This is a genomic window from Phocaeicola acetigenes, assembly GCF_027529745.1.
Classification (GTDB): domain Bacteria; phylum Bacteroidota; class Bacteroidia; order Bacteroidales; family Bacteroidaceae; genus Phocaeicola; species Phocaeicola acetigenes.
In genome coordinates this window covers 57,672-115,342 of the sequence record NZ_JAPZVM010000006.1, presented here as the reverse complement: position 1 = coordinate 115,342, position 57,671 = coordinate 57,672, and the positions used below count along the sequence as shown (strand labels likewise).

Here is a 57,671-nt window from a genome sequence, read left to right as displayed (position 1 = left end):
TTTTTCTTCCTTGATTTTCCATCCCAAAGCCAAAGACGGGAATGTACCCCAACGATTTGCACTTGCAAAACGAGAAGAACCATCCCAACGCATTGTAAATGTAAACAAGTAACGATCCAATAAAGAATAATTCAAACGTCCAAAATAAGACACCAATGTATTACGGGTAGCATATGCAGTTTCTTCGCGCAAAACTTCATCGTGTTTTACCTGCAGATAGCTATCCCATCCATAACCTTCATTGAAACCATTTCTGTGGAAATGCTGTTCTTCACCTCCGGCCATAACATCAATCATATGGTCGCCTATAGTTTTGATATACTGTCCATATACATTATAAGAGATATTATATTTATACTCTGTTGCTACAGAACGATTTCCATAATAGTTATAAGAATATGAATAAGGAGAATAAATTGTAGTCTGTCTACCTTCTGCATAATCTCCACCAATACTTGCATGAATACGGAGATCTGGCAAGAAATGAAATTTATAATCCATTTCGATATTACCCACAAAGTCATTGCTGTTTGCTGTATCATCTTTCTGGTCTAATACTGCAACCGGATTCTGTGGAGTATTTTTATTAGAAGTATAAGCCCATGATTTATCAGAGTAATCACTTGTTCCCTGTGCTGTCTGATAAAAACCACCAAAGAAATCATACATTGGATCGGAACTACGTACCGGACGAGTCGGGTCCATAGACATTGCTCCACCTACAGCAGCTCCGTCTACATAAGTATTCTTTCCATTCATGTATTTCGCTGTAATATTGAACTTCAAATGATCATCAAAGAAAGAAGGAGCTAAGTTTACAGAAGTGGTGAAACGCTGGAAATTAGAATTTTTCACGATACCATTATTACTGCTGTATCCGAAAGAAACGCGGTAAGGTAAATTCTTTAAACCGCCATTTACTGATACATGATGATCTGTGCTTACAGCTGTACGAAATACCTCATCCTGCCAGTCAGTATTTTCTGTTCCCAGTTCTGCAGGGAGTGCTTCGTCACCCCATAACTGTGACACATAATTACGATATTCGTCACCTGTCAATACATCGTATCTTTTCTGAGTAGTAGATACAGATACAGAACCATTATAGCTCACTTTAGGAGCCTGTCCACTCTTGCCTTTCTTAGTAGTAATAATAATGACACCATTAGATGCACGAGAACCATAAATAGCTGTTGCAGAAGCATCTTTCAACACTGTAAATGTTTCAATATCTTCGGGGTTTACCATAGACAAACCATTAGACATACCTTTGATACCATTGTTATCGATAGCAAGTCCATCAATTACAATCAAGGGATCGTTGCTGGCATTCAATGAAGAACCACCACGGATACGAATCTGTGAACCTCCACCCGGAGTACCATCGTTGCTGATTACACTCATACCGGCAACCTTACCTGCCAACATATCTTGTGCATTGGTAGTTATACCTTTACTCAGCTCATCCGGTTTAATAGCTGTCACAGAACCTGTCGCATCATTTTTCTTCACAGAACCATAACCAATTACAACTACATCATCAAGCATTTCTGAATCATCCTTCAAAATTACATTCATCATAGCTGCAGCAGGCAACTCCTGAGTTTTATATCCAATAAAGGAAATAACTACAATATCTCCCTTATTAGCATTTAACGTAAAATTACCATCAAAGTCGGTAATAGTACCATTGGTAGTGTTTTTCACCAATACGTTTGCACCGATAACCGGCTCACCGGTATTATCTTTCACCACACCCTTAACTGTAATGCCTTGTGCAAAGGCTTGTACAGAGAGTAAAACTCCTACTAACCATAATAGCAAGAACTTACTCATTTTTTTCATTCCTTCTATTTTCATATTATTAAATTAAAGTATTAGAATATTATCGTAATAAATACCTATTGAAAACAATACGAGTCTCAACCTTTTCAAATAAGATAAATTTTTATTCCTTACCTTATATAAACATCAATAAACCAAATCTATATAATATCATAGGAAGACAAAGCCAGTGCCCTCCTATGAAAAGAGTTCTTACTTTGTTTATTTTATTTCCTTAATAGAAATAGCGTATCCACCTCCTATGGCAGCTTTCAGAGTCAATTTACTCTTATTGGTTACCTTTTTCTTGGTGATAGTATAAGCCTGTGGATTGGTTTCCCAATTAGCATCTTTTGCGTCGGCATAAATAGTTGCTTCATACTTCTTTCCCGGTTGAAGGAAATCCAATGCCAATTTCGATTCATGACCATTATAGCCAGCTGTACAGCCTACATACCAGTCGTTTGTACCTTTTGCGCGACGGGCAATAGTAATATACTCACCCGGCTCTGCTTCCAAATATTTGCTTTCATCCCAATCGATCGCTACATCCTTAATGAACTGGAAAGCATCCATGAAACGTTCATAATTTTCCGGAATATCTGCCGCCATTTGTAATGGGCTATACATCGTTACATACAATGCCAACTGACGAGCCAAAGTAGAACGGACACGAGAATTATTATTCGGATTCATCTTACTGCAATCAGTTTCAAAAATACCCGGAGTATAATCCATCGGACCTCCAATTAATCGGGTAAACGGCAGGATAGTAGTATGATTCACTTTATTTCCACCGAACGATTCATATTCAGTACCACGAGCAGACTCATTACCGATAAGATTAGGATATGTACGGCAAAGGCCTGTAGGACGTACCGCTTCGTGCGCATTAACCATAATCTTATAATCTCCAGCCTTAGTTACAGCATACAAATAATGGTTTACCATCCATTGTCCATAATGATGTTCGCCACGTGGAATAATATCGCCTACATATCCGCTCTTTACAGAATTGTATCCGTTATCTACCATAAACTGATAAGCCTGATCCATATGACGTTCATAATTACGTACAGAAGCAGAAGTTTCATGATGCATCATCATCTTCACACCTTTATCTGCTGCATAACGATGAATTTCTTTCACGTCAAAATCCGGATACGGAGTTACAAAATCGAACACATAGTCTTTACTCTTTCCAAACCAGTCTTCCCATCCTTCATTCCATCCTTCAACCAGTACTGCATCAAAACCGTGTGCTGCGGCAAAATCAATGTAACGTTTTACATTTTCAGTGTTAGCAGAGTGTTTACCATTTGGTTTGGTATTCTTATAATCTGTTTCTCCCAGTTTTACACTTGAAAGTTCATCTGTATAAGCCCAACTTCCCTTACCGGTAATCATATCCCACCATACTCCGACATATTTCACCGGCTTAATCCAAGAAGTATCGGCATATTTACAAGGTTCATTCAAATTCAATGTAATACGTGAAGCCAGAATATTGCGGGCATCATCACTCACAATCACTGTACGCCAGGGAGAATGACACGGTGTCTGCATATATCCCTTATCACCTTTAGCATCTGGAGTAAGCCATGATTCAAACACCATATTCTTATCGTCCAGATTTAAATGCATACAAGAATAATCTACCAAAGCAGCCTCATGCAAGTTAATATACAAGCCATCTTCTGTTTTCATCATCAAAGCTGTCTGTACTCCTGTAGGTGAGAATACAGTCTGTGAAGAATTAGGAGTAACCGCTTCTTTCATGCGCTCTCTGATTTCAGACAACTTTGAAGTGGTATAATCATATTCCTGGGTATCATAGTCTCCCGGAATCCAAAAAGCAGTATGATCTCCTGCCATTGCAAATTGAGAATGTTCTTCCTTAATAACGAAATAATTCAAATTCTTTTGCTGTGGGAACTCGTAACGGAAACCTAAACCATCGTTGAACAAACGGAAACGAATCACCATTTTCCGATCATTCATAGCCTGATTCAAGGTTACAGCCAATTCATTATAATGGTTACGGATGCTGCTTTCTTCTCCCCATACCGGAGTCCATGTTTCATCGAAAGTGGCAGTCTGAGTATCAGCTACAGTAAATCCGTTCATCAGGTTAGTTTTAATATCCAGCTGATCTTTATCAGTCCGCTCTGTCCATTCAAAGTCTGTTTTTTTATCAGCATCTTCCTTTTTCAGCTCAAGTCCCAATGTACTCGGTTTAATTACAACCTTGTTTTTAAAATACAAATCGTATACAGGAGCCCCAGCCTGATTCAGACTGAAATTCATGACTAAGTTACCGTCCGGTGAAGTCAGTTTCTGCGCATTTGCCAACAAGGCACAGCAGAATAAAGTTGCAAAGGTTAAATGTTTTTTCAAATTCATAGTTCTTCAAGTATTAAAGGGTCAACGTTATCAGAACGTGTATTGCAAAGCTATCGGGTCTGATTACTTGTTATAACCCTCAGAATAAAAATATAAATCAAAACCTCTTTACATAATCAATAATAGATTATTATTCAAATAGTTACACTTTACAAAAAGGAACAATAATATAAACCTGTTAGAAACACAAAATCAATGTTTCCCGTGACTGTAAAGACAGTTTATCCACCAGATTTACAGTTTTTCCTGTCAGGAAATCAGTAGCCTGCTGCGAAGACAGACTTTCTTTATAAGGAGCCAAATCCAAGATCTGTTCTTTATCTGTTCCATTCATAATTACTACAACTGATTTTCCCTGATAACTACGTTCGTACACATACACTCCATTTGCAATAGAATAGTGTTTCAAGCTACCTTTTCCTATTACATCGTTATTCTTTCTCCACTGCAAAAGTTTACGGGTATAATCGAAAGCCTCGTTTTGCAATTCAGTACGTCCGGCAGCTGTAAAGCAATTAATCGGGTCACCTGCCCATCCACCTGGAAAATCACAACGCAAATAGCCATCTCCTTGTCCTTTATCTGCAGCCATCAGAATTTCTGTTCCATAATAAATCTGAGGAATACCACGAGTTGTCAACAAAAAGGCCATTGCCTGTTTATAACGGTTCAAGTTCTTTGTATCTTCTGCTTTTTTATAGAAACGAGAAGTATCGTGATTATCCAGGAAAATCAAAAGATTCATAGGATTAGCATATACCAAATCCTGAGTCTGATAATCATACAAACGGAACAAACCATTGGCCCAGTCGGTTGTTTCTTCGTCAAAAGCCTGATTCATCAGACTCTGCAAAGGAAAGTCCATTACAGTAGGCAAATTAGAATTCTTTGGAGCAGCCAATTTGCTATCTTTCTGCCAATAAGATACCAGCACATTACTATTCAGCCATGTTTCCCCCACAATATTGAAATAAGGATATTCATCCAACACTTCTTTGCACCATTCTGCCATAAAATCGAAATCTGCATACGGATGCGTATCCTGACGAATACCATTTATTCCCGCATATTCAATCCACCAGATACTGCTCTGAATCAAATAGCGTGCTACATGACGGTTACGCTGATTTAAATCTGGCATCACCTGAGTAAACCAGCCATCTGTCGCAATCTTGCGTTCATACTCACTGGCATGTATATCCATCACACTGGCTGTTTTAAACGAAGTCTGCACATACTGCGATTTAAAGTTGAACCAGTCCTTAGACGGTTTATCCTTAAACAAATAGTTTTCACTTCCACAGTGATTAAAAATCATATCCATTACGACCTTCAATCCCTTTTCATGTGATTTTTCAACCAATTGCTTAAAATCATCATTAGAACCAAAGCGACGGTCAAGCTGATAGTAATCAGTAATTGCATATCCATGATAAGATCCCTCCGGCATATCATTCTCCTGTGTCGGATTCAACCAGATTGCAGTTACACCCAAATCAGCAATATAGTCGAGGTGTTCAGAGATTCCCTGAAGATCTCCCCCATGACGACCATACTGTTCAGTGCGGTCAACTTTATTTTCCAGCATACCCGGTATCACATCATTGTCTGGATTTCCGTTTGCAAAACGGTCCGGCATTATCAGGTAAAGTACATCACTCGATGTAAATCCCTCTATATCTGTCCCCTTACGAGTGCGCTGTTTCAGTTCATAAGGCACCACAGTAGTTTTCCGTCCCTGCTTCAAACAAATATCAAATGTTTGAGGAGTAGCATCAGATAAGTCTACATACAATAACAAATAGTTAGGATTCTCTTGTTTGACAACCTCCTTCAATTCCACATTCTTACTGGAAAGTGTTACTTCAGAAGATGCAATATTATCCCCATACAATAAAATCTGTAATTCAGGATTCTTCATTCCTGCCCACCAGAAAGTCGGAGCAATTTTTTTGATTGTTGCCGTACGAGTGGCAGAGTGCCCACTTAGAAAAGAAAGTACAGCCATAATGATTAATAGTGTTTGTTTCATGATATAGGTATTTGGTTTGATGCAAATGTATAGGCTTTCTCTACAAGGTACTTTTCATACAATGAAAATATAAACAGGCAATACACATAAACCATTATTATTCAGCTACATAATAAATATAGACATCGCTAATATTATAAATGAAAAAGAAAAGTTTTTTCCATGTCAGACAATATCTTATTTGAGAATTATTATATATTTGCATAAATCAAATGCAGACAAGATACTATGAGAGCATATTCATTACTTCTATTCGGGTTCATAAATGTATGGCTCGTTTCCATCCATGCACAATCAGTGTCACTTCAACAAGTATTGAATGAATTAGATCGAGTAATCTTACAAAAAGAGATTTATCACTCCCAACGCGAAGAAAACATTCAGAATCTAAAAGAACGTTTGCAGCATTCTTCAGATATATGGGAAAAATACAATTTGTGCGGCTCCTTATTTTATGAATATCTCCATTATCAAGCAGACTCTTCTCTATACTATATCAACGGAAAATCCAAGATTCTTCCAGAATTAAATCGCCCGGACTTAAGAAACGAAATTATCATCAATCGCGCTGAAGTCATGGGTGTGATGGGTATGTACAACGAAGCCTTACTGGAATTGCAGAAAATAAACCCCAATGAACTGGAGAAAGGTACGCTCGACTATTATTACCGCACTTATCGTGCCTATTACGGTTGGATTGCCGACTATACAGCCGAAGCCTCTGCCAAAAGGAAGTATTTGAAGCAAACAGACTTATATAGAGATTCTATTCTGCTCCTCTCTTCCCCCGGTCCCGATCGTGATATTGTTTTCGCAGAGAAAAAGTTATTATACAATAAACCAGACGAAGCCATCACCCTGCTCAAACAGCTGAGTTCACAGCCACAAAGCATGCAAAAGTTGGCCTATATCAATTACACTTTGTCCGAAGCCTATGAGGTAAAGAAAGACGTAGAAAAACAAATGTATTATTTGGCCCAAACAGCCATACTCGACATGAAAATGGCTGTCCGGGAATATGCTTCTTTACAGAAACTGGCTCGTTTAATCTACGAACAAGGAGATTTGGAAAGAGCTTACAGATATCTGAACTGCTCTATGGAAGATGCCGTAGCCTGCAATGCCCGTCTCCGGTTTCTGGAAGTGACAGAAGTATATCCTATTATTGACAAAGCATATAAGGTAAAAGAAGCTGAAGAACAAGCTATTACCAAAAAACTTCTAATCTGCATCAGTTTATTGGCATTTCTGTTTATCGTTGCCACATTCTATCTTTATTATTGGATGAAAAAACTGTCGGCCATGCGAAAAAGTCTCTACGAAAGTAATACTCAATTAGTAGCAGTAAACAGCAAATTAGCACAAACCGGAAAAATCAAAGAAGAATACATTGCACGCTATTTAGACCGTTGCGTAAGTTATCTGGAAAAACTGGAACAGTACAGACGCTCATTAGAGAAACTGGCAATGGCTTCTAAAATAGAAGAATTGTTCAAAACCATTCGTTCCGAACAGTTTTTACGCGACGAAAGAAAGAATTTCTACAATGAGTTTGATAAATCATTCTTAAACCTCTTTCCCAACTTTATCAACGACTTTAACAATTTATTATCAGAAGACGGAAAAATTTATCCTAAATCAGGTGAACTTTTAAATACAGAACTTCGTATATTTGCACTGATTCGTTTGGGAGTAACCGATGCAGCCCGTATTGCCCACTTTTTAGGTTACTCTTTAGCCACTGTTTACAATTATCGCAGTAAGATTCGAAATAAAGCCATTGGCGATAAAGAGAATTTCGAACAGGAGGTAATGAATCTGTAAGGCAAGGAAATACATATACATAATATTACCATGAAAAAAATACCTGATTTAAATTTCTGGAAACTGTGGAACATCAGTTTCGGGTTTTTCGGTGTGCAAATAGCCTACGCCTTACAAAGTGCAAACATTAGTCGTATATTCTCTACTTTAGGAGCCGACCCTCACAGTTTAAGTTATTTCTGGATACTGCCTCCTTTAGCGGGAATCATCGTGCAACTTATTATCGGTGCTTTAAGCGACAAAACCTGGTGCCGTTTCGGACGACGGATTCCTTATCTGTTTGTAGGAGCCCTGATTGCCGTACTGGTAATGTGTCTTCTTCCCAATGCCGGCAGTTTCGGTATGGGAGTATCGGCAGCTATGATTTTCGGTCTGATTTCACTGATGTTTTTGGATACTTCCATCAACATTGCCATGCAGCCTTTTAAAATGATGGTGGGCGATATGGTAAACGAAAAGCAGAAAGGGCTTGCCTATTCCATTCAAAGTTTTCTATGCAATGCCGGAAGTTTAGCCGGTTATCTCTTCCCTTTTATTTTTGCAGCGATTGGTATCAGCAATATAGCTCCTAAAGGTGTCATTCCAGATTCTGTCATCTACTCTTTCTACATTGGAGCAGCCATCCTTATTCTTTGTGTAATTTATACGACTGTAAAAGTAAAAGAATATCCTCCCCAACTTTATGCCGAATATCACGGAATTACTAAAGAGGCAGAACAGGAAAAAACCAATGTATTCAAATTACTGGTAAAAGCCCCCAAAGCCTTTTGGACAGTGGGTTTGGTACAGTTCTTCTGCTGGGCTGCTTTCATGTTCATGTGGACCTATACCAACGGAACCATTGCTGCCAATGTATTCAACACTCCGGCTATAGAGTTGGTAAAGGACGGAGTGACTCACATGGTTCTCGATACACAATCTCTGCAATACCAGACTGCGGGCGACTGGGTAGGTATTCTCTTTGCAGTACAAGCCATCGGTTCTGTAATTTGGGCTGCTACCATGCCGTCTATCAAAAACCGTAAATTCGCCTACGCACTAAGTTTAGTATTGGGAGGAATCGGATTCATATCCATTCTTTTTATTCACAACCAGTACATGTTGTTTGTATCCTTCCTGCTTATCGGATGTGCATGGGCAGCCATGTTGGCTATGCCGTTCACGATTCTGACCAACGCACTCACCGGAGGACATATGGGCACCTATTTAGGACTATTCAACGGCACAATTTGTGTACCCCAGATTGTAGCAGCTGTTGCAGGAGGATGGATTTTAAAACTGTTCACAACCGAAGGACAGATTGCTCCAGAAGTCAACATGCTTGTATTGGCAGGAGTACTGCTTATTATCGGTGCATTATGCGTGTCTATCATCAAAGAACATAAAGAATCTGCCGAAGGATAAGGAATCATCATTTTTTTTTCGGATATTTGTAGATATTTAGAAAAACAACAATTTATAAACATCAACCTAACGTATGAAAGTAAAATCGTTATTAGCTATTGCAGCTGCATGTGTATTAGGCATGACCTCGTGTAACAGCGGGGCTGTAAAAACTATTCCGGTATACGGATGGCAAGGTGAAGGGGAAGACGCCACCGAAGCTTCCATTCAGGCCGATTTCAAGAAATGGAAAGACCACGGACTGGTAGGTATGTGTTACAATGCCGGTGGATTCAATGTAGAAAAGCACACCCGTGCTGCTAAAATTGCTCATGCCAACGGCCTGGAATATCATGCATGGATTCCGGCTATGCTGAAAGGAGATGCCGACTCTACTTGGTATGCCGTAAACCGTAAAGGTGAATCAGCCTACAACGTACAGGCTTATGTTCCTTACTACAAATGTATGTGTCCGAACAATCAGGATGTAATCAACTATCTGGTAACCGAATATGGTAAGATTGCAGATATTCCTGAAGTAGACTTTATTCATTTGGATTATATCCGCTACGTAGACGTCATTCTGGCTCGTGGTTTGTGGGACAAATACGGACTGGTGATGAACGAAGAATATCCTACTGCCGACTATTGCTACTGCGACAAGTGTGTAGCTGATTTCAAGGCTGAAAGTGGTATTGATATCAAGGCTATAGAAGATCCTTCTACTTGCCAGGAATGGAAAGAATTCCGTTATCACAAGATTACCGACCTGGTAAACAAGATTGCAGATGCAGTACATGCTAAAGGAAAGAAAGTAAGTGCGGCTGTATTCCCTGGTCCGGAATCGTATGCTAAGAAATTGGTTCGCCAGGAATGGAACAAATGGAACATTGATGCTTTCTTCCCGATGAACTACAATGACTTCTATCTGGAACCAGCTTCATGGGTAGGTAAAGTAACTAAAGAAGAAGTAGAATCTGTAAACGGTAAAGCTCCGGTATATAGTGGCTTGTTCATCTGTCGCGACTGGCAGAACAAAGCCAACATCAAAGATCCGGAAGGACACGGTTTGATTCCATCTGAAATCGGTGAAGCTGTACGCGGTTCTATCGAAGCAGGTGCAGCAGGTGTAGCTCTCTTCATCCCGTCGAACATGACCGATGAACACTGGGCTGAGTTTGAAAAAGCCATCCAGGTAAAAGAATAATCGTAGTACGATTACTATAAAATATTAATAAGCCAACTGATTTCAATACTATAGGTCTGAATCAGTTGGCTTATTTTATACTATCCAATAAATATCTCCATTATACCGGCCATAAGATTATGGGGTAAATACAGAAAACGACAACAAAATGGCATATGAAATAATTATAAGTATCTTCATATGCTCATTTTATCTCTTTGTCAAAACTCTATTCAGTGAAAAGAACTCATACAATTAAAGAAAACAATCCCACCTATTATTCTTATGCACTCTGAAAAATTAAGGACCTGTTCAAATTTTCCAATCGAACGAAGCCGAACAAAATTCAAACAGATCCTTCAAAAAACGGAAAAAGCAACAACTCTTTCCAACTTCATCAAAAGTAAAAAACCTTAGAATACAAAACCTAAACGGAAGTAATGTACCTTTCCTTTTCCAGATAAATCCATATCATTAATATGTATCTTCTGGAAATTGAATGCATATCCCATATAGACATACTTACAAAGATTGATACCCACTCCTATTTCAGCGCATACACCTCCATCATTATTATATACACTACTGTCTGTACTGAATCCATAGCCGGAAGCAATTGACGCATAGGCTGACATGTTCTTATAAAAATTAGGAGTTGTACCACGCACACCTGTCATAATCTGCAAATCCGGAGCTTCATCAAACGTGCCTTCAGTTGGAAAAGCAGCTTTTACACTAAGTACATCCCAACCAATAAAAGGAGCAAAATTATGTTGGTATCTTACTCCCAAATCAAAGCCTGTACTACCTTGACCACCTCCTATACCAAAGTCGATAGCAAAACGATTCTTCTTATAATCCACACCCTCGTAAGAAAAATCAGAAGAGCCCAATGTTCCTGTGGCTGCACAAACTGTAAGATTCATTACCAATGCCGTTACAACAAGCATTACCTTAAGAAATAGATTCTGTCTCATCATTTGAATAGTTTTACGCAGGTCTCATCCCCAAAGACCTTCCTATTATTGACGTTAAAAACGCAGGGGATTCCTTCCAAGCAAAAAAAGATGCGCTTTTTATTTGAAAGTAAAAATAAGCATCCTCTTCAACCGAGACAATATCGCATTATCGCATCTTGTACCAAATGGCCATATTGAATTACTATATGGTCTGATATCAATACTATGTAGCAAATAATCATTCAAAAAGATTTTTTGCTTTCTTACTTTCTCACACCCACACCAGCTCTATGCTTTCCAGACTCATGCTGCTACTCTGATAGACATCTGTTTCTTGTTTTGACAAAATGATACAATGTCTCCCCCCTCCTTTTTCTCATTTCTCACTATTTACAAAATGTCAATTCAGATGCTTCTACACGGCGCTATTTGACCACCGGTACAGAAGTCGTGGAAAATTCGGCTGTTTTTCGGCCTTTATAAAATACAGAAAGACAGAAATTACAGCCCTTATCCTTCTAAACAACATAAACAAAAGCCTACAGCATACACCGGCATCGAAAAATTAAGAAAACAGCCGCCTTTTATCATTTCAAGAGATGATGAAAATCTGCTTCGAAAAAACACCGGAAATCTCCTGAAAACAGGTAAAAACAAACAAAAGGAAGCATCAGTCAACGCGACTAATCGCGTAAGGCAACGATTCTAGTACCGTCAGCCCTCGTTACAAGTATTGTTGCCGTTTGATAAAGGTTGTATTTTCCTCCGGAAAAGGCATCATAAACCTGTCTTATAACATATTTCAAGGAGGTTTTCCGGTTCTAAAAAGGAGTTTTTATCGCCGTGAGCGAACTTTTTATTCAAAACACGAGTTATCGGGAAAGAGCATTTTCTCTTTTTTTAATATAAAAACTCCTTTTTACCTACCAATATGATATTTACCAAAAGATAAAAAAAGTGGTTGCCACCACACGTGCGACAACCACTTGCTATCATAAAAATCTATCACTTCTAACGACCGCTTTCGGCAATCATGCTACGTATCTTTTCGTTGAAAGCATCCTGCTTCATCAGTTCTTCCAGCGTGATGTGCATACGCCAGCGCCAGTAATGTTTCGGATTGGCCGGTACATTGATACGCTCAATTTCAATATCCGGATTACGAAGCGATTCGTCCATCGCTGTCCAGTCTTGCCAGGTAAGAATACAAAGCATGGACGGACTGTATAAATGACGGCGTACCACTTCCTCACACAACCAACCCGGAGCATGTTCCGGCAAATCTCCCCAATGACCTAACTCACGATAATAGAAAGATTCTGTTACACTACGGTCTTCCTCCCACCATCCGCGGAAGGTAGACATATCGTGTGTACCGATAGTACATACCGAGCGGAATGGATATTCACTGACGTGCCCAAACTCATGTTCAGGATTCTTGGGCATACGCTGTATCTCCAAGGACAGAATCTGCAACTGATCCATTACCCAAGGCACACAGTCGGGCACCATACCCAAGTCTTCTCCACATACCAACATGGAAGTAGACTGAGTCAGTACCGGCAGTTTCTTCATGGCTTCCCGATACCAGAAATCATTATGACGCTGATAATAATAGTGATTGTACAAGCGGTTGAACGCTTCCTGTTCCTGTCCGGTAAGCTGACGATATACAAAATCGTTCTGCACGGCAATGCGCGGATGATACATTTCCGGATTATCACGGTCTACCACAAACAGCACATCGCTAATGAGTGAGTACAATCCTTCTTTCAGATTAAGATCAGCCTCATCTGTTTTTCCAGCAAAATAAGCCTCAACCTTACGTTGCGTATCAAACTCCGGACGCATCTCGTAGATATCGTGATGTACATGCTGTACAAAAGTCTGACGAACCTCTTCGCTCCGTTCGCCAAACATGGTATTCAATATATAGTCGTTGATAAACGGTTTCGTCATGAATTCCGGCTGAAAACGTAAACCAAAACTCTGGATTTCCTCCTTACTCATAGGCAAAGAAGGGACAAACTGTCCTAACAGGCCATGCACAGAGTGGACTGGAATCTCCCAAATACGGAAGAATCCCAAAATATGGTCAATACGGTAAGCTGTAAAATATTCTGCCATCTTACAGAAACGGCGGCGCCACCATTGATAATTGTCTTTCTCCATCACATTCCAGTTGTAGGTTGGCATTCCCCAGTTCTGGCCTTTGGTAGAAAAAGCATCGGGTGGAGCACCAGCCTGTCCGTTCATGTTAAAGTAATAGGGTTCTACCCAGGCTTCCACACTGGTACGACTGATACCAATTGGTATATCTCCTTTGACAATCACTCCACGGCTACGACCGTAATTGCAAGCATCGAGCAACTGGATATGGAGCTCATACTGCACAAAATAATGGAATGCAATTTCCGGATAAGCTTCGCTGTCGGATGCACAAAGTGCCTGTACCTTTTCTTCGTCGTACACACTATATTCTCCCCACTGATGGAAATCGGGGGTTCCGAAACGATCGCGCAGATAACAGAATGCCGCATAAGGCATCAGCCATTCTTCGTTATCGTGGAAGAAACTGCGAAGCCCTTCGGAAGACAATATCAGTTCTTTTTCCTGCTGGAAAACGGCTTTTAGATAAGCTTGTTTCAGGCGGTTCACTTCTTCGTAATCTACCTGTGGTAACGCATTCAGCCGAATACGCTCTTCTTCCATTTGTTTGGCGAGTTTCCAGTCGTTCAACACGGGCAACTGACGCAAATCGACAAACATAGGATGAAATGCATAAATAGAAATACTGCTATACGGATACGAATCAGTCCACGTACCAGTCATTGTAGTATCATTGATAGGCAGAATCTGCACAGCTTGTTGCCCGGTTTCGGCAGCCCAGGTGATAAAGTGCTTTAAGTCACCAAAGTCGCCGACTCCAAAACTGCCTTCCGAACGAAGTGAAAATACCGGAATGGCACTACCTGCAATCTTACGTTGCGGAAGATTGAAGAACACTTCAGTTTCCATCGGCAGGTAAGTTTCACCACGCAGAAGTGGCTGAATATGGAATATACGGTTGGAACCACATTCCCATTCTTCTACAGCTCCAGTTTCTACATTGATGGCCACAAATTTATATTCGAAAGTATATCGAAGAGAGGCGGCATCCAATGTAAGATGCCATACATTAGGCTGTACTTCCATCATCCGCAACGGACGGCAATATTCCCAGTTTCCCAATGCATCGCAGCTTCCTATAAGACCGAGTGCCTGTTTCTTCACACTAAGACCCGGACAAAGAGCACGGAAAGTGATACAACTACCTACTCCATCGGATAATTTGTTAGGTTGCTGAGGTACATAAATGCCATTAAAAGCCGAACTGTAGCGATATGATTCTGCGGGTAAATCTCTCCAACAATCGCATAGAATCAAATGACTTTGTTGAGCATTCCCGATACAAAAGGAATGCGATATAGCTCCAAGTTCTTTACGGATACAGACTCCGTCGCGGAAAACACCGTACCGGTAGGTTACAAGTGAATCTCCTTCCGGAAGCCGGCATTCGGCAGTGCCCTGCCATTCGTTCCCGTCTTTAGTAGACAGTTCGATGACTTCCTCATTCAAGATTACACAAAGATATTCCCCCCACACCGTACGATACTGAATGCGAAAAGTTAGTTTCATATTTTTCTGAGGTATTAGTTTATCTTTTTCTCAAAAGTAATGAAATAATACAGAAGTTCACTTTCCCGTGAAAGAAAATATAAGTAAAAACAAGTATAAATCGTGCTCAGAACACCTTGTAGGGCATAAACAGAAACTAAAAATATAAACCGATTTGGAGATAAAAAAAGGAATCGGCCGACGTATTTCAATAAAAAAGCTCCGGATGCCTACAGACCTCCGGAGCTTCCCTCATTGTAAGATGTGAGGATGGATTTGTTTAGATAAAAATTAATTATGAATATATAAAAAACACTCCTTATGCATCGATATTCGCATAAGTCGCATTCTTTTCAATAAATTCACGGCGAGGAGCTACATCGTCTCCCATCAGCATAGAGAATATATAGTCTGCCTCTGCGGCATTCTCAATATTTACCTGTTTCAAAATACGGGTTTCTGGATTCATGGTAGTTTCCCACAACTGTTCCGGATTCATTTCACCCAAACCTTTGTAACGCTGAGTATGAATACCTGTCTCTGTACCGTCACCGTATTTCTGAATGAATGCCATACGTTCTTCATCGGTATAGCAGTATTCGCTTACTTTTCCCTTTGAACATTTATACAAAGGAGGAGTAGCAATATACAGGTGTCCGCCTTGAATTACTTCAGGCATATAGCGGTAGAACAATGTCATAATAAGGGTGTCGATGTGTGAACCATCGACGTCGGCATCGGTCATGATAATTACCTTATGATAACGCAATTTATCAATATTGGCCTTCTTGCTGTTTTCTTCTCCGTCTACTCCGAAACGGATTCCCAATGCCTGAATAATATTGTTTACTTCGTCACTTTCGAATGCTTTGTGCCACATCGCCTTCTCTACGTTCAGAATCTTACCACGCAACGGCAAGATAGCCTGGAACTGACGGCTTCGTCCTTGTTTTGCAGAACCACCTGCAGAATCACCCTCGACAAGGAACAACTCACATTCTTCTGCTACACGACTTGAGCAATCGGCCAGTTTACCCGGCAAACCGCCTCCACCCATCGGGCTCTTGCGTTGTACCGATTCACGGGCTTTACGCGCTGCAATACGCGCAGTAGCTGCCAATACAACTTTATCTACAATTGTCTTGGCTTCCTTAGGATGTTCTTCCAGATAATAAGTCAAAGCTTCACCTACTGCCTGATTGACAGCTCCGCTTACCTCGTTATTACCCAACTTGGTTTTGGTCTGTCCTTCGAACTGAGGCTCTGCTACCTTCACTGAGATTACAGCAATCAGCCCTTCACGGAAGTCTTCTCCGGAAATTTCCACTTTCGCTTTTTCCAGTGCCTTGCTTTCTTCAGCGTATTTCTTCAATACACGAGTCAGAGCAGTACGGAATCCGGCTTCGTGTGTACCACCTTCGATGGTATTGATATTGTTTACATACGAATGCAGGTTTTCGCGGAAGCCAGTATTGTACATAATGGCACATTCAATAGGAATTCCCTGCTTTTCAGTATTCAGATAAATGACATCTTCAATTAGTGGAGTGTTGGTAGAATTCAAGAAGCGTACGAACTCTTTTACTCCTTCTTCCGAATGGAAAGTTTCACTCTTATAAGAGCCGTCTTCCTCCCGTACACGCTTGTCGGTCAAAGTAATGGTAATACCTTTGTTCAGATAGGCCAATTCACGCATACGAGCCTGCAGAATGCTGTATTTATACTCGGTTACAGTAAAAATACTTGCATCTGGCCAGAATGTCTGACGAGTACCGGTGATATCACATGTACCAACCTCTTTCACTGCATACAGAGGCTTACCACACTCATATTCCTGCTGATAGATTTTTCCATTACGGAATACATTGGTTGTCATGTGAGTAGACAATGCATTTACACACGATACACCAACACCATGCAAACCTCCGGATACCTTGTATGAACCTTTATCGAATTTACCTCCGGCATGAAGTACGGTCATAACGACCTCCAATGCCGATTTCTTTTCTTTTTCATGAAAATCAACAGGAATACCTCGTCCGTTATCTTGTACGGTAATTGAATTGTCTTCGTTGATAGTTACTTCTATATGGGTACAATAACCGGCGAGGGCCTCATCAATTGAGTTGTCTACCACTTCGTAAACCAAATGGTGCAACCCTTTTTCACTGATGTCGCCGATATACATAGCGGGACGCTTGCGTACAGCCTCAAGTCCTTCCAAAACCTGAATGCTACTTGCCGAATAATTACTTCCGCTGTTAGGTGTCAGTTCTTCGCTCATTTCTTTATTAATAACTTAGATTTTTAAGTGTTCAAAGTTACTAAAAATCTATGACATTGAGCCTCTCCCTCTATCTAAAAATACTAAAATTAATAAGGTAAATCGCATTCTACCTCACTTCAAAGAAGTGCAAAACACAGTATAGAAACAGACCAGATTAAACAATAAAACAGACAAAGAATATTTTCACAGCAAGGGGAAAACGACAAAAGGCTGAGTTATAAAACCCAGCCTTAATATCTTTAAAAACAGGCAACAACTTAAGCCAATTTGCTGATATGAGCAGACAATTTAGCTTTCAAGTTTGCAGCTTTGTTCTTGTGGATAATGTTACGTTTAGCCAACTTATCCAACATTTTCTGTACATTAGGGAACAAAGCAACAGCTTCACCTTTGTCAGTAGTTGCACGAAGCTTCTTCACTGCATTACGCATAGTCTTTGCATAATATCTATTGTGAAGTCTTCTCTTTTCTTCTTGTCTAATTCTTTTGATAGATGATTTGTGATTTGCCATCTCGACTAATCTTTAATATTGTTCGTGATTTTGTTTATTATGTAGCCCGTGGGGGAATCGAACCCCCCTTTCAAGAATGAAAATCTTGCGTCCTAACCGATAGACGAACGGGCCATCCTTTACTCCCAGAAAGAACTTCTGAGCCCGCAACTGAGGATGCATATCTCTCGATTGCGGTTGCAAAGGTATGAAGAATTTTCATACCTGCAAAACTTTCTGATATTTTTTTTCAATTATTTGATTACAAAGACCTACAAAAAGTCTAAAAAGCCATCTTCCCATATATCTCAGCTCCTTTTATGTATTCATTTTAGTTCAGATTCTATATCTTTGTATTACTATGTTACAAAAATATACAGGCATCGTACTACATACAGTAAAGTACAACGACAAATCGAACATTATCCACATCTATACGGAGACCGAAGGAGAAATGTCTTTTTTGGTTCCACTCCCCCGTTCACGCAAGGCTACAGTAAAATCAGTCTTGTTTCAACCTTTGTCGATTGTTGAATTTGAAGCGGAAATTCGTCCCAAGACAGGACTTCACCCTATCAAAGAAGCCAGAATGTGGTATCTATTCCACAGTCTTCCTTACGATCCATACAAATCGGCCATTGCCATGTTTCTGGCAGAATTCCTGTTCCGTGCACTTAAAGAAGAAGCGGAAAACAGACCACTTTTTGCTTACCTTATCCATTCTATCCAATGGCTGGATACATGTGATAGCAATTTCGCTAACTTCCACCTGGTCTTTCTGATGCGTCTGTCCCGTTTTTTAGGACTCTATCCTAATACTGAAAACTATACTGATGGCTGCTACTTTGACTTAATGAATGCTTGTTTTTCCCCTTCTAAGCCTTTGCACGGAATGTTTGTACGGCCCGAAGAAGCCGCACAAATCCGCACACTACTACGTATGAATTACGACACGATGCATCTTTTCAGCATGAGTCGCCGAGAACGGAATCGTTGCTTAGACATTATGGATGAATATTACAGACTCCATCTACCAGACTTTCCGGAACTGAAATCACTGACCGTGCTACAGGAATTATTTACCTGAACATTTATTTATAAAGTATCCAACGAAACATTTCTTTCAACGAAGGCTTTTTACCATACATCAAAATACCGACACGATAGATTTTTCCTGCTGTCCAAATCAACCCCAAGGCGGTACCATACAAAATACATAGCGACAGAATCAACTGCCACATGGGAGCATCAAAAGACAGCCGGACCATCATTACTACCGGAGACGTCAGCGGAATCATTGAGCACCATACAGCCAACGGACCATCCGGATTATCTGCACTGGCAATAGCCGCATACATAGCAAAAACCAACAGCAGTGTAACCGGAAGCATAAACTGTTGTGAATCTTCCTGTTCGTTTACCGAAGCTGCAATAGCCGCAAAGATAGAGGCATAAATCAGATAACCGCCAATAAAATTCAGAACAAAAAACGCACCCAACTTCAGAAAATCCATGTTGTATAAAGCAGCCAGCAAAGATGTCGTATCATCACTCACAGGACTTGCAGAAGCTTCCATCATTGCTCCCGTCATATCAGGCGACTGCAAAGCAGAATAGCCGAAGGCCGTACCCGTCACACCTAAAATTACAAACAGCATTACTCCCCAAATACACAACTGCAGAATACCAACCAGACCTATGCCAATAATCTTGCCAATCATCAGCTGAAAAGGTTTTACTGAAGAGATAATCAATTCTACAATACGGTTTGTCTTCTCTTCCATTACACTCTGCATCACCATTCCACCATATGCCATGATAAACATATAGATAAGAAAGGTAAGTATCATCCCTGACATCATTGCCACCAAAGAATTCGACTCACTGGCAGTTCCATCATCTGCCCACTTCACAGTACGTACCGAATATGAAGTTTCAAAATCGCTCATGATATCTTCCAGTTGAGGGATATCATATCTTTCCAGCTTATCATGACGTATCTGTTCATTTAGCACCTCATTTACCAGACGAGACAAACCCTTAGGCACTTCCTTACGAGAGTATATAGTAGCAGCCTCCGGATGCTGAATCAAATCATCCGTAATCATCACCACCGCACTGACATCCGTGGTATCACTACGAAACTCAGGCTCCATTTTCAAGGCCGGTACAAAACTATACGATTCATTGTTCCTAAATTGAGGAAGATACTTTCCTGTATCATCAATGACTACCACTTTCTGAGGCACATCACTTTTCACCATCGAGAGCCATACCGGTACAAAAACAGTAGCCGCTATAATGAAAGGCATCAGGATTGTCAGCACAATAAATGATTTCTTGGTCACACGATGCAAGAATTCACGCTGTATAATAATCCATATTTTAGACATAACTTTTAGTTTTTAAGATTGTAAATCTTCAAATAAGAGAGTTTACTGATTGTTTTTTCCTTCAACCGTACGGATAAATATTTCGTTCATTGAAGGAATACATTCTGCAAACGACAGAATTTCTGTCTGCTTCCCAAGTTCCGACAATAAAACAGTATTAGGCACATCCTGCAACTTTCTCACCGTATAATATCGTTCCTGTCCCTCTTCTTCCTTCAAAGCAGCCTCGAAAAGCGGTGTATTCTGCAACAACACATCTCCTTGTGTGACCAGTGTATAAGTATCGGTTTTGAAACGACTACGAACTTCTTTCACTTCCCCTTGCAAAACCACTTCCGAATGGTTTATCAAGGCTATCTTATCACAAATTTCTTCGACCGAAGCCATATTGTGTGTAGAAAAAATAATGGTATGTCCTTTTTGCTTTAACTCCAATATCTCCCTTTTCAGCAATTCGGCATTCACAGGGTCGAAACCAGAAAAAGGCTCATCAAATATCAGCAATTGAGGTTCATGCAGCACCGTAATGATAAATTGCACTTTTTGCTGCATTCCTTTAGACAACTCTTCCAACTTTTTATTCCACCAGGAAGTAATTTCAAATTTATCGAACCACTGTTTCAAACGGGTTGTAGCGTCCTGCCGGCTTAACCCTTTCAGCTGTGCTAAATAAATGGCTTGTTCGCCTACCTTCATTTTCTTATACAAGCCTCGCTCTTCAGGAAGATATCCAATACGATAAATATCATCCGGACGAGACAAACGTCCGTCAAAATACACTTCTCCGGCATCAGGAGCCGTAATACGGTTGATGATACGAATTAAAGTGGTTTTACCGGCACCATTCGGCCCGAGCAGACCAAATACTTTACCTTCGGGCACCTGAATGCTGACTCCGTTTAGAGCCGTATGATCTGCATAACGCTTGACCACGTCTCGTGTTTCCAAAAAGAAATTGTCCATAAACTCATGTTTTATCCAAATTTACAACTCCTCATCTCCCAATCCAAGAAAAACAGCAATAAATTCAATTTCAAATCCATTTCCTCTATCCTATACTTTGCAAGAATATGCTTTCACACTTCCATCCACCTCATTATAAATAGAATAAGCATGAAATAAGAATACAAATAAATTTCAAAACCACTTCAGCGAAGAAGTGTTTAAATATAAAGGAAAATCAGCATGAAAAGACAAGAACACTGCTAAAAATTCAATATAAAACCATCGAACGAATCATTCTCTCCCATTCCCATCTTTTCATGCTTCATACGGTTCTTACGCTTTTTCAAAGCCGCCTTGTTTGTATTCAGTAAATACAAAATCTCAGCGTTGGAGATTCCTATTTTTATCAGACAACACAGATGAATATCCGTTTCTGTAAGGGCAGGAAACTGTTTCCACAAACGTTCTGCAAAATGATGATAACAAAGATTCACTACCTCCACCAGATTAGCCAGTTCATCTGCAGAAAGCATAATCGAATCACTATTCCGATTTTTATCCCGCTGGCTCATTTCATTCAACACCTCCATTTTTTTGATTACTTCACTATGACGCAATACTTCCTTACGCATAGACTGCTCATTGGACAAATATTCTTTAATAACCTTTTCTCTCTCCGATAATTCCGTTGCCAAGTTCAATTCCCTGCTTACCATTTCTTCACGTGCAGACTGCAAGGCAATAGTTTCTTTCTGAAGTTGCAAACGAATCTGCTTCATCAGGTCATCCTTTGAGCGAATTTGTTCCGACATTATCCGTTTTTCTTCCCTATGTGTAAAAAAGGATACCATCCCTACAATCATTACCACCGTACAGATACTAAAAAGAACTACATAAAGACGCTGCCGTTTTACTTTCAGCAGTTTGTTCTCGCTCTGCACCAACGAATAATCATATTTCCGCTGGAGTTCCGTCAGTTTAAACGACAATTCTTCCTCATGAATACTATCCAACAGTGCCGCATAACGCTTGCTATGTTCCAATGCTCCTGCATAGTTTTTCATTTTCTCCTCGTACATGCCCCACAAACGATGATGACCGGCTTTTTCGTACAAAGTAGTGTATCGGGGGTCTTTCTCAAAATAAAAACGGGCAGAATCGTATTGTGCCATGTTCAGATAAATCTCTCCCTTATTGATCCATAAAGGATAAAGTTCCGTAGAATCCTGCTGAAAGATGCCAATGCTACGGTCAAGCAAACGTAAAGCTAAAAAATATTCCCCTCTCAGACGGGCCGCCAAAGACAAATGATTCAATAAATAAGCGTCATAATATCTGTTTTCAATCATCAAAGACAATTTTAATCCTAAATTCAACATACTGTCCGCCTGTTCGTATTTCCCATTCAGCAAATACCCCCATCCCCAATTATCATACAAATTCACCAAAGCCAATGTATCTTTCAACCGAATGACATGTTCTTTCGCTACCCTATACTTCCCGATGCCATCCTCTGTATCTGTTTCATCTATCAGGAAACTTCCCCAATGCAGGTTTAGCAGAAAACGAAGTCGATCATTGGAGATATTCCTGCTTGCCCTGTCTGCCAGTTGAAAATAGCTCAATGCCTTTTCCTTTTCTCCCGAATCACGACAATACTGTGCCAAATAGAAATAAGTCCATGCTTTATACAAAGAGTCCGGGCTGTCTTGATAATACCGCTCTGCAATGCGAAGAAGAGAATCGTTTTCTACCGGAATATGATTCTTATATTGCGCCTGTGTAAACAACAATGCATAAAAAGCTTGCCTTTCTTCATCAAACTTTGAGACTTGCGGTATATGCTGCAACAACTTCCATGCACTGTCCGGTCTTTCCTGCATCAATTGTTCCACCTGTTTCAGAGGCATATCTGTCCCGTCCGATTGCTTTTGATAAAAGAGCGAAAACAGTATGAACAATACTATAATGACACCAAGAATAACAGCATATATATGTTTCATAGTATTTTTCAAGTAAAGATATGTACAAAGATAACAAATACATATAAATACCCAACAAATACGCTCTATTTTTCCTCCTTTTTCAACGGGTATCTGGTATGTCTACCTTTTTATTCCATACACAAATAATAAGTATTAATTATCAAGATGTTACAATCCAAACATGTCTACCTCTTGTCCACCTGTCTTTCTTGCATTACTACCTACCTATACATAACTTTGTATCATACCAAAATCATAATATAAATGCCATGAAGAAAATATTTTTACTACAGACCATCTCCTTATTACTTATATCAAGTAATATTTATGCTCAGGAAAAAATATCTTTAACATTGAGCAACAAAAAGCCTTCTAACGCCCAAAGTCAGATTCCCATTGATGTTTCAATAGAAGAAACAACAATCATGATTCTGTTTAAGGAAAACTCCACTTACCAAGTAATCGTAAAAGGAGAAGTAGGCATTGTATATCAAAAACTTCTTACAGCTACTACCGCAGAAACTATTCGTATCGAATTACTCCCATATAAGGAGGGGAATTACAGCATCCTCTTCTACGATATGGAAGGAAACGAAATAGAAGGAAACTTTTTGACACCAATCGAATAAATAAGTAATCATGATACAAGAGAAAATATACAGCTTTATTGATATTTTGCTTTCAATTGCACTATGCCTTGCTTGCATATATGGAACAATAGAAAGCATCTGTCATCAAGAGTGGTTACTGACCGTCATCATGGGACTCTCTGCAATCAGCACCCTATACGGAGTGTTTACATGGAAAAAGAATAAAGAACCTTTCATGCAAGCAGAAGTATATATGCTCACCATTGCCACTGCAATCTGGTGGATATTTTTCTTTTACATGAATGGATACCCTTCGCTCACAACTGTATGTATTGTAAGCAGTATACAGACATTATACCAATGGCTACTCATCAAACAAAGAAGAAATGCGACATAAAAGTCAGATAAGGTAAGATTTTGGTTCATGCATTTTTACAGACTAATTCAAGAATTAAAAACCTCGCTATTGCAGTGGCGAAGTCTCGTCATTGCAGGGACGAGGGCGCGTCATTGCAGGGGCGAGGGTTTCGGATAAAGGATTGATACGCCAAGGAACGGCTAAGACAGGCATAAAAAACAGTTCGGGAAAAGAACCGGAATATGCTTCCGCCTCTCTTCCCGAACCATTGTTTCCTGTCGCTTCCCGCAGGGAAAAAGTCCGTCTGCCTCAGGCATTCTTTGCCTTAAATGCCAACGCATACATACGCATCTGCTTCACCATTGCCAGCAGACCATTACTACGGGTAGGCGACAAATGTTCTTTCAGACCGATTTTTTCAATAAAATACAAATCGCTGTTCAATATTTCATCGGGAGTATGCCCTGATACCACTTTAATCAGTAAGGTTACAATACCTTTTACAATCAAAGCATCACTCTCTGCCTGAAATATAATTTTTCCATCCACCAAGTCAGCCTGCAACCATACACGGCTCTGACATCCATCTATCAGATTTTGTTCTGTTTTATATTTCGGATCGAGTGGTTCCTGTTCATTACCCAAATCAATGAGCAACTGATACTTATCCATCCAGTCTTCAAAATCGCTGAATTCCTCGATTACCTCGTCTTGCAGTTCGTTAATTGTCTTCATATCTTTTATTTTTTTATTTTTCATTATAAATCACCGTCATCACAGTCTGACCTACAGCCTGCAAAGTAGCCTTGTCAATATGTTCCATATTATCTTTCAGTGTATGCCAGGTATGATTAAAACCAGTATCACTGTTCGGATCGAAATCGATGACATCGACACACGGAATCTGGCGGAACCGATGTACATACATGTGATCATCGGTAATATGTCCTCCATCTTTCTTTACAAAATAATTTCCATAACCGATTCGGTGCGCTGCATCCCATATCTTCTGCATGGCGGTATGAGCCGTATTTTTGGAATAGGCCTCGTAATAGAACGATGCATTCTTACCTCCTACCATATCGAGCAAAATACCAAAGCGAGCCTTGTAGTCGGGTACATGCGGAATACGTCCCCAATATTGTGAACCCAAACACCAAGTATCGCTGCGATGGGTACCTTCATAGAAATCAGGTGTTCCATAATCTTCCGCATCGAAGAATACAATATCAACCCCAATAGCCGGTGCTTGCTTCTGCAACTGACGGGCTATTTCCAGCAAAACACCTACCCCACTGGCTCCATCGTTTGCCCCATCGATAGGAGTACGGTGATGCTTTGCCTCATCTTCATCGGCATACGGACGTGTATCCCAATGTGCACAAAGCAAAACTCGCTTTTTCGATTCCGGGTTATAAGCCCCAATAATATTACGGGCCTTCAGCATTGTGCCATCGTACGCCATCAAGTCGGCATACTGATTATACACTTTCGCCCCAAATCCAGCCAACTTATCTGCCAGATAATCGCCACAAGCCTTATGAGGAGCCGAATTCGGCACACGTGTACCAAAAGCCACCTGCTTTTCTACATAAGCATAAGCACTGTCAGCATTGAAAGCCGGAGCCTGCACAAAGGCCTGTTCTTCCGTCTGTTCTTCCTGTTTGGCTTTGTTGTTACTACTGCCACACGCCACACATGCACATGCCAGCAAACACACTCCTCCTATATTTCTAATCAGTCTTTTCATTTCCGTTATCTTTAATGATTACAGCTGCAAAGGTAGCTGTTTTTCTGCACTTCTTCCATCACCCGCAGGAAGTTTCCTCCCCAAAGCAGACGAATTGCCTCTTCATCATAACGCTCCAACAAGAAGCGCCGTGTCAGATTAATCAGTTCCGACGAATCATTGCACCCTATAATACCTCCATCGCCATCGAAATCGGTTCCGATGCCCACATGTTCTATGCCCATCACACTGACCATGTGATTGATATGTTCAATTGCATCCTCAATCGTAGCCGGAGCATCCTGACGCAGGAATCCGCTATACAGACAAACTTGCACTACACCACCTTTGTCGGCAATAGCCTTGAGTTGTGCATCAGTCAGATTACGAGGATGATCGCACAGTGCTCGTGCAGAAGAGTGAGAACAAACTACCGGCTGCGCACTGATATCCAACGTATCATAGAAAGTCCGTTCACCGGCATGCGACAAATCAACCATCATGCCTACCCGATTCATCTCCCGGATGACCTGCTCACCGAAAGCGCTAACGCCCAGATTCTCTTCATTATAACGTGCCGAACCGCAGATATCATTGTTTCCATTATGGCACAATGTCATATATACCACCCCTCTTTGGCGGAAACGTTCCACATTACTTAAATCTTTACCAATGGCATATCCATTTTCTATACCCAGCATAATCGCCTTCTTTCCTGCTTGCTTCAAACGATACAAGTCGGCCGGAGTATAAGCAATGTCTACGGCCGTGCAGTTCATGGCCACCATACGCTCTATCTCGTTCAGCAAGCGGTCTGCCTTGGCAGTTGCAGCCAGCAAAGCTTCTTCTGTACGTTCTTTCTGCGCCAGATAAGCAACCATAATGGTGGCATCCTGACGTCCTTCGGTCATTTTATGCAAATCGACCTTGATTTTAGGGTCACGAGATGCAAAATTAATTTGCTGACCAAAGAACATGGGTGTATCACAATGGGTATCGAGAGTCAGCAAACGGCTGTGCAAGCGTTTTGCCCTACGGTAAGAATGAGCCTCACGTACCAGCCAGTCGAATATCGGCATCATGTATTCATCCCCATTCAAGATGAAACATTCGGGATGCCACTGTACTCCCAGCATCGACTTATATTCGGTACTTTCAATTGCTTCAATCACTCCATCGGGAGCATAAGCCGAAACACGAAAACCGGGTGCCGGCTCCTTGACCGCCTGATGATGGAACGAATTGACAGCAACAGTAAGAGTATTCAGCACATCCGACAATAATGATTCGGGGACAATCTGAACAGTATGCGAAGCGTAAGCCCGGTCAAGTTTCTGACTATGTTTGACAGACTCTCCCTCCCGCTGCGCATAAATGTCCTGATAAAGGGTTCCCCCCATTGCTGCTGTCATCACCTGCATACCCCGGCAAATACCTAATATAGGAAGTTGGCGATTTGCTGCCAGACGTACCAGCAATAACTCCTGACGGTCGCGATGGGGATTAATGTCCTGCAATTCGCGTATCGGCTCCTCGCCCACATACAACGGATTCAAATCGGCACCACCACTCAATAAAACGGCATCAAGCGTATCGAGCAAACCGATCAAAGCATCGGTATCTTCTGTTGGAGGAATCACAACAGGAATACCTCCCGCCCGAAGAACTGAAGTATAATAGCCCGGGGCCAGCATCAAATTACCCTCACTGAAATTCGCCGTAATACCTATCAAAGGAGCATCGGCATGATTGGGAAAGCGACTATGTAGCGCCTTATAGTCCGCTTCAATATCGAAGTTTTGAAACGTTTTCATAAGTTAAATCTTTCTTAGAAGTGAAACAAAGATAGAGATAAATCCAGATTATTTTCCCATATTTGAAAAAAATCTAATATATGGAACCAATCCGATCACTCAGCCAATTAGTGAATGTATTGCGCTCTCGCTGTATCCGCCGCAGAGTGGCAGTAGTTTGCCCCAATGACCCTCATACAGAATATGTCATTATCCGAAGTCTGCGTGAAGAGATTGCGTCTTATCTATTGGTAACCGATGAGAACCACCGGACTATAGCCGACCGTCTGCATGCCGCCTCTCCGGACTTCGTCCGTGTATATACCGCACCCACGCCTGACGAAGCTGCTGCACTGGCCGTAGAGTTGGTACGAACAGGCGAAGCCGACATTCTAATGAAAGGGCTTATCAATACAGACAATCTGCTTCGTGCCGTACTTAAGAAAGGAAAAGGATTACTGCCCGAAGGAGGAATACTCAGCCATGTTTCCCTTGCACAAATCCCCTTATATCATAAGTTGCTTTTCTTTTCGGACGCAGCAGTTATTCCACGTCCTTCTCTGGAGCAATTCCGCGCCATGATAAAGTCGGATACGCAAATCTGCCATCGTTTAGGACACGAGCAACCCCGCATCGCACTGATTCACTGTTCCGAGAAAACCAATGAAAAATTTCCGCATACATTAAGTTATGCACAACTGAAAGAAGAAGCTCTACAAGGAAGGTTAGGAAAGATTTTCATAGACGGACCAATGGACGCAAAGACAGCCTGCGACAGACACAGTGGAGAAATAAAAGGACTCAGTTCTCCTGTTGTGGGAAATGCAGATATTTTAATCTTCCCCAATATCGAATCCGGAAATACTTTTTACAAAACCTTATCGCTGTTTGGAGATGCAAATATGGCGGGCATGCTTACAGGAACCATTGCCCCTGTAGTTGTTCCATCGCGTAGCGATTCGGGTAATTCAAAATTTTACAGCCTGGCATTGGCTTGCCTTGCCGGCAATCAAAACGACTGACTGTTATGAAAATACTTGTAATCAACCCAGGGTCTACTTCTACCAAACTGGCTGTATACGAAGACAGCACACAGGTTTGGAAAGAGAGTGTCTATCATTCTGCCGAAGAACTGGCTCCCTATCATCACATCAACGAACAGTACGAATACCGGAAAGAGCATGTATATACAGCACTTGCCAAGGCCGGAATATCCCTTCACTTCGATGCCATCATAGCTCGTGGAGGTCTCCTTAAGCCTATTCCGGGAGGAGTATACCGCATCAATGAACGTATCAAGCATGACCTTTGGAATGCCAATATGGAACATGCTTCCAATCTGGCAGCACTCATTGCTGATGACATTGCCTCTCACTCCGGATGCCCTTCTTTTATTGCCGACCCTGTAGTCACTGACGAGTTGCGCGACATTGCACGACTGACCGGTATTCCGGAGGTTCCAAGAATCTCCATCTTTCATGCTTTAAACAGCCGGGCAGTTTCAAGACAATATGCAGCCAGCATTCACAAAAAATACGAAGAGCTGAATCTGATTGTAGTGCATTTGGGAGGAGGAATTTCGGTCAGTGCGCATCACTTCGGAAAGGTAATTGATGTAAACAATGCATTGAATGGAGAAGGTCCGTTCAGCCCGGAACGGGCAGGTACAGTTCCGGCACGTCAGCTGGTAGACCTTTGTTTCAGCGGCAAATATAAATACGAAGAAATACGGAAAATGCTGAACGGCAAAGGAGGATTACTTGCTCATTTAGGAACCACAGATGTACCCACCATCGTGCGATGGGCACATGCCGGAAATAAAAAACATAAGCTTGTATTGGATGCCATGATTTACACGGTAGCCAAACAGGTAGGTGCCATGCATGTAGCCCTGGAATGTCAAACCGATGCCATCATCCTGACAGGCGGTATCGCACACTGCCAATATTGCACCGATTTACTCACGCAATGGATTCATAAGCTGGCTCCGGTCATCATTATCCCCGGAGAAGACGAAATGGGAGCATTGGCCATGAATGCACTAGGAGTATTACACAAAGAACTCCCATTACAAGAATATTTATAAAAGACACGAGACTATTTCAAAACAGATTTGAGATAGTCTCGTATCTTTTTAGTCCTCTGCATTTATCTCTAAGATATTAAGATTTTCCCCGATTCAATGTACTTGTACTTGCAGAAAACAAATCCATTATCATAGACATAAATGCTTGATTCTATTCACTGACTTCATACGACGTCGTCGGCTGCAAAACCAACCACGTTGGCTGCAAAGCCAACACCGGCGGCTGCACAATCAACGACGGCGATTAAAACTTCCGACGTCCATCACTGTTTTCCGATTCCTGTTACATGATACGCTCCTTAAGAAAAGACAAAGGCCATCTCAAGTTTATCTGAGACAGCCTTTATTAAACGTCAAACTTACTCCAACTCTTTATTTAAAAACTTGCGTCATGGGGCGTCCTACCCAAACTTGAGGCTGTTTTACCCCGAAAATATATGCAATAATAGAAGCTGTATCATATTGCATCATACTTTCTTCAAACTCGCCCCCTCTTTTCACATTTTTTCCTGCAATGATAAAAGGAGTTTCCATTTCCTCCAAAGTAATTCCTCCATGCCCAGTCTTAATTCCTCCATGATCGGACGTCATCATAATAATCGTATCCTCCCACATCCCGGCATCTTTTACAGCCTGCATAATACGTCCGGCATAACTGTCCAGTTCCTTCAATTTGTCGTAGTAAGATGGAGTATCATGTCCTGCATCATGTCCCGTATGGTCTAACTGGTCAAAACATACCGCAATAAAATGGGGACGTTCGGCCTTAATATATTGTTCGGCCATTTCGCAAAGCAAAGTCGGATGATTCGCATAATCAGGAGCAAGAGCGTGATGAGAAACAGCCAAAGAATCTATCAGATATTTAATCCCATCCCACTCATACAAACAAGCTGTTTTCAGTTCCGGTTTCTGTTCTTGCAAGATAGAAAAAATCGTAGGGAATACGCCATGTTTATTCAAGACTCTGGAGGGAATTTCCGGAGTCTTGGAACCCCATTGAGTATATCCGTGAATCTCCGTAGCAGCTCCATTAAACATCGAAGCCCAATTTATTGCACTTGAAGAAGGTAACACGCTGCGTTTCTTCAATGTATAACAGCCCTCGGCCATCAATTGGCTGATATGAGGAATATCTTTCGCCTTCGGAACACTGTAAGCTCCCCATCCATCTAAAGCAATCAATACTACATGCTTGGCTTTCGGCTTTTCCGCATACAAAACCTGACTGATTCCTATCAAAAGGAAACAAATAAAAACAAATGTCTTTTTCATAAAATAATAGATTCAGTTTGGATAATTTCAATTCTATAGCTCCATAAAACAAAAAACCTGAGATACATTTCTGAACCTCAGATTTTTCGTTTTATAAACTCATTGATTTGTTTCATAATCATGCTTTCGCTTGGGATTCATCGGGAACCATCCTTTCAACACACGTTGCCGCTGTTCGAACAACTCCTTAATCGTCCAAAACGAAGAGAAAGAAAAAACTCCTAACAAAGATGACACCAGCAAATTTTGAATAATAATTGAACCTGCCATTCCCATCAGGCCTAACACCAAAAACACCCACCAACAACGAGTGCCCCAATGATACTCTGCTTTTACTACAACAGGATGGAATAAACCGATGATCAGGAAAGTGCATATTCCTATTACCACACCTCCTAAATGACAGGATACAAGCCAGTCCATTATTTCTGTTCTTTAAGAATAGGAATTTCTTTCTTAATACTCTGCTCCAACGAAATCAGTGTTTCTGTAGCAGTTACCCCTGGAATTTCCTGTATCTTTGAGTTCAACAACTCCATCAGATGTTCGTTGTCTGTAGAGTACAATTTGGTAAGCATGGTATACGGACCAGTAGTAAAGTGACATTCCACAATTTCCGGAATCTTTTCCAATTCAGCAACCACACTTTTATACATAGAACCTTTTTCCAGCTTAATACCTACATAAGTACAAGTACTGTATCCCAGGCTTTTGGGGTTTACATGGTATCCTGAACCAACGATTACATTCAGATCTATCAAACGCTGTACACGCTGATGAATAGCTGCACGCGACACACCACATTCTTCCGCTACATCTTTAAATGGAATACGGGCATTCTGAGAAATAATTTCCAGAATCTGCTTGTCAAGATTATCAATTTTCTCCATAAGCAATCTTATTATATCATTTTGTAAGCAAATATAGGAAAACTTTTTTACTAATATCCCCTTTTAGCATAAAAAACATATTTTTATAAGACATCTAGTCCAAATTTCTAAAAAAAGTGCAGAATTCCAAGACCATTTTACATAAAAACTAAATTTTCTTAAACAGGAAATAAATTCCCTATAATTTTGCAATACATTATATTATTTATATCTTTGCAGCGAAATGGATGAAAGGTGGAGGGGCGATTAGCTCCTTTTTTTGTTCTTATATAGTTAATGCATGATAGATAAAAATGTTGTTACCCGAATAGTTAACGAATGGCTGGAGGGAAAAGATTATTTTCTGGTCGATATTACAGTAAGTCCAGATGATAAAATCGTTGTTGAGATAGACCATGCAGAAGGTGTATGGATCGACGATTGTGTGGAATTAAGTCGATACATAGAATCGAAATTGAACCGGGAAGAGGAAGATTACGAATTAGAGGTAGGATCTGCCGGTATCGGACAACCATTCAAGGTTCTAAAACAATACCTGATTCATATCGGAACCGATGTGGAAGTATTGGCTAAAGATGGTAAAAAATACGTTGGAGTATTGAGCGACGCCAACGAAGAAAACTTTACGATTACTGTCGAAACAAAAATCAAGCCGGAAGGAGCCAAACGCCCCAAACTGGTAGAGCAAGATATTACTTTTACATACGAAGAAATAAAATATACCAAATACTTAATTAGCTTTAAATAATTATGGCGAAAAAAGAGGAAACTGTCAGTTTAATTGACACATTTTCGGAATTTAAGGAGTTAAAAAACATCGATCGCACAACAATGGTTAGCGTATTGGAAGAGTCTTTCCGCAGTGTGATTGCAAAAATGTTTGGTACAGACGAAAATTATGACGTAATCGTAAATCCGGATAAAGGCGATTTCGAAATATGGCGTAATCGAGAAGTAGTAGCAGATGATGAATTAACTAATCCGAATGCACAAATCTCGTTAACAGAAGCTCGTAAAATAGACAGCTCATACGAGGTAGGCGAAGAAGTAACAGATGAAGTTATATTCGAAAAATTTGGTCGCCGTGCAATTCTGAATCTTCGCCAGACATTAGCTTCCAAGATTTTGGAACTGGAAAAAGACAGTTTATACAACAAATACATAGACAAAGTTGGAACTGTCATCAGTGCAGAAGTATACCAGATCTGGAAAAAGGAAATCTTGCTGCTGGATGATGAAGGCAATGAACTGTTATTGCCCAAAACAGAACAGATTCCGAGTGACTTCTACCGCAAAGGCGAAACAGCTCGTGCTGTCGTAGCTCGCGTTGACAACAAAAACAACAATCCTAAGATTATATTGAGCCGTACTTCTCCAATGTTCCTCCAGCGCTTGTTCGAGCAGGAAGTTCCGGAGATCAACGACGGATTGATTACAATTAAAAAGATTGCCCGCATTCCGGGAGAACGTGCGAAGATTGCAGTAGAATCTTACGACGAACGTATCGATCCGGTAGGTGCTTGCGTAGGTGTAAAAGGTTCTCGTATACATGGTATTGTACGTGAATTGCGTAACGAGAATATCGATGTAATCAATTATACATCAAACATCCAGCTGTTTATACAGCGTGCCTTAAGTCCGGCAAAAGTTTCTTCTATCGTAATGCACGAAGAAGAAAAGAAAGCAGAAGTATATTTGAAACCGGAAGAAGTATCTTTGGCTATCGGTAAAGGTGGTCTTAATATTAAGCTGGCAAGTATGCTGACTGAATACACAATTGATGTATACAGAGAATTGGACGAAAATGCAATGGATGAAGACATCTATTTGGATGAATTCAAAGATGAAATCGATGAATGGGTAATCAATGCCATCAAGAGTATCGGTATTGATACTGCAAAAGGTGTATTGAATGCTCCACGTGAAATGCTGATAGAAAAAGCAGATTTGGAAGAAAACACAGTGGACGATGTGCTGAAGATTTTAAAAGCAGAGTTTGAAGAATAGTTTACAGAAACCGGCAAAAACATCGTTCATTGGTGAACAACAGTCGTGAGTAGTAACTTTTTTCAGAACTCTATTAAAAAATTAGATAAACGTATGACGATTAGACTAAATAAAGTAACACGAGATTTAAATGTAGGAATCACCACGGTAGTAGACTTTTTACAAAAAAAAGGATATACTATTGAAGCGAATCCGAATACTAAAATTACTGATGAACAGTATGCTGTACTTGTAAAAGAGTTCAGTAAAGATAAAGATTTAAAAATAGAGTCTGAAAAAATTATTCAGGAACGACAGAATAAAGAACGCAACAAAGCCTCTGTTTCTATTGAAGATCTTCAACCGGAAACAAAAAAGCCTGAAGTAATAGAGACTGTTGTTCCGGATGATGTACGTCCTAAATTCAAACCTGTCGGTAAAATTGATTTAGAAAGCTTCAACAAAAAGAAGACGAAACCAGTTGCTACCGAACCTGCTAAAGACGAAGATGTTCATTCTACAGTAGATTCTGCAATCGCAGAAAAACCTGCTGTAACAGAACAGGCTACCCCTAAATTTGATAATATTCAACAAAATAATACAGAAGCAGTCAATAATACGATTACACCATCAAAAGCGGAAGACGTAAACTCAACGACCACTTCTAATGAAACAGTTAAACCGGATACAAAAGAAGAAGATTTGAAACAAGAGGTAATGGAGGAGAAAAAAGAAACCCCAGAAGTACACAATGTGCAGCTTGAGAAAGAAGACGATGTATTTAAAATTCGTCCTACTGAATTTAAATCCAAAATCAATGTAGTGGGACAAATTGACTTGGCTGCACTGAATCAGTCGACACGTCCGAAAAAGAAGACCAAAGAAGAAAAACGTAAAGAGCGAGAAGAAAAGGATAAACAGCGTCAGGAGCAGCGCAAACAAATGAAAGATGCTATCATCAAAGAAATTCGTAAAACGGATGAAAAGGGTGATAGATCTGACTCTGATGATGCTTCAAAGAAAAAGAAACGCAACCGGATTAACAAAGAACGTATTGACATCAATGCTGTAAATACTTCTAACAATGGTGCAGCACGTAATGATCGCGCTAATAAAGGCAATGTTCAGAATACGAACAAACACGCAAATAAAGATCGCTTTAAGAAACCGGTTATCAAGCAAGAAGTTAGCGACGAAGATGTAGCTAAGCAGGTAAAAGAAACTTTAGCACGACTTACTAATAAAGGTAAGAATAAAGCAGCTAAATACCGTAAAGAAAAACGTGAATCTATCCAGAACCGCCAATTGGAACAGGAGGAACTGGAACAGGAAGAAAGCAAGATATTGAAGCTTACCGAGTTTGTGACTGCAAACGAGTTGGCCAACATGATGGACATCTCTGTAACACAAGTTATCTCTACTTGTATGAGTGTCGGTATCATGGTTTCTATCAACCAGCGTCTGGATGCAGAAACAATCAATCTGGTAGCAGAAGAATTTGGATACAAAACTGAATATGTCAGCGCAGAAGTAGCTCAGGCTATCGAAGAAGAAGCTGATGCAGAAGAAGATTTGCAGCCACGTGCTCCGATTGTAACAGTAATGGGACACGTTGACCACGGTAAAACATCTCTGTTGGACTATATCCGTAAAGCAAACGTAATTGCAGGAGAGGCTGGTGGTATTACCCAGCACATCGGTGCATACAATGTGAAACTGGAAGATGGACGTAAGATTACTTTCCTCGATACTCCGGGACACGAAGCATTTACAGCGATGCGTGCTCGTGGTGCTAAGGTTACCGACGTAGTAATTATTATTGTAGCAGCCGACGACAATGTCATGCCTCAGACCAAGGAAGCTATCAACCATGCTATGGCTGCAGGAGTGCCTATTGTATTTGCAATTAACAAAGTTGATAAGCCTAACGCCAATCCGGACAAGATTAAGGAAGAATTGGCTGCGATGAACTTCCTTGTTGAAGAATGGGGAGGTAAATATCAGTCACAAGATATTTCTGCAAAAAAAGGTACTGGTGTACCAGAATTGCTGGAAAAAGTATTGCTGGAAGCAGAAATGTTGGATTTGAAAGCTAATCCAAACCGTAAAGCAACAGGTTCTATCATTGAATCGTCTTTGGATAAGGGACGTGGATATGTAGCAACTGTACTGGTATCGAACGGAACTCTTCACGTAGGAGACATCGTATTGGCAGGTACATACTATGGTAAGGTAAAAGCTATGTTCAACGAACGTAACCAACGTCTGAAAGAAGCAGGACCGGCAGAACCTGTATTGATTCTGGGATTGAACGGAGCACCTGCAGCAGGTGATACATTCCATGTATTCGATACCGATCAGGAAGCACGTGAAATTGCCAACAAGCGTGAGCAGTTGCAACGTGAGCAAGGATTGCGTACTCAGAAAATGCTTACTCTGGATGAAGTGGGCCGCCGCTTAGCTTTGGGTGACTTCCATGAATTGAACGTAATCGTCAAAGGTGACGTAGACGGTTCTGTAGAAGCCTTGAGTGACTCGTTGATTAAGTTGTCAACAGAACAGATTCAGGTTAATGTAATCCATAAAGGTGTGGGTCAGATCTCTGAATCGGATGTTTCTTTGGCTGCAGCTTCAGATGCTATCATCGTTGGTTTCCAGGTACGCCCATCAAGCAATGCAGCTAAACTGGCAGAACAGGAAGGTGTAGATATCCGCAAATACTCTATCATCTACGATGCTATTGAAGAAGTAAAAGCTGCAATGGAAGGTATGTTGGCTCCGACATTGAAAGAACAGGTAACAGCTACTATCGAAGTGCGTGAAGTCTTCAACATCAGCAAAGTAGGTATGGTTGCTGGTGCTATGGTAAAAACTGGTAAGGTTAAACGTTCGGATAAGGCTCGTCTGATTCGTGATGGTATCGTTGTATTTACCGGTTCAATCAATGCTTTGAAACGCTTCAAAGACGATGTAAAAGAAGTTGGAACAAACTTCGAATGCGGTATCAGTCTGACAAACTGCAATGATTTGAAAGTAGGCGACATTATTGAAACTTACGAGGAAATTGAAGTAAAACAGACTTTATAAGCTAATTATATTTATCTAAATAATGTCATCCTGAGCTTAGCGAAGGATCTGCTAATGCCGTTTGGATGTATGCAGTTCTATTACGCACTCAGAATGACATTATTTTTATTAATAAAATGACAACTCTCGACTTTGCAATTATAGGTATTATATTCATCGGAGCAATACTAGGCTTTACCAAAGGATTCATAAAACAACTGTCGTCTATTGTCGGGCTCATAGCCGGATTACTTCTGGCACGTGCCTTGTTTGCTTCTGTTGGAGAAAAACTGGCGGTTGAACTGGGAACCTCTGTTTCTATTGGACAAACAATAGCATTTTTTCTAATCTGGTTAGTAGTGCCTTTAACTATCTCTTTATTGGCTTCCATGTTATCACAAGCTGTAGAAGCCATTCATCTTGGCTTTATAAACAGATGGTTGGGAGCCGGACTGGGTGTCATTAAATTTGCTCTGCTTACAAGCATGATTGTTTATTTCATAGAATACATTGATTCTAAAGATAACTTAATTCAGTCAACCACAAAGAGCAAATCATTGTTATATTATCCGATAAAAGATTTCTCCGGAATATTTATTCCTAAAATTAAAAGTGTAACCAAACAACTAATAGATACTGATATTATATGCTACAAGAACCCAATAAATATGTGAAAGAACTCACTCAGGAGAAGTATAAATACGGCTTCACGACTGACGTTCACACAGATATTATCGAAAAGGGACTGAATGAAGATGTGGTACGGCTTATATCAGCCAAAAAAGGAGAACCGGAATGGTTGCTCGAATTCCGACTTAAAGCATATCGCTATTGGCAAACATTGGAAATGCCGACATGGGCACATCTGAATATCCCGGAAATAGACTATCAGGCTATTTCATATTACGCAGACCCAACAAAGAAAAAGGAAGGGCCCAAAAACTTAGATGAGGTTGATCCTGAATTATTAAAGACATTCAACAAACTGGGTATTCCTTTGGAAGAGCAAATGGCACTGAGTGGAATGGCAGTAGATGCTGTCATGGATTCTGTCTCGGTAAAGACTACCTTCAAAGAAACACTGATGGAAAAAGGTATTATCTTCTGTTCCATGAGTGAAGCTGTACGCGAACATCCTGACTTGGTAAAAAAATATCTTGGTTCTGTAGTAGGATACCGAGACAACTTTTTTGCTGCATTAAACTCTGCAGTGTTTAGCGACGGCTCGTTTGTATATATTCCAAAAGGGGTACGTTGTCCGATGGAACTTTCTACTTACTTCCGAATCAATGCAGCCAATACCGGACAATTTGAACGTACACTGATTGTAGCAGATGACGACAGTTACGTATCATACCTGGAAGGATGTACTGCACCTATGCGCGATGAGAACCAGCTGCATGCTGCTATCGTTGAAATTGTTGTATTAGACCGTGCTGAGGTGAAATACTCTACTGTGCAAAACTGGTATCCGGGAGATGCTGAAGGAAAAGGAGGAGTATACAACTTCGTAACAAAACGAGGAAACTGTAAAGGGGTAGACAGTAAACTGTCATGGACACAGGTTGAAACTGGTTCTGCCATTACATGGAAATATCCAAGCTGTATTCTAAGTGGTGACAATTCGACTGCTGAATTCTATTCTGTAGCGGTAACCAACAATTATCAACAAGCCGATACAGGTACAAAGATGATACACTTAGGAAAGAACACACGTTCTACAATTGTCAGCAAAGGTATCAGTGCCGGAAAAAGCCAGAATTCATACAGAGGCTTGGTTCGTGTGGCAGAAAAAGCAGAAAATGCACGCAACTACAGCCAGTGCGACTCTCTCCTGCTGGGAAGCCAGTGTGGAGCACACACCTTCCCCTACATGGATATTCACAATGATACTGCCATTGTAGAACATGAAGCAACCACGTCCAAGATTTCAGAAGATCAGGTATTCTACTGCAATCAGCGTGGTATATCAACGGAAGATGCTATCGGACTTATCGTCAATGGCTATGCTAAAGAAGTAATTAACAAGCTGCCCATGGAGTTTGCCGTAGAAGCGCAAAAATTACTCTCCATCTCATTGGAAGGCAGTGTAGGATAATATTAACGAAGAAACAACACGTATGTTAGAAATAAAAGATTTACATGCCACAATCAATGGCAAAGAAATTCTGAAAGGAATCAATTTAACGGTAAAAGCAGGTGAAGTACATGCCATCATGGGTCCTAATGGTTCTGGTAAAAGTACATTAAGCAACGTACTGGTAGGACACCCGGCCTATGAAGTAACAAAAGGAAGTGTGACTTTCGACGGAAAAGACCTTCTTGCTTTAAGCGCAGAAGACAGAAGCCACGAAGGCTTGTTTCTGTCCTTCCAGTATCCGGTAGAAATTCCGGGAGTAAGCATGGTCAACTTTATGCGCGCTGCCGTAAACGAACAGCGCAAATATAAAGGACTTCCGGCTTTATCTGCCAGCGAATTCTTAAAACTCATGCGCCAAAAGCGTGAAATCGTAGAGCTGGACAGTAAATTGGCCAATCGTTCTGTAAACGAAGGTTTCTCGGGAGGTGAAAAGAAAAGAAATGAAATATTCCAGATGGCCATGCTGGAACCTAAACTCAGCATCCTCGACGAAACCGATTCAGGCTTGGACATTGATGCACTGCGTATTGTTGCAGAAGGAGTAAACAAGCTCAAAACTCCTGAAACAAGCTGTATTGTCATCACTCATTACCAGCGTTTGTTGGATTACATCAAGCCCGATATCGTACACGTACTCTATAAAGGAAGAATTGTAAAAACAGCAGGTCCGGAACTGGCTTTGGAACTGGAAGAAAAAGGCTACGACTGGATAAAAAAAGAATTGGGAGAATAAGCATGAAAGCAGAACAACAATATATTGATCTCTTCTCTCAATGTGAAGCCCTTATCTGCAAAAACAGTACAGAAGTACTCAACGCTCCCCGCGCAAAGGCTTTTGCTGATTTTGAGCAGGCTGGTTTCCCCACAACGAAGCAAGAGAAATATAAATATACAGAAGTTAGCAAGTACTTTGCCCCCGATTATGGTTTGAATCTCAAACGACTGGAATTTCCGATCAATCCGTATGAAGTATTCAAATGCGATGTGCCCAACATGAGTACATCCTTATACTTCGTGGTAAATGATACTTTCTACCAGTATACACAACCTACCGGACATCTTCCGGAAGGAGTGATTTTCGGCAGTTTAAAAGACGTTGCAACCAAACAGCCGGAGTTAGTCAAGAAGTACTACGGCAAACTGGCTGACACATCGAAAGATGGGGTGGTAGCATTCAACACCATGTTTGCACAGGACGGTGTATTCATGTATATACCGAAAAATGTCATTGTTGACAAACCCATCCAGTTAGTCAACATCCTCCGTGCAGATATCGACACAATGGTCAACCGCCGTGTTGTCATCGTACTGGAAGATGGGGCACAAGCCAAACTGCTTGTATGCGACCATGCTATGGATGAAGTTAATTTCCTTTCTACCCAAGTCGTAGAAGTCTTTGTTGGCGAAAATGCCGTATTCGACTTATACGAACTGGAAGAAACTCATAATAGCACAGTACGCTTCAGTAATCTGTATGTAAACCAGGAGGCGAACAGCAATGTTTTACTCAATGGTATGACACTCCATAACGGTACAACCCGCAATACAACAGAGGTTACACTCTCCGGCCGTGGAGCTGAAATCAATCTGTGCGGTATGGCTATTGCCGATAAAAATGAACAGGTAGACAACCATACTTTTATCGACCACAAGGTTTCAGATTGTACCAGCAATGAGTTGTTCAAATACGTATTGGACGATCAGGCAGTTGGTGCCTTTGCAGGCAAAGTGCTGGTACGTGAAGGTGCACAACACACCTCTTCACAACAAACGAACCGTAACATTTGTGCGACCAAAGAAGCCCGTATGTATACACAACCACAGCTGGAGATCTATGCAGATGATGTAAAATGCTCACACGGTGCTACCGTAGGTCAGCTCGATGAAAATGCATTGTTCTATATGCAACAACGTGGAATCAGCCTGAAGGAAGCACGCTTGTTGCTGATGTTTGCTTTTGTCAACGAAGTCATCGACAACATCCGCATGGAAGCTCTTCGCGACCGTCTTCACCTGTTGGTTGAAAAACGTTTCCGCGGCGAACTGAACAAATGCCAAGGTTGTGCCATCTGTAAATAAATCTGTTTTGACACAAAGAAAAAGTCTGATATGTACGACATACAAAAAATAAGAGAAGATTTTCCTATACTGTCACGCACAGTATACGGCAAACCTCTAATCTACTTAGACAACGGGGCTACAACACAAAAGCCCCGTTGCGTAGTAGAATCAATTACAGACGAATATTATTCCGTCAATTCCAACGTACACCGGGGAGTTCACTTCCTTTCCCAGCAGGCTACAAATCTGCACGAAGCTTCCCGAGAAACAGTACGTAAGTTTATCAATGCACGTTCCACTTCCGAAATCATTTTTACCAGAGGTACTACCGAAAGTATAAACCTCGTAGCATCATCGTTTACCGACAGCCAGATGCAAGAAGGAGACGAAGTGATTGTATCGGTCATGGAGCACCACAGCAACATCGTATCCTGGCAGTTGCAGGCAGCCCGAAAAGGAATCAAGCTGAAAGTCATCCCGATGAACGATCAGGGAGAATTGTTATTGGACGAATACGAAAAACTGTTTTCTCCGCGTACCAAACTGGTTTCCGTAGCTCATGTATCCAACGTATTGGGAACCATCAATCCGGTAAAAGAAATCACAGCCATTGCACATGCACATCAGGTACCCGTACTTATCGATGGGGCACAAAGTATTCCCCACATGAAAATCGACGTACAGGATATCGATGCCGACTTCTATGTATTCAGTGGTCATAAAATATATGCGCCTACCGGAATTGGTGTACTCTACGGAAAAGAAAACTGGCTCGACAAGCTCCCTCCCTATCAGGGTGGAGGAGAAATGATTCAGAATGTGAGTTTTGAAAAGACTACATTCAACGAACTTCCTTTCAAATTCGAAGCCGGAACTCCCGACTACATCGGTACCACTGCCCTGGCCAAAGCATTAGACTATGTTTCTGCCATCGGGATGGACAATATAGCTGCACATGAACATGAATTAACTATTTATGCCATGCAGCGTTTGAAAGAAATTCCCGGAATGCGTATCTTTGGCGAAGCAAAACACAAAGGAGGAGTTATTTCTTTCCTTGTCGGAGATATACATCACTTCGACATGGGAACATTACTCGACCGTTTAGGCATTGCTGTCCGTACCGGACATCATTGTGCCGAACCGCTGATGCACCGCTTAGGTATCGAAGGTACGGTTCGTGCCTCATTGGGATTATACAACACCAAAGAGGAAATCGATGCACTGGTAGCAGGCATAGAGAGAGTACGCAAAATGTTTGGATAAGTAATACACTCCAACCTTTGTTACTAATATTCACTTTTTAATTTATCCTATGAAGAAGCATTTATTCTGGAAAAAAAAGGTTACTGCTTTCAGTTTACTTTTAGCAGGCCTCAGCTCCCTTGTCCATGTACAGGCACAAGAAGCAACACGCAACTATTGGGAAGATGAAACCCGCTTTGAAGAGAATAAAGAAGCAGGACATGCTACCTATATTCCTTATACTTCTACCGCTTCCATGAAAGCGGACAAATATTACGAATTTCCATGGGAAACTCCTACCAAGGCAGCCTATCTGTCGCTCAACGGAGTATGGAAATTCCATTTCGTAGACGAACCGTCCAAACGTCCCACCGATTTCTACAAGAAAGGATATGATGTATCCAAATGGGATAACATTGAAGTTCCGTCAAACTGGGAAATGAAAGGATACGACCATCCTCTTTACGTCAATGTAGACTATCCGTTCAAAGACAATCCTCCTTATATCCAGATGCGCGATGAATTTAAAGGACAATATGGTGAAAATCCGGTAGGTTCTTATCAACGCACTTTCATGTTGCCTGCAGGATGGGATAAGAAACGTACTTTCCTTCACTTCGGAGGTATTTACAGTGCAGCCTTTGTATGGGTGAACGGAGAATACGTAGGTTACACACAAGGAGCCAACAACGACCACGAGTTCGACATCACTCCTTATGTGAAGAAAGGCAACAACAACGTATCTGTACAGGTATTCCGCTTCAGCGACGGCAGTTATCTGGAAGGACAGGATATGTTCCACATGAGCGGTATCTACCGTGATGTTTATCTGTTCTCTACTCCGAAGACATTCGTACGCGACCACTATATCACCAGCACACTGAACGAAGCTGATCATTATACATCGGGGACTTTCAATGTAGCACTGGACATCGACAACCGCGACGGTAAAGCAGACGAAAAAACTATCGAAGCTGAGTTGCTCGATCCGAAAGGCAAGACCGTTGCTACCTTCTCACAGAATGTACAGTTCAAAAAAGGTGAAAAGCAGCAACAGATTGAGTTCAAGAAAGAAGGTTTGAAAGACCTGAAACTTTGGACTGCTGAAACTCCGGAACTCTATACCGTGATTGTGCGTCAGAAAGACAAAAAAGGCAAGGAAGAATCGGTATTCTCTACCAAATACGGATTCCGTCATATCGAAATCAAGAATAGTGTGGTACTTGTAAACGGCAAGAAAGTCTTGTTCAAAGGAGTAAACACACAAGATACACACCCCGAACTGGGTCGTGCCATTGATGTACCTATGATGCTGAAAGACATTCTGATGATGAAACGTAATAATGTCAACACCGTACGTACCAGCCACTATCCACGACAGGCTAAAATGTATGCCATGTTCGATTACTACGGACTTTACGTGATGGACGAAGCCGATGTAGAGTGCCACTTGAATTGGGCTAACCACAGCGGTGACAAGCAGCAAGAATGTATCTCCAGCCAGGAATCATGGAAACCAATGTATATCGACCGTACTGTACGTATGGTATACCGCGACCGTAACCATCCGTCTGTATTCTTCTGGTCATTGGGTAATGAGGCCTCTCCTGGTTCCAACTTCTATGCTACTTACGATGCAGTCCGCAAACTGGACAATCGCTACATCCACTACGAAGGATACCATAACGGATTTGGCGATGCCCCCAGCGACTTCGTATCGGTAATGTATCCTACACTGGAATGGATGGTATACAATTCGGATGCCAACCATAACGGTAAACCGACTTTCATGTGTGAATATGCACACTGTATGGGTAATGCCTTGGGTAACTTCAAGGAATACTGGGACATGATTGAACGCAGTAAGAGTGCCATCGGTGGCTGTATCTGGGACTGGGTAGACCAGGCTATCTACGATCCGGCAGAATTGAAGTCAGGTAAAATCAAGACTGGTCTGCACAGTGGTTACGATTATCCGGGACCTCATCAGGGTAACTTTGTGAACAACGGTGTGATTACTGCCGACCGTCACGAAACTCCGAAGTTGAATGAAATGAAACATGTATACCAATACATCAAATTCTCCAACTTCAACCCTGCTACTCAGACGCTGAGTCTGACAAACAAATACGATTTCACTAACCTCGACCAGTTCACTCTTTCGTATACAGTACTGAAAGACGGTAAACCGGTAGAAAGTGTACAAAACATAGCTATCCCTGCTACTGCTCCCGACCAGTCTGTTCAGATTGCGGCTCCGGTGAAAGCATTGGAAGCTGGAAGCGAATACTTCATCACTTTCGAAGTAAAACAGAAAGAAGATACACGTTGGGCAAAAGCCGGCCACATTGTAGCATCCAACCAGTTCTGTCTGCAGGAACGCCCGGCTATACTGAAAGCAGTAGAAGTAAGCAGCAAGGCACAGCCACTCAAAGTAGAAGAAACAGCTACAGCTTATACCATTTCCAACAATGTAGTAAAAATGGTATTCGACAAGAAATCTTCTCTGCTCACTGAGTATACATACGGTACCATGGCAGTATTGGCGCCCAACGGTGGATTCGTATACGATAACTTCCGCTGGATTGAAAACGATACCAACACAGACAAAGACAGCAAAGTAAAAGATGCAGTTCCTACCGTAAAAGCTTCGGAAGACGGCAAATCGGTAGTTGTTACCGCTTCACGCGATGCGCTTTGTCCTTACACACTGCAATACACCATCTATGCCAACGGAACAGTAGATGTAAAAGCGACATTCATGCCGGGTCAGGAAGGACTTCGCCGTATCGGTCTGAAAGCCCTCTTTGCCGAAGGTCTTGAAAATGTATCTTACTATGCACGCGGTCCTTGGGAAAACTACAGCGACCGTAAGATGGGTTCTTACTTCGGACGTTACGAAACAACCGTAAGCGACATGCAGGAAGAATACATGCACCCGCAGACCAGCGGCAACCGCGAAGACTTGCGCGAACTGGTGTTCACCAACAAGCAGCATAAGGGTATCCGTATCGAAACAGAAGGACAGGTAGGTTTCTCTCTGTTGCATCACGACGATGTCACCATGTCTGAAACCCGTCACCAGTGGGATTTGAAACCGCTGAAAGAAACTGTAGCCCACTTCGACTATATGCAACGTGGTGTAGGTAACGGAAGTTGTGGTCCGCAAACCATCGAAAAATACTGGTGTCCGTCAAGCGGTATCTACTCATACACTTTGCGCATCAGTCCGGTAAAATAATCATCATTTAAATACATTTATGAAGGCTGTCTCAAATCACTTTGAGACGGCCTTTTTTGTATCCGGATATTCCATCCCCAGCAATGCAGACAGAAAAGACTGAAGTTTGAAGCCGATACCTCTTGACAAACATATCATGTATATCATGCAACAAGAATAGAAAGGTAGCGACAGGCATGGAAGGCTTTAATCGCCGTCGTCGATTATAAAATCACCGCTGTTGGCTGTACAGCCGACGACGTCGTTCGCGCAGCCGACGTCGCCGAATTGAACGAACGAATAAGATCCTAAACTTATATCCATGGCAATGAGTTTATCCATTCTTTTTCATATGAATAAACCTATTACCGGGACTTTTTTATCCTTCCCCCTATCCCAATAAATACCAACAAATGGTGATTGTACCGCAACTATGCTTCCCGTAATTTTGCACCGGATTTCAAACAGGTATAAGGTATATGCGATATTTTCTGGTAGTTTTCTTGGCATGTATAAGCATTTTCTGTAAGGCGCAAACCATCACAGTAACTGGGCGTATTTTGGAAAGCAGTTCCAAGTCGCCCATCGAGTTTGCTACCGTATGGGTAGAAGCAACCGGTTCGGGTGCCATCAGCGACAAAGACGGGCACTTCCGTCTGGAACACATACCAGCATCAAACACCAAACTCACCATCAGTTGCCTGGGATATGCTACCCAGACCTACCTTATCCGCTCTTCCAAAGATAAAAACCCGACTATCTACTTAAAAGAAGCCACACTGGCACTCGACGAAGTCACTGTAACCGCCCGCCGGAAAGCAGACGATGCAACCACAGCCTATACCATCGACCGCACCGTATTAGACCATCTTCAGTCTATCAGCGTGGCCGATGCCATCAGCATGCTCCCGGGCGAACGTACCAGTACTACATACAAACTAACCGAATCACAAAGCATTGCCATACGCGGAGGAAACAGCAGCGAGTTGGGTAATTCCTCCTTCGGTACAGCCATAGAAGTAGACGGAGTACGTCTTTCCGGCAATGCCACACAAGGCATGTCGGGCACCGATTTAAGAAACATTGGAAGCAACCATATCGAAAGTATCGAAGTCATAACCGGAGTTCCTTCGGTAGAATATGGCGACATAACCAACGGGATGGTTAAAGTAAAAACATTCAAAGGAAAAACCCCATTCCTGTTCGAAGCCAGTGCTCGTCCTCATACACAGGTCTATTCTTTGAGCAAAGGCTTCGACCTGGGTGCACACCGGGGAATGCTCAACACCTCTTACGAGCGTGCCCGTTCGGTATCCGATCTGGCTTCTCCCTATACCTCATACGTACGCAATGCACTCACGCTGAAATATTCGAATACCTTCCTTACTGCCCGTCACAAGCAGGTGGATTTCGATGTCAACCTCAGTGGAAACATCGGAGGGCTCAATTCCGAATCCGATCCCGATGCATTCAATAACACGTACCAGAAGTCGCGCGACAACGCTCTTCGGGGAAGCATCTCGGCCACGTATCTCGCCAACTCAGCCTGGTTGTCCAATTTAAGTGCCGGTCTTTCTTTCTCGTACACCGACAAGCTGTCCGAAGTACGTACCCGCCAGTCCATGGCTTCTACCTACCCCTCCATCCACTCCATGGAAGAAGGTTATTTTGTAGGAGAAAAATACGAAGACAATCCCAACGCCGACATTACCCTCCTTCCCGTAGGGTACTGGTATCAGACAGCATTTACAGACAGTAAACCTCTTACATACAATGCCTATCTCAAGGCCAGATGGGCACACCGTTTCGGGAAAATAAGCAACAACCTTCTTCTTGGAGGAGAATTGAAAGGAGACGGAAATTCAGGAGAAGGAGTCTACTACGAAAACAGACTGACTACCTCCGACTGGCGTGAATACCGCTATAGCGAACTTCCCTTTACCCACAACCTCGCCTTGTATGCCGAGAATGAAATAAAGGTACAGTTCCCCGCCTCGCGCCTCAGTGTAAAGTTCGGACTACGCTCGGATATGACCTTCATCAAAGAATCGGCCTACGGTACCGTAAGCAGTCTTTCTCCCCGACTCAACACCAGCTATACCTTTGCAGAACAGAAAGACAGCTGGTTGCAGGGAATTACCTTGCGTGCCGGATGGGGAAAAGCTGTCAAACTCCCCTCTTTCGACATTCTTTACCCACGCACCACCTACCGCGACCGTCTGGCATTTGCAGCCACCACCACTACCGATGGCACTGCCTACTATGCCTACTACACCCACCCCAGCAGTCTGCAATACAACAAAGACCTGAAGTGGCAATACAACATCATGCGCGAAGTAGGCATTGACGCACGCTTCAAAGGTGTAAAGGCCTCTGTATCGTTTTATTACAACACGATGAATCATCCTTACGCCTCGAACGGGAAAACAATCTATACCCCCATGGAGTATAAGTTTACCGACCAGTCGGCTCTTGAATCGTGTCCGATTCCTGCTGATGACAGAGTGTATCAGATAGACCGTACAACCGGTATTGTAACCGTAAGCGACAAGACTGGTACCTACCCCTCGCAGCAGTTGGACTATACAGTCATGAACGACTGGGAGACTGCTTCCATCAGCTTCAACACATCTTCTTCCAGCCGCATGGGAGTAGAATGGGTATTGGATTTCGATAAAATCAAAGCCTTGAATACATCCATCCGTCTCGACGGTAAATACTACCGCTACAAAGGCATTGACGAAGAATTATACCAGTCGTCCAGCTCACTTCGCTCGGCCGACGGACAACCTTATCAGTATGTAGGCTATTACGTGGGAGGGACAGGAAACTACAATGGAATGATTACCAAGCAGCTGAACACCAATCTTACCATTACGACCCACATACCTAAAATAAGAATGATTTTCTCCCTCCGTGTAGAAGGAACATTCATCAACTCCCGCCAGAACCTGAGCGAATACAGCGGAGGTACCCGAAGCTATATTCTGGATGACAGAGACAGTAATCTGCCTTCTGCTTCGGGCGGAAACATCTACGAAGGCGATCACTATGTGGCTACCTACCCGCTTTATTACGTAAGCAGGGATGACATCCACAACCTGAAGCCTTTCATGGAAACCTATCTTTGGGCTGCACAGAACGATACCCAGCTGTACAATGAACTGAGCAAACTGGTCATGAAAAGCAATTCCGGATATACGTTCAAGGAATGGAAGTATTCTCCTTACTTTTCCGCCAATCTGAATGTCACAAAAGAAATCGGCAAACACATGACCGTATCGTTTTATGCCAATAATTTTTTCGATACCATGCGAAAAATCAAATCATATCATACCGGTACCGACGTCAGTCTTTTCGGCTCCGGATATGTACCGACTTTCAACTATGGCATTACACTGAAACTGAAATTATAAACATTAAAGCAATATGAAAAAGAATCTCTATCTCTTGTGCTGCCTGATTCTGGCAGCAGTAAGCTTCGCTTGCAGCGACGACCACAATGAAAACGGATACCAGACCACCGAACTGATAGTAAAACTTGAGTATCCGGAAAGCAGCATTACTCCAGCAGAAAACGTCGTAGTTACGCTGAGAAACTCCGTGAACAACACCGAATACGACGCCAAGACCAATACCAGCGGAGAGGCTGTCTTCCAGATTCCTTCCGGAACCTACGAAGCATCGGCTACCGAAACCCGGGTAGACGGAACCGATGTAGTGGTCTTCAACGGAGTAAACTCCAATGTAGTGGTCGGCAACCAGCCACTCAGCATCACGTTGAAACTGGTGGCATCGAACAGCGGCTCGGTCATCATCAAGGAACTTTACATCGGAGGCTGTCCGGATGATGAAGGAGGCGCAGGCTTCAACTTCGACCAGTCGGTGGTGCTTTACAACAACTCGCCTGTCACAGTCGATATCAGCGACCTCGCCTTTGCCATGGTCAATCCTTACAATGCCACTTCGGCAAACAAGGACTATGTAAACGGAGAACTTTTCTACAAAAACGAAGGATGGACTCCGGCAGGAATGGCTGTATGGCATTTCAACACACAGGTAGAACTGGAATCAGGTAAACAGATTGTAGTCAACATGTGCGGAGCCATCGACAACACCGTCACTTATTCCCAGTCTGTCAACTATGCAAACCCCGACTACTATTGCTTCTACGATCCGTCTTCAGGACTGAGCAATACCAAATACTATCCGGCTCCCTCTTCTGCCATTCCTACTTCACACTACCTCAGTGCAATGGTCTACGGATTAGGCAATGCATGGCCGCTGAGTCAGGTTTCTCCGGCTTTCTTCCTTTTCCGTCCCGAAGGAACAACCCTACAGGCTTTTGTCGACGACCCCAATACAACAAACAACTACGGCGGAAGTCAGGTGATGGGTAGAAAGAAAGTACCCAATGAATGGATTGTAGACGGTATCGAAGTCTTCAAAGCCGGAGAGTCGGGTGCACTGAAACGTCTGACAGAAGCCGTAGATGCCGGATACATTGAAACTACTGGCAGAATGGGATATACCCTTTACCGCAATGTAGACAAGGCAGCTACCGAAGCCATTGCCGGAAATAAAGACAAGCTGGTCTACCAGTACAGCGGAGGTACAGAAGGCAGTACAGACCCCAGTGGTATCGATGCCGAAGCATCTCTCAAAAACGGAGCCCGCATCATTTATCAGGATACCAACAACTCAAGCAAAGACTTCCACCAGCGTGCCAAGTCGTCGTTGAGAAACTAATCTTCCAACCGAGGAATACGATTTATACATGAGAAAAAAATTTCATTACCTGTTACTTGGGATAGGTGGGGCTTATAGCCTCACCTGTTCTGACATATACGCTGCCGAGCCTCATCAACTGGCAGACTTTGCCACATCCGTGCATCAGGAAACCACGACAGCCGGACACAACCCGGCGTTTCTCACCGTCTTGTCCCTACCTGCACATTTGTCATATCTGCAAGTCTCCGCCCACATTGGCCAAGGCTCGTTTTACAACTACCAGCAAAGCAAGCACCATACCCAGGGAGGTATTCACACCGAATCGTATTACCGTCTGAACCGGAACATCACCCTCTACGGAGCCATGGGCTACCTCCAATCTAAAGGGAAAGATATGGAAGGAACCGCCTTCATCAATCCGTCTGCTCCTTTCCACATTGTAGAAGCCGGCTCTTCCAACAAGGGGGACAAGAAGATGGAGACTTATCATCTGCAGGGAGGAATAGGCTGGAAGGCACTTCCCCAACTCAGCATCGGAGCTTCCATAGACTATACCGCAGCCAATTATGCCAAATACAAAGACCTGCGCCATAAAAATACACTGATGGACATGCAGGTAGCTGCCGGTATCAACTGGCAGATAAACCAGGCATGGGCTGTCGGACTCTCGTACCACTATCACCGCAACAATGAGGCCATAGAGTTTGCCACCTACGGCAACAAGGATATCCAGTATTATTCCCTCATCAGTTACGGCAATTTCTACGGACTGAAAGAAGCCTTCGGCGAAAGCGGCTATACCGCAAGCCGTACCCCACTGTTCACCGAATGGCACGGTCTTTCCCTGCAGGGTTTGTGGTACCTCTCTCCCCGCCTGCAATGGTTCAGCGAAGTATTCTTCCATTCTCCCAAGGGCAGGTTCGGCAAAGGTACTTCCACCTCAGTCACCTTTACCACCCACGAAGGTACGGATAAAGGATACAACGGACGTTTGTCTTACCGGAAAGGCAATTGCACCCACATTATAGATGGTGGTATAAGCTGTCATAATCTGAAAAATTACGAGAACTCGTACAAAGAATCTACAGACGAGTCGAACGTCACCCAAATCATTTACTACGGCAGCAATGAAGTAATGGACCGCAAGGAATGGAAAGGCAAACTGGACTATACACTTTATGCAGGCCGGGCAGGTCGGAATCCGAAATGGATTACCGGTATCCGAACCTCGTTTTATGCACGGAATACCACCACTTCCGTATATCCTTATTACCGCAAGCAAGACCTTCATCAGATAGAAGCTATAGCCCATGCCGCACGAAGCATCCCACACCGTAAAGGAGTATATACCCTACGCCTGCAAGCCGGATACGGCACAGGAGGAGGTACCCTGAAAGAAGACGGCCTCTATACTACTCCGGGCAGCAACCAGCAGGCACCCTTCAGCAGAGAAGATCTTCTGCTTCAAGAGTTCGAATATTATACAGCGCCAAGGAGCCTTGCAGGAACCAGCCTGCGCTACGAATATGCCTGGAGCGAAAAGCTGGAACTGTATGGAGAAGTGTCTTATCAGTACACGCGTGCATACCGTACCACACAGACCGGAACAGACCGGCATGATATCGGCTTGCACATCGGATGCCGGTTCTGACGCGTAAGAATACCAACAAATGGGGATGGCGCAGCATTTCCCAATGCACTATTTTTGCAACACTTTTAAACGAACGACATGGATAAAATCATTGAATGCGATAAAATCACACATTATTACGGCAACAGGCTTATTTACAAAGACCTGAGTTTTGAAGTAGAAAAAGGCAAGGTATTAGGTTTATTGGGTAAAAACGGAACCGGGAAAACTACCATTATCAACATCCTGAACGGCTATCTGAAGCCTCGGAGCGGTGTATGCCGGCTTTTTGGCGAAGAAATGGAACACCTCACCCCACAGACCAAAGCACGTATCGGTCTGCTGCTCGAAGGCCACGTACAGCATACCTATTTCAATGTAGGCCAGATTGAGCGTTTCTACAGCGGCTTCTTTCCCAAATGGAACCGCGATGCCTACTACGAACTGCTGAAAAAGCTACAGGTACTCCCCTCCCAAAAACTAAGTACCATGTCTTGCGGACAACGCTCACAGGTGGCTTTAGGACTGCTGTTTGCACAAGATCCGGAGTTGCTTATTCTCGACGACTTCTCCATGGGGCTCGACCCGGGATACCGCCGTCTGTTTGTAGAATATCTGAAAGAATATGCTTCGGCAGAAAACAAGACTGTATTCCTCACCTCCCACATTATTCAGGACATGGAACTGCTGATAGACGACTGTATGATTATGGACTACGGACGTCTGCTTCTGCACAAACCCGTAAAGGAAATCATGGAAGGATTCCGCCGTTTCCGTTTCGCTTCTTCTGCCGATATCCGCTTCGGACAAGACGAAGGCATCTGGAATTGCGAACGCATAGGAAACAACTGGGAACTGTATTCCTTCCTCCCTACAGCAGAAGTCGCTCATAAGCTGAAACAATACGGAATAGAACAGTTTAAAGAAGAAAATCTCTCTTTGGAAGACGCATTTATTGGTTTAACAGGTAAATATTGAATCGTATGAATTTATTTTATGCATTAGGATACAAAGAATGGATAAAGACACGCCGCATTATCGGTGTACTGGTGCTGCTCTTTGCCGCTGTGCTGACCTACACATTTATTGAAATCACATACAGTCTTCGTCTCGAAGGAGCAGTCCATACCTGGTACAGCCACATTTATCAAGGTGTTTCTGTAGCTCCCTGGTTTGCCAGCCTCACACTACTGGCCGGACTGGTTCTTGCGCTGACACAGTTTGTACCGGAGATGACCAACAAACGGCTGAAGCTCACCCTGCATCTTCCTGCCCACGAAATCCGTATCATGAGCAGCATGCTGCTGTACGGTCTGTGCGCTCTCTTGCTCCTTTTCTTCCTTTTCGAGGTTGTGCTTGTAGGTATCGGAAGCCTTTATCTGCCGGCCGGTGTATTGCGCCAGCTGGGCTGGCAACTGCTTCCATGGAGCATGGCAGGTATTGCCGTGTATGGTTTCACTGCATGGGTATGCATCGAACCACAATGGAAACAGCGTATATGGAATGCGCTGACAGGGACAGCAGGTATCGCCATGCTCTACGTATCTCAATATCCCGGTGTATACGCACACTTTCTTGCCGAAAGTATTGCAATCGCCTTTTTGGCCCTTCTTTTTCCGCTTTACTCTTGCGCGCGTTTCAAGAACGGCATCCAGTAATCTCTCTTCCCGTACACTAAAAACAAGGACGAAATGAAATACAAGAATCTTATATTTATCGCGATTGTCGCTTTTACCACACTGGTAGGAAGCTGGGTTATCCCTTCATTGGCTCAAAAAATGACCGACGAATCGAAAGGATACCCGCTCATGTACTATAGTGCTCGTCTGAAGGAACTCTGCATGATAGACTTCCGCACCCATCCGGACTTCTTCTCCGACATTAAAGGAAACCGGTATGCCCGTGCCGACTACGACTCTCTGCTGCCGCTGCTCAATGCCCGCCAGCTGATGCTGGACGGCACTATGCCCGACTCCATCGACGGTCATGCCATAGACATGAAAACATTACGCATGACACAAGTCATGTTCCGTTACCGTCCGCAAGACATGCAGATGCCTCAGCCTCCTATGGGCGTACTTTTCGAAGCGATGCCCAAACGCGGCAAACTGACCTTGCCCGGCGACTATTTTACTCTGACAGACCGGATTACTTTCACCGATGCAGAGACCAATACCACAGACGAAAAGAAGAGCAAGCGCTTTCAGGAAGAAATGCAGAAAAAAGGATTTGCCTTTCCGGCACAAGGCTATTGGGGAAATCCTTCTACCCGCAAGCCTTACGAAGAAGGTTATTTCTGTCTGGATGCCCACGGAGAACTCTTTCACTTAAAGATGGTAAACGGACGTCCTTTCGTGAAAAATACCCACCTCAGCGACTCGCTGGATATACGCTGGTTTGTCATGAGCGAAGTATCCGACAAACGGTTCTACGGCTTTGTTTTCGGTCGTGAGGGTGAAGTGGGAATCATAGAAAGTACAGCAGAAGGCGGCTATTTCTTCCGCCGTCTCGACATACGTCCTTTCTGTCCGGAAAAAGACCAGCTCACCATCTTAGGCAATCTTCTCTACTGGACCGTATCTGTTACCGACAGTCAAGGGATGGATACATATGGATTGGATACGGAAACCTTGTCTTGCCTCTCCTCTTATTACCAGCCTGTCAAACAAGTCATGTGGGACAGTGTTTCGGAGTGGCTCTTTCCCTTCCGCCTTTCCCTGCAAAGCGAAGAGAATGCCTTTATCAACCTCTATTGGCATACCGGAACCTGGAAAGCTTTTCCACTGAATGCACTTCTGGCGCTTTCTGCACTGCTTCTCTTCCGACGCACCTCTCCTGCCCGACGCGGACTCTGTGCCGGATGGGTATTGCTGACCGGTATCCCGGGATGGGTAGCCTTACTGATTATGAAAAAAGAAAACTGAATGTATAAATCAATAAAAAACAAACAAGTATGAAAAAGTATGTATATTTATTAGTAGCCATTTTAGGACTGAACCTCACCGCTTGCGGCAACGCCTCTAAAAAGAACAATGCAGACACAGCCGACTCTACTGCCGTAACCGCCAGTCAGGCACAGTACGTAGAAGATATATTGGCAAAAGCAGAAGAGAATGTAGGAAAAGAAGTAAGCTTACGTGGTTTCATCACCCATACTTGCAAACATTCCGGAAGAAGATGTTTCGTAGCCGGTAAAGACCAGAAAACCTCTATCCGCGTAGAAGCCAAAGGAGAAATCGGCGGATTCAACCGCGAACTGATTGGCTCGGAAGTCATCATTAAAGGTATCTTGCGCGAAAACCGTCTGACCAAAGAATACATCGACCAGATGGAAGAAGCTATCAACGACAAAAAGGTGAAAGACGACGGCTCGGCAGAATCGTGCGATGCGGAAACCGCAAACATTGCCAACATGCGCAAATGGATGAAAGACAACCAAAAAGATTTTTATTCCATTTATTATATAGACGGAACGAACTATGAAGTGGTGGAAGAATAAAAGTTTTTCATACTGGTTGCGTGTAATCCATCGCGATTTGGGTTTCCTCATGGTAGGAGTCAGTCTGATTTATGGGGTATCGGGCATGCTGCTCAACCACATGAACGGGAAAGACCCTTCTTTTCAGACCACAGAAGCCACACTGACCTGGAAAGCCGGCATGGATAAGGAAGCACTGACCGAAACGTGGAATGCAACCGAAGGACTTCCTACCCTGAAACGTGTCTTCCCGGTAGACGAGGAAAACATCCGTCTGATGCTGGACGGCGGAGTAGGAATCTACAACTCCGGCAACGGTACACTGGATTATGAAGTACACAAGAAACGTCCCATTGTATACTGGTTCAACCGTCTTCATTACAACCGTGTGGAAGGATGGAACATCATGGGCGACTTTTTTGCAATTTCCCTCATTTTCTTTGCTCTTTCGGGGATGTGGATGGTAAAAGGGAAAAACGGTCTGAAAGGCAGAGGCAAATGGTATCTGCTGGTCGGAATCCTTATTCCGCTGGCCTATATACTGTTGAGCTAAGCCTCATCTTCGCTTCCCCCTAACAAAAAGAAGCTGTTTCAAATTTGAGACAGCTTCTTTTTGTTATGAAGTTAGTCGCTGACAGGTTGGATTATATTCCAGTCAGGAATACCAATAACCGGAAGATACTGTTTAAAATATTCTTCTTCTTCAGCAGTGCCGGCTTTTTGATACGTATGCCATACAGGTTTAGGCTGTCCGGCTTCAGGTTTCCCTGTTCCTTCCTGGAAGCGAAGTCCTAATAATACGGCTTCGGCCGGATTATCAAACCAGTTATGCCATTGAATACCTTCTATACCTTCAAGAGCTTTGATTTTTTTCCATCCATATGCGAATCCAGCTGCTTGCTTGATATTATCTTCTTCGCTGGAGGTAACGGGAGTTCCGGTTCCTGTTTCAGACAACCATATAGAACGGTTATGAACTCCTTGATATTTGTTGCTTTCTGTCAATACCCATTTGTTTAGTACCTCCAGATTTTTCAAGCTAACAAACTGAGTCTTCATACTGAATGTAGCATTTTTATCATTCCACACCTCAGGGTTTCCTAATTGTTCCGGATAACTGTGACATGCCGGTGCCCAGAAGAAATCTCCTTCAGCTTGGCTATATAAATTAAGCATATCCAGCATATCTGTAACTTGATACCATCCTCCTCCGGCAGCTTTCGTCCAACCGTGGGTGAAAGGAATATATACACGTGCATTTTGGTCGTATTGGTGCATGATATTATAGCACATGCGGATAGAACGTTGATAAGTTTCCATGAATGTAGCCACTTCCGGTTCTCCCATATTTACCCAGTTAATCGCTCCGTCTATTTCATTATGCATAATCCAGTGTGTGATACGCATTTCTTTAGTACTATATCGTTGTGCAAGAAAGTCTAATATGGCAGCATAATAGTCAGTCGATTCTATATTAGTCATATTAGGCATTGTATAAGTACCTTTGGCACTATAATCAGGATGCTGTAAAATAGAAGCAATGATAGGGTCTACTCCAGCTGTAGCTGCAGGATGGAATAACAAAATACCTGCTACTGCAACATTATATTTTGCTGCAATTTTCAAAGGAGCATCAAGGTTGCTCTCTAAAAAACTTTTGCTGAAATAATACGTCTTTCCATTGTATTGATGTTCTATATCATCTGTTTGCCTGGTGGAATGCATAAAAAGTACCGGACATACATTGATTGTAGCACTTGTTATTCCTAAATCCCGTATATCCGACTCCAGATAAGGAGAATTGATGATACCTCCCAGTCCTTTTTTCCCTGCGGGGTTAAGCGCTTCTATACTTCTGATAGGAGCAATTTTATCTGCGTAATGGGCATGCGATACCAATTCATCTTTTTCTGTTCCTTCTTTAAAGATAGCCCAACGCGACAAAAGACCATCATAAGTAAATCCGTTTATGATGCGTCGGCGGTCCACCGTTTGTGTAAAGGAAGCTTGAGTTAATGGTATTT

The 57,671-nt window shown here is 42.3% G+C and carries 42 protein-coding genes and 1 tRNA gene (2 of these 43 cut by a window edge); 25 read left to right on the top strand and 18 right to left on the bottom strand.

Annotated features, from left to right (window positions below; translation table 11 throughout):
* The 3 genes from O6P32_RS08765 to O6P32_RS08755 all read right to left on the bottom strand — a co-directional run.
* Positions 1–1,860, bottom strand: the 5' portion of a protein-coding gene (locus O6P32_RS08765; protein ID WP_408636058.1) for a SusC/RagA family TonB-linked outer membrane protein. The gene continues 1,161 nt to the left of window position 1, outside the view; 1,860 of the gene's 3,021 nt are visible here — the first part of the coding sequence; the start codon lies at positions 1,858–1,860; its stop codon lies beyond the left edge, outside the window.
* Between the two features lie 186 nt (positions 1,861–2,046).
* On the bottom strand, positions 2,047–4,227 hold the full coding sequence (locus O6P32_RS08760; RefSeq protein ID WP_269878050.1) for a glycoside hydrolase family 97 protein: 2,181 nt from the start codon (positions 4,225–4,227) through the stop codon (positions 2,047–2,049).
* 178 nt (positions 4,228–4,405) lie between these two features.
* Positions 4,406–6,259, bottom strand: coding sequence for a glycoside hydrolase family 13 protein (locus O6P32_RS08755; protein ID WP_269878048.1), 1,854 nt, complete (start codon positions 6,257–6,259; stop codon positions 4,406–4,408).
* 228 nt (positions 6,260–6,487) lie between these two features.
* Between O6P32_RS08755 and O6P32_RS08750 the strand changes: the two genes are divergently transcribed.
* From O6P32_RS08750 to O6P32_RS08740, 3 genes are all read left to right on the top strand, one after another.
* Complete coding sequence (locus O6P32_RS08750) at positions 6,488–8,083, top strand: DUF6377 domain-containing protein (RefSeq protein WP_269878046.1); 1,596 nt, start codon at positions 6,488–6,490, stop codon at positions 8,081–8,083.
* 30 nt (positions 8,084–8,113) lie between these two features.
* Positions 8,114–9,487: an MFS transporter gene (locus O6P32_RS08745; RefSeq protein ID WP_269878045.1), complete on the top strand. Its 1,374-nt coding sequence runs from the start codon at positions 8,114–8,116 to the stop codon at positions 9,485–9,487.
* Positions 9,488–9,560: 73 nt separating this feature from the next.
* On the top strand, positions 9,561–10,673 hold the full coding sequence (locus O6P32_RS08740) for a glycoside hydrolase family 10 protein (RefSeq protein WP_269878043.1): 1,113 nt from the start codon (positions 9,561–9,563) through the stop codon (positions 10,671–10,673).
* Positions 10,674–11,065: 392 nt separating this feature from the next.
* Here the strand turns inward: O6P32_RS08740 and O6P32_RS08735 are convergent, their stop codons facing one another.
* The 5 genes from O6P32_RS08735 to O6P32_RS08715 all read right to left on the bottom strand — a co-directional run bounded on the left by O6P32_RS08735 (position 11,066) and on the right by O6P32_RS08715 (position 18,181).
* A complete protein-coding gene (locus O6P32_RS08735; protein WP_269878041.1) occupies positions 11,066–11,632 on the bottom strand; it encodes a hypothetical protein in 567 nt (188 codons plus the stop codon).
* 990 nt (positions 11,633–12,622) lie between these two features.
* Positions 12,623–15,289 (bottom strand): 4-alpha-glucanotransferase, encoded by a 2,667-nt coding sequence (locus O6P32_RS08730; protein ID WP_269878039.1) that lies wholly within the window; start codon positions 15,287–15,289, stop codon positions 12,623–12,625.
* Positions 15,290–15,587: 298 nt separating this feature from the next.
* Positions 15,588–17,552, bottom strand: coding sequence for a DNA topoisomerase (ATP-hydrolyzing) subunit B (gene gyrB, locus O6P32_RS08725; RefSeq protein WP_178265719.1), 1,965 nt, complete (start codon positions 17,550–17,552; stop codon positions 15,588–15,590).
* A 260-nt stretch (positions 17,553–17,812) separates the two neighbouring features.
* Positions 17,813–18,067, bottom strand: coding sequence for a 30S ribosomal protein S20 (gene rpsT / locus O6P32_RS08720; protein WP_178265720.1), 255 nt, complete (start codon positions 18,065–18,067; stop codon positions 17,813–17,815).
* A 42-nt stretch (positions 18,068–18,109) separates the two neighbouring features.
* A tRNA-Glu gene (locus O6P32_RS08715) sits at positions 18,110–18,181 on the bottom strand.
* Between the two features lie 226 nt (positions 18,182–18,407).
* Between O6P32_RS08715 and recO the strand changes: the two genes are divergently transcribed.
* Positions 18,408–19,133, top strand: coding sequence for a DNA repair protein RecO (gene recO, locus O6P32_RS08710; RefSeq protein WP_269878037.1), 726 nt, complete (start codon positions 18,408–18,410; stop codon positions 19,131–19,133).
* 4 nt (positions 19,134–19,137) lie between these two features.
* Here recO and O6P32_RS08705 read toward each other — a convergent pair whose 3' ends face one another.
* The 3 genes from O6P32_RS08705 to O6P32_RS08695 all read right to left on the bottom strand — a co-directional run bounded on the left by O6P32_RS08705 (position 19,138) and on the right by O6P32_RS08695 (position 23,387).
* Entirely contained in the window at positions 19,138–20,439 is a 1,302-nt protein-coding gene (locus O6P32_RS08705; RefSeq protein WP_269878036.1) for an ABC transporter permease, read from the bottom strand.
* A 42-nt stretch (positions 20,440–20,481) separates the two neighbouring features.
* Positions 20,482–21,402 carry an ABC transporter ATP-binding protein gene (locus tag O6P32_RS08700; protein WP_269878034.1) on the bottom strand — a complete coding sequence of 307 codons (921 nt, stop codon included), beginning with the start codon at positions 21,400–21,402 and terminating at the stop codon, positions 20,482–20,484.
* 242 nt (positions 21,403–21,644) lie between these two features.
* Positions 21,645–23,387, bottom strand: coding sequence for a tetratricopeptide repeat protein (locus O6P32_RS08695; RefSeq protein ID WP_269878033.1), 1,743 nt, complete (start codon positions 23,385–23,387; stop codon positions 21,645–21,647).
* Between the two features lie 251 nt (positions 23,388–23,638).
* Here O6P32_RS08695 and O6P32_RS08690 point away from each other — a divergent pair, with 251 nt between their 5' ends.
* Positions 23,639–23,998, top strand: a complete 360-nt coding sequence (locus tag O6P32_RS08690; RefSeq protein ID WP_269878031.1) for a DUF3244 domain-containing protein — start codon at positions 23,639–23,641, stop codon at positions 23,996–23,998.
* A 10-nt stretch (positions 23,999–24,008) separates the two neighbouring features.
* Positions 24,009–24,356 carry a hypothetical protein gene (locus O6P32_RS08685; protein WP_178265726.1) on the top strand — a complete coding sequence of 116 codons (348 nt, stop codon included), beginning with the start codon at positions 24,009–24,011 and terminating at the stop codon, positions 24,354–24,356.
* Positions 24,357–24,626: 270 nt separating this feature from the next.
* On the opposite strand, the gene O6P32_RS08680 is transcribed toward O6P32_RS08685, so the two are convergent.
* The 3 genes from O6P32_RS08680 to O6P32_RS08670 are packed head-to-tail and all read right to left on the bottom strand — an operon-like array spanning position 24,627 to position 27,860.
* Positions 24,627–25,052, bottom strand: coding sequence for a SufE family protein (locus O6P32_RS08680; RefSeq protein ID WP_178265727.1), 426 nt, complete (start codon positions 25,050–25,052; stop codon positions 24,627–24,629).
* A 13-nt stretch (positions 25,053–25,065) separates the two neighbouring features.
* Positions 25,066–26,067, bottom strand: a complete 1,002-nt coding sequence (locus O6P32_RS08675) for a M20 family metallopeptidase (RefSeq protein WP_178267247.1) — start codon at positions 26,065–26,067, stop codon at positions 25,066–25,068.
* An 11-nt stretch (positions 26,068–26,078) separates the two neighbouring features.
* Positions 26,079–27,860 (bottom strand): gamma-glutamyl-gamma-aminobutyrate hydrolase family protein, encoded by a 1,782-nt coding sequence (locus tag O6P32_RS08670; protein WP_269878030.1) that lies wholly within the window; start codon positions 27,858–27,860, stop codon positions 26,079–26,081.
* An 80-nt stretch (positions 27,861–27,940) separates the two neighbouring features.
* On the opposite strand from O6P32_RS08670, the gene O6P32_RS08665 reads away from it, so the two are divergent.
* Together O6P32_RS08665 and buk are read left to right on the top strand one after the other, a co-directional pair.
* The gene (locus O6P32_RS08665; protein WP_178267245.1) at positions 27,941–28,861 is read left to right on the top strand and encodes a phosphate acyltransferase; all 921 of its coding nucleotides are present in this window, start codon (positions 27,941–27,943) and stop codon (positions 28,859–28,861) included.
* A 5-nt stretch (positions 28,862–28,866) separates the two neighbouring features.
* Positions 28,867–29,925, top strand: coding sequence for a butyrate kinase (gene buk, locus O6P32_RS08660; protein WP_178267244.1), 1,059 nt, complete (start codon positions 28,867–28,869; stop codon positions 29,923–29,925).
* 372 nt (positions 29,926–30,297) lie between these two features.
* Here buk and O6P32_RS08655 read toward each other — a convergent pair whose 3' ends face one another.
* The 3 genes from O6P32_RS08655 to O6P32_RS08645 all read right to left on the bottom strand — a co-directional run bounded on the left by O6P32_RS08655 (position 30,298) and on the right by O6P32_RS08645 (position 32,090).
* Entirely contained in the window at positions 30,298–31,200 is a 903-nt protein-coding gene (locus O6P32_RS08655; protein WP_269878029.1) for an alkaline phosphatase, read from the bottom strand.
* Between the two features lie 99 nt (positions 31,201–31,299).
* A complete protein-coding gene (locus O6P32_RS08650) occupies positions 31,300–31,623 on the bottom strand; it encodes a DUF4491 family protein (protein ID WP_269878028.1) in 324 nt (107 codons plus the stop codon).
* Positions 31,623–32,090: an Lrp/AsnC family transcriptional regulator gene (locus O6P32_RS08645; protein ID WP_178267241.1), complete on the bottom strand. Its 468-nt coding sequence runs from the start codon at positions 32,088–32,090 to the stop codon at positions 31,623–31,625. The genes O6P32_RS08650 and O6P32_RS08645 overlap by 1 nt, the downstream gene beginning before the upstream one ends.
* 280 nt (positions 32,091–32,370) lie before the next feature.
* Between O6P32_RS08645 and rimP the strand changes: the two genes are divergently transcribed.
* The 17 genes from rimP to O6P32_RS08560 all read left to right on the top strand — a co-directional run bounded on the left by rimP (position 32,371) and on the right by O6P32_RS08560 (position 56,200).
* Positions 32,371–32,838, top strand: a complete 468-nt coding sequence (gene rimP / locus O6P32_RS08640; RefSeq protein ID WP_178267240.1) for a ribosome assembly cofactor RimP — start codon at positions 32,371–32,373, stop codon at positions 32,836–32,838.
* 2 nt (positions 32,839–32,840) lie between these two features.
* A complete protein-coding gene (gene nusA / locus O6P32_RS08635; RefSeq protein ID WP_178267239.1) occupies positions 32,841–34,097 on the top strand; it encodes a transcription termination factor NusA in 1,257 nt (418 codons plus the stop codon).
* A gap of 93 nt (positions 34,098–34,190) precedes the next feature.
* Complete coding sequence (infB, locus tag O6P32_RS08630; protein ID WP_269878027.1) at positions 34,191–37,163, top strand: translation initiation factor IF-2; 2,973 nt, start codon at positions 34,191–34,193, stop codon at positions 37,161–37,163.
* A gap of 116 nt (positions 37,164–37,279) precedes the next feature.
* Positions 37,280–37,816: a CvpA family protein gene (locus O6P32_RS08625; RefSeq protein WP_178267237.1), complete on the top strand. Its 537-nt coding sequence runs from the start codon at positions 37,280–37,282 to the stop codon at positions 37,814–37,816.
* Positions 37,789–39,240, top strand: a complete 1,452-nt coding sequence (gene sufB / locus O6P32_RS08620; RefSeq protein ID WP_178267236.1) for a Fe-S cluster assembly protein SufB — start codon at positions 37,789–37,791, stop codon at positions 39,238–39,240. The genes O6P32_RS08625 and sufB overlap by 28 nt, the downstream gene beginning before the upstream one ends.
* A 22-nt stretch (positions 39,241–39,262) precedes the next feature.
* Positions 39,263–40,015, top strand: coding sequence for a Fe-S cluster assembly ATPase SufC (sufC, locus tag O6P32_RS08615; protein WP_178267235.1), 753 nt, complete (start codon positions 39,263–39,265; stop codon positions 40,013–40,015).
* Between the two features lie 2 nt (positions 40,016–40,017).
* Entirely contained in the window at positions 40,018–41,361 is a 1,344-nt protein-coding gene (gene sufD / locus O6P32_RS08610; protein WP_269878025.1) for a Fe-S cluster assembly protein SufD, read from the top strand.
* Between the two features lie 30 nt (positions 41,362–41,391).
* The gene (locus O6P32_RS08605) at positions 41,392–42,609 is read left to right on the top strand and encodes an aminotransferase class V-fold PLP-dependent enzyme (RefSeq protein WP_269878024.1); all 1,218 of its coding nucleotides are present in this window, start codon (positions 41,392–41,394) and stop codon (positions 42,607–42,609) included.
* Between the two features lie 49 nt (positions 42,610–42,658).
* Complete coding sequence (locus O6P32_RS08600; RefSeq protein WP_269878023.1) at positions 42,659–45,829, top strand: glycoside hydrolase family 2 TIM barrel-domain containing protein; 3,171 nt, start codon at positions 42,659–42,661, stop codon at positions 45,827–45,829.
* Between the two features lie 458 nt (positions 45,830–46,287).
* Positions 46,288–49,224: a TonB-dependent receptor gene (locus tag O6P32_RS08595; RefSeq protein WP_269878021.1), complete on the top strand. Its 2,937-nt coding sequence runs from the start codon at positions 46,288–46,290 to the stop codon at positions 49,222–49,224.
* A gap of 13 nt (positions 49,225–49,237) precedes the next feature.
* The gene (locus tag O6P32_RS08590) at positions 49,238–50,557 is read left to right on the top strand and encodes a DUF4876 domain-containing protein (RefSeq protein ID WP_269878020.1); all 1,320 of its coding nucleotides are present in this window, start codon (positions 49,238–49,240) and stop codon (positions 50,555–50,557) included.
* A 28-nt stretch (positions 50,558–50,585) separates the two neighbouring features.
* Positions 50,586–52,190 carry a DUF6850 family outer membrane beta-barrel protein gene (locus tag O6P32_RS08585; protein ID WP_269878019.1) on the top strand — a complete coding sequence of 535 codons (1,605 nt, stop codon included), beginning with the start codon at positions 50,586–50,588 and terminating at the stop codon, positions 52,188–52,190.
* A 78-nt stretch (positions 52,191–52,268) separates the two neighbouring features.
* A complete protein-coding gene (locus O6P32_RS08580; protein WP_269878018.1) occupies positions 52,269–53,147 on the top strand; it encodes an ABC transporter ATP-binding protein in 879 nt (292 codons plus the stop codon).
* A gap of 5 nt (positions 53,148–53,152) precedes the next feature.
* Positions 53,153–53,827 carry a hypothetical protein gene (locus O6P32_RS08575; protein ID WP_269878016.1) on the top strand — a complete coding sequence of 225 codons (675 nt, stop codon included), beginning with the start codon at positions 53,153–53,155 and terminating at the stop codon, positions 53,825–53,827.
* A 33-nt stretch (positions 53,828–53,860) separates the two neighbouring features.
* Positions 53,861–55,093, top strand: a complete 1,233-nt coding sequence (locus O6P32_RS08570; RefSeq protein WP_269878014.1) for a DUF4857 domain-containing protein — start codon at positions 53,861–53,863, stop codon at positions 55,091–55,093.
* A 29-nt stretch (positions 55,094–55,122) separates the two neighbouring features.
* Positions 55,123–55,668 (top strand): hypothetical protein, encoded by a 546-nt coding sequence (locus O6P32_RS08565; RefSeq protein WP_178267225.1) that lies wholly within the window; start codon positions 55,123–55,125, stop codon positions 55,666–55,668.
* Positions 55,649–56,200, top strand: a complete 552-nt coding sequence (locus O6P32_RS08560; protein ID WP_178267224.1) for a PepSY-associated TM helix domain-containing protein — start codon at positions 55,649–55,651, stop codon at positions 56,198–56,200. The genes O6P32_RS08565 and O6P32_RS08560 overlap by 20 nt, the downstream gene beginning before the upstream one ends.
* A gap of 71 nt (positions 56,201–56,271) precedes the next feature.
* Here the strand turns inward: O6P32_RS08560 and O6P32_RS08555 are convergent, their stop codons facing one another.
* A protein-coding gene (locus tag O6P32_RS08555) for a DUF5722 domain-containing protein (RefSeq protein WP_269878012.1) crosses the window boundary here: on the bottom strand, positions 56,272–57,671 show its 3' portion. It continues 754 nt past the right edge of the window; only the last 1,400 of its 2,154 coding nucleotides appear in the window; its start codon lies beyond the right edge, outside the window; its stop codon occupies positions 56,272–56,274.

What these genes read in the sequence shown, in the direction of transcription:
- O6P32_RS08730 (WP_269878039.1), bottom strand. Translation starts at nt 15,289, where the DNA reads ATGAAACTAACTTTTCGCATTCAGTATCGTACGGTGTGGGGGGAATAT.
- rpsT (WP_178265720.1), bottom strand. Translation starts at nt 18,067, where the DNA reads ATGGCAAATCACAAATCATCTATCAAAAGAATTAGACAAGAAGAAAAG.
- O6P32_RS08590 (WP_269878020.1), top strand. Translation starts at nt 49,238, where the DNA reads ATGAAAAAGAATCTCTATCTCTTGTGCTGCCTGATTCTGGCAGCAGTA.
- O6P32_RS08745 (WP_269878045.1), top strand. Translation starts at nt 8,114, where the DNA reads ATGAAAAAAATACCTGATTTAAATTTCTGGAAACTGTGGAACATCAGT.
- O6P32_RS08570 (WP_269878014.1), top strand. Translation starts at nt 53,861, where the DNA reads ATGAAATACAAGAATCTTATATTTATCGCGATTGTCGCTTTTACCACA.
- sufC (WP_178267235.1), top strand. Translation starts at nt 39,263, where the DNA reads ATGTTAGAAATAAAAGATTTACATGCCACAATCAATGGCAAAGAAATT.
- O6P32_RS08740 (WP_269878043.1), top strand. Translation starts at nt 9,561, where the DNA reads ATGAAAGTAAAATCGTTATTAGCTATTGCAGCTGCATGTGTATTAGGC.
- O6P32_RS08595 (WP_269878021.1), top strand. Translation starts at nt 46,288, where the DNA reads ATGCGATATTTTCTGGTAGTTTTCTTGGCATGTATAAGCATTTTCTGT.
- O6P32_RS08760 (WP_269878050.1), bottom strand. Translation starts at nt 4,227, where the DNA reads ATGAATTTGAAAAAACATTTAACCTTTGCAACTTTATTCTGCTGTGCC.
- O6P32_RS08705 (WP_269878036.1), bottom strand. Translation starts at nt 20,439, where the DNA reads ATGTCTAAAATATGGATTATTATACAGCGTGAATTCTTGCATCGTGTG.
- O6P32_RS08665 (WP_178267245.1), top strand. Translation starts at nt 27,941, where the DNA reads ATGGAACCAATCCGATCACTCAGCCAATTAGTGAATGTATTGCGCTCT.
- O6P32_RS08585 (WP_269878019.1), top strand. Translation starts at nt 50,586, where the DNA reads ATGAGAAAAAAATTTCATTACCTGTTACTTGGGATAGGTGGGGCTTAT.
- O6P32_RS08580 (WP_269878018.1), top strand. Translation starts at nt 52,269, where the DNA reads ATGGATAAAATCATTGAATGCGATAAAATCACACATTATTACGGCAAC.
- O6P32_RS08735 (WP_269878041.1), bottom strand. Translation starts at nt 11,632, where the DNA reads ATGATGAGACAGAATCTATTTCTTAAGGTAATGCTTGTTGTAACGGCA.
- O6P32_RS08690 (WP_269878031.1), top strand. Translation starts at nt 23,639, where the DNA reads ATGAAGAAAATATTTTTACTACAGACCATCTCCTTATTACTTATATCA.
- O6P32_RS08575 (WP_269878016.1), top strand. Translation starts at nt 53,153, where the DNA reads ATGAATTTATTTTATGCATTAGGATACAAAGAATGGATAAAGACACGC.
- O6P32_RS08655 (WP_269878029.1), bottom strand. Translation starts at nt 31,200, where the DNA reads ATGAAAAAGACATTTGTTTTTATTTGTTTCCTTTTGATAGGAATCAGT.
- O6P32_RS08565 (WP_178267225.1), top strand. Translation starts at nt 55,123, where the DNA reads ATGAAAAAGTATGTATATTTATTAGTAGCCATTTTAGGACTGAACCTC.
- O6P32_RS08750 (WP_269878046.1), top strand. Translation starts at nt 6,488, where the DNA reads ATGAGAGCATATTCATTACTTCTATTCGGGTTCATAAATGTATGGCTC.
- O6P32_RS08695 (WP_269878033.1), bottom strand. Translation starts at nt 23,387, where the DNA reads ATGAAACATATATATGCTGTTATTCTTGGTGTCATTATAGTATTGTTC.
- nusA (WP_178267239.1), top strand. Translation starts at nt 32,841, where the DNA reads ATGGCGAAAAAAGAGGAAACTGTCAGTTTAATTGACACATTTTCGGAA.
- O6P32_RS08680 (WP_178265727.1), bottom strand. Translation starts at nt 25,052, where the DNA reads ATGAAGACAATTAACGAACTGCAAGACGAGGTAATCGAGGAATTCAGC.
- O6P32_RS08645 (WP_178267241.1), bottom strand. Translation starts at nt 32,090, where the DNA reads ATGGAGAAAATTGATAATCTTGACAAGCAGATTCTGGAAATTATTTCT.
- gyrB (WP_178265719.1), bottom strand. Translation starts at nt 17,552, where the DNA reads ATGAGCGAAGAACTGACACCTAACAGCGGAAGTAATTATTCGGCAAGT.
- sufB (WP_178267236.1), top strand. Translation starts at nt 37,789, where the DNA reads ATGCTACAAGAACCCAATAAATATGTGAAAGAACTCACTCAGGAGAAG.
- O6P32_RS08685 (WP_178265726.1), top strand. Translation starts at nt 24,009, where the DNA reads ATGATACAAGAGAAAATATACAGCTTTATTGATATTTTGCTTTCAATT.
- O6P32_RS08670 (WP_269878030.1), bottom strand. Translation starts at nt 27,860, where the DNA reads ATGAAAACGTTTCAAAACTTCGATATTGAAGCGGACTATAAGGCGCTA.
- O6P32_RS08560 (WP_178267224.1), top strand. Translation starts at nt 55,649, where the DNA reads ATGAAGTGGTGGAAGAATAAAAGTTTTTCATACTGGTTGCGTGTAATC.
- infB (WP_269878027.1), top strand. Translation starts at nt 34,191, where the DNA reads ATGACGATTAGACTAAATAAAGTAACACGAGATTTAAATGTAGGAATC.
- O6P32_RS08755 (WP_269878048.1), bottom strand. Translation starts at nt 6,259, where the DNA reads ATGAAACAAACACTATTAATCATTATGGCTGTACTTTCTTTTCTAAGT.
- O6P32_RS08625 (WP_178267237.1), top strand. Translation starts at nt 37,280, where the DNA reads ATGACAACTCTCGACTTTGCAATTATAGGTATTATATTCATCGGAGCA.
- O6P32_RS08605 (WP_269878024.1), top strand. Translation starts at nt 41,392, where the DNA reads ATGTACGACATACAAAAAATAAGAGAAGATTTTCCTATACTGTCACGC.
- O6P32_RS08675 (WP_178267247.1), bottom strand. Translation starts at nt 26,067, where the DNA reads ATGAAAAGACTGATTAGAAATATAGGAGGAGTGTGTTTGCTGGCATGT.
- rimP (WP_178267240.1), top strand. Translation starts at nt 32,371, where the DNA reads ATGATAGATAAAAATGTTGTTACCCGAATAGTTAACGAATGGCTGGAG.
- recO (WP_269878037.1), top strand. Translation starts at nt 18,408, where the DNA reads ATGTTACAAAAATATACAGGCATCGTACTACATACAGTAAAGTACAAC.
- sufD (WP_269878025.1), top strand. Translation starts at nt 40,018, where the DNA reads ATGAAAGCAGAACAACAATATATTGATCTCTTCTCTCAATGTGAAGCC.
- O6P32_RS08650 (WP_269878028.1), bottom strand. Translation starts at nt 31,623, where the DNA reads ATGGACTGGCTTGTATCCTGTCATTTAGGAGGTGTGGTAATAGGAATA.
- buk (WP_178267244.1), top strand. Translation starts at nt 28,867, where the DNA reads ATGAAAATACTTGTAATCAACCCAGGGTCTACTTCTACCAAACTGGCT.
- O6P32_RS08600 (WP_269878023.1), top strand. Translation starts at nt 42,659, where the DNA reads ATGAAGAAGCATTTATTCTGGAAAAAAAAGGTTACTGCTTTCAGTTTA.
- O6P32_RS08700 (WP_269878034.1), bottom strand. Translation starts at nt 21,402, where the DNA reads ATGGACAATTTCTTTTTGGAAACACGAGACGTGGTCAAGCGTTATGCA.